The 45,451-nt window shown below is 57.6% G+C and carries 44 protein-coding genes; 31 read left to right on the top strand and 13 right to left on the bottom strand.

What is annotated here, in order from left to right; all coding sequences use genetic code 11:
• The 3 genes from ACFDSS_RS02645 to galE all read left to right on the top strand — a co-directional run.
• Positions 1-768 (top strand): GDP-L-fucose synthase family protein (locus ACFDSS_RS02645; RefSeq protein ID WP_375254210.1); only part of this gene is annotated, 768 nt, incomplete at its 5' end.
• The gene (locus ACFDSS_RS02650) at positions 765-2,183 is read left to right on the top strand and encodes a mannose-1-phosphate guanylyltransferase/mannose-6-phosphate isomerase (protein WP_375254211.1); all 1,419 of its coding nucleotides are present in this window, start codon (positions 765-767) and stop codon (positions 2,181-2,183) included. The genes ACFDSS_RS02645 and ACFDSS_RS02650, both read left to right, overlap by 4 nt.
• A 49-nt stretch (positions 2,184-2,232) precedes the next feature.
• Complete coding sequence (gene galE, locus ACFDSS_RS02655) at positions 2,233-3,252, top strand: UDP-glucose 4-epimerase GalE (protein WP_375254212.1); 1,020 nt, start codon at positions 2,233-2,235, stop codon at positions 3,250-3,252.
• A gap of 3 nt (positions 3,253-3,255) precedes the next feature.
• Here the strand turns inward: galE and ACFDSS_RS02660 are convergent, their stop codons facing one another.
• Positions 3,256-4,617, bottom strand: a complete 1,362-nt coding sequence (locus ACFDSS_RS02660) for a phosphomannomutase (protein ID WP_375254213.1) — start codon at positions 4,615-4,617, stop codon at positions 3,256-3,258.
• A 143-nt stretch (positions 4,618-4,760) separates the two neighbouring features.
• On the opposite strand from ACFDSS_RS02660, the gene ACFDSS_RS02665 reads away from it, so the two are divergent.
• Complete coding sequence (locus ACFDSS_RS02665; RefSeq protein WP_375254214.1) at positions 4,761-6,929, top strand: calcium-binding protein; 2,169 nt, start codon at positions 4,761-4,763, stop codon at positions 6,927-6,929.
• 3 nt (positions 6,930-6,932) lie between these two features.
• Here ACFDSS_RS02665 and ACFDSS_RS02670 read toward each other — a convergent pair whose 3' ends face one another.
• Both ACFDSS_RS02670 and ACFDSS_RS02675 read right to left on the bottom strand, forming a co-directional pair.
• Positions 6,933-8,042 carry a polysaccharide biosynthesis/export family protein gene (locus ACFDSS_RS02670; RefSeq protein WP_375254215.1) on the bottom strand — a complete coding sequence of 370 codons (1,110 nt, stop codon included), beginning with the start codon at positions 8,040-8,042 and terminating at the stop codon, positions 6,933-6,935.
• Positions 8,043-8,114: 72 nt separating this feature from the next.
• Positions 8,115-8,294, bottom strand: a complete 180-nt coding sequence (locus ACFDSS_RS02675) for a DUF1674 domain-containing protein (protein ID WP_375254216.1) — start codon at positions 8,292-8,294, stop codon at positions 8,115-8,117.
• A gap of 71 nt (positions 8,295-8,365) precedes the next feature.
• Between ACFDSS_RS02675 and ACFDSS_RS02680 the strand changes: the two genes are divergently transcribed.
• From ACFDSS_RS02680 to ACFDSS_RS02725, 10 genes are all read left to right on the top strand, one after another.
• Complete coding sequence (locus tag ACFDSS_RS02680; protein WP_375254217.1) at positions 8,366-9,634, top strand: RsmB/NOP family class I SAM-dependent RNA methyltransferase; 1,269 nt, start codon at positions 8,366-8,368, stop codon at positions 9,632-9,634.
• A gap of 68 nt (positions 9,635-9,702) precedes the next feature.
• Positions 9,703-11,442: a heparinase II/III family protein gene (locus ACFDSS_RS02685; protein ID WP_375254218.1), complete on the top strand. Its 1,740-nt coding sequence runs from the start codon at positions 9,703-9,705 to the stop codon at positions 11,440-11,442.
• A gap of 18 nt (positions 11,443-11,460) precedes the next feature.
• A complete protein-coding gene (gene purH / locus ACFDSS_RS02690) occupies positions 11,461-13,050 on the top strand; it encodes a bifunctional phosphoribosylaminoimidazolecarboxamide formyltransferase/IMP cyclohydrolase (RefSeq protein ID WP_375254219.1) in 1,590 nt (529 codons plus the stop codon).
• A gap of 86 nt (positions 13,051-13,136) precedes the next feature.
• The gene (locus ACFDSS_RS02695; RefSeq protein ID WP_375254220.1) at positions 13,137-13,643 is read left to right on the top strand and encodes a signal peptidase II; all 507 of its coding nucleotides are present in this window, start codon (positions 13,137-13,139) and stop codon (positions 13,641-13,643) included.
• A 53-nt stretch (positions 13,644-13,696) separates the two neighbouring features.
• Positions 13,697-13,894: a DUF3035 domain-containing protein gene (locus ACFDSS_RS02700; protein WP_375254221.1), complete on the top strand. Its 198-nt coding sequence runs from the start codon at positions 13,697-13,699 to the stop codon at positions 13,892-13,894.
• Between the two features lie 84 nt (positions 13,895-13,978).
• Positions 13,979-15,310 carry a M16 family metallopeptidase gene (locus tag ACFDSS_RS02705; protein WP_375254222.1) on the top strand — a complete coding sequence of 444 codons (1,332 nt, stop codon included), beginning with the start codon at positions 13,979-13,981 and terminating at the stop codon, positions 15,308-15,310.
• Entirely contained in the window at positions 15,310-16,620 is a 1,311-nt protein-coding gene (locus ACFDSS_RS02710) for a M16 family metallopeptidase (RefSeq protein WP_375254223.1), read from the top strand. Before ACFDSS_RS02705 ends, ACFDSS_RS02710 begins: the two co-directional genes overlap by 1 nt.
• 49 nt (positions 16,621-16,669) lie before the next feature.
• Complete coding sequence (mutL, locus tag ACFDSS_RS02715; protein ID WP_375254224.1) at positions 16,670-18,481, top strand: DNA mismatch repair endonuclease MutL; 1,812 nt, start codon at positions 16,670-16,672, stop codon at positions 18,479-18,481.
• On the top strand, positions 18,478-19,716 hold the full coding sequence (locus ACFDSS_RS02720) for a DNA recombination protein RmuC (protein ID WP_375254225.1): 1,239 nt from the start codon (positions 18,478-18,480) through the stop codon (positions 19,714-19,716). Before mutL ends, ACFDSS_RS02720 begins: the two co-directional genes overlap by 4 nt.
• Positions 19,713-20,471 (top strand): SDR family oxidoreductase, encoded by a 759-nt coding sequence (locus ACFDSS_RS02725; RefSeq protein WP_375254226.1) that lies wholly within the window; start codon positions 19,713-19,715, stop codon positions 20,469-20,471. The genes ACFDSS_RS02720 and ACFDSS_RS02725 overlap by 4 nt, the downstream gene beginning before the upstream one ends.
• Before the next feature lie 54 nt (positions 20,472-20,525).
• Here ACFDSS_RS02725 and ACFDSS_RS02730 read toward each other — a convergent pair whose 3' ends face one another.
• Both ACFDSS_RS02730 and ACFDSS_RS02735 read right to left on the bottom strand, forming a co-directional pair.
• Positions 20,526-21,176, bottom strand: coding sequence for a ChrR family anti-sigma-E factor (locus tag ACFDSS_RS02730; RefSeq protein ID WP_375254251.1), 651 nt, complete (start codon positions 21,174-21,176; stop codon positions 20,526-20,528).
• A gap of 8 nt (positions 21,177-21,184) precedes the next feature.
• A complete protein-coding gene (locus ACFDSS_RS02735) occupies positions 21,185-21,709 on the bottom strand; it encodes a sigma-70 family RNA polymerase sigma factor (protein ID WP_375254252.1) in 525 nt (174 codons plus the stop codon).
• 255 nt (positions 21,710-21,964) lie between these two features.
• Here ACFDSS_RS02735 and ACFDSS_RS02740 point away from each other — a divergent pair, with 255 nt between their 5' ends.
• Genes ACFDSS_RS02740 through ACFDSS_RS02760 form a run of 5 tightly spaced genes read left to right on the top strand, consistent with a single transcriptional unit; the run spans position 21,965 to position 26,556 of the window.
• Positions 21,965-23,263 (top strand): NAD(P)/FAD-dependent oxidoreductase, encoded by a 1,299-nt coding sequence (locus ACFDSS_RS02740; protein WP_375254227.1) that lies wholly within the window; start codon positions 21,965-21,967, stop codon positions 23,261-23,263.
• A complete protein-coding gene (locus ACFDSS_RS02745) occupies positions 23,260-24,018 on the top strand; it encodes a DUF1365 domain-containing protein (RefSeq protein ID WP_375254228.1) in 759 nt (252 codons plus the stop codon). Before ACFDSS_RS02740 ends, ACFDSS_RS02745 begins: the two co-directional genes overlap by 4 nt.
• Positions 24,015-25,241 carry an MFS transporter gene (locus ACFDSS_RS02750; RefSeq protein ID WP_375254229.1) on the top strand — a complete coding sequence of 409 codons (1,227 nt, stop codon included), beginning with the start codon at positions 24,015-24,017 and terminating at the stop codon, positions 25,239-25,241. The genes ACFDSS_RS02745 and ACFDSS_RS02750 overlap by 4 nt, the downstream gene beginning before the upstream one ends.
• Before the next feature lie 3 nt (positions 25,242-25,244).
• Positions 25,245-25,817, top strand: coding sequence for a DUF3833 family protein (locus tag ACFDSS_RS02755; protein WP_375254230.1), 573 nt, complete (start codon positions 25,245-25,247; stop codon positions 25,815-25,817).
• Position 25,818: 1 nt separating this feature from the next.
• The gene (locus ACFDSS_RS02760) at positions 25,819-26,556 is read left to right on the top strand and encodes an SDR family NAD(P)-dependent oxidoreductase (RefSeq protein ID WP_375254231.1); all 738 of its coding nucleotides are present in this window, start codon (positions 25,819-25,821) and stop codon (positions 26,554-26,556) included.
• Between the two features lie 6 nt (positions 26,557-26,562).
• Here the strand turns inward: ACFDSS_RS02760 and ACFDSS_RS02765 are convergent, their stop codons facing one another.
• Positions 26,563-27,375, bottom strand: coding sequence for a DODA-type extradiol aromatic ring-opening family dioxygenase (locus ACFDSS_RS02765; RefSeq protein WP_375254232.1), 813 nt, complete (start codon positions 27,373-27,375; stop codon positions 26,563-26,565).
• A 133-nt stretch (positions 27,376-27,508) separates the two neighbouring features.
• On the opposite strand from ACFDSS_RS02765, the gene ACFDSS_RS02770 reads away from it, so the two are divergent.
• The 3 genes from ACFDSS_RS02770 to ACFDSS_RS02780 all read left to right on the top strand — a co-directional run bounded on the left by ACFDSS_RS02770 (position 27,509) and on the right by ACFDSS_RS02780 (position 29,009).
• A complete protein-coding gene (locus ACFDSS_RS02770; protein WP_375254233.1) occupies positions 27,509-28,381 on the top strand; it encodes a LysR substrate-binding domain-containing protein in 873 nt (290 codons plus the stop codon).
• A gap of 50 nt (positions 28,382-28,431) precedes the next feature.
• Positions 28,432-28,608, top strand: coding sequence for a hypothetical protein (locus ACFDSS_RS02775; RefSeq protein WP_375254234.1), 177 nt, complete (start codon positions 28,432-28,434; stop codon positions 28,606-28,608).
• A gap of 74 nt (positions 28,609-28,682) precedes the next feature.
• On the top strand, positions 28,683-29,009 hold the full coding sequence (locus ACFDSS_RS02780; protein WP_375254235.1) for a DUF3775 domain-containing protein: 327 nt from the start codon (positions 28,683-28,685) through the stop codon (positions 29,007-29,009).
• Between the two features lie 18 nt (positions 29,010-29,027).
• On the opposite strand, the gene ACFDSS_RS02785 is transcribed toward ACFDSS_RS02780, so the two are convergent.
• From ACFDSS_RS02785 to ACFDSS_RS02800, 4 genes are read right to left on the bottom strand one after another with little or no spacing between them, the layout of a single operon-like run.
• Positions 29,028-29,936, bottom strand: coding sequence for a glutathione S-transferase family protein (locus ACFDSS_RS02785; RefSeq protein ID WP_375254236.1), 909 nt, complete (start codon positions 29,934-29,936; stop codon positions 29,028-29,030).
• On the bottom strand, positions 29,936-30,985 hold the full coding sequence (locus tag ACFDSS_RS02790; RefSeq protein WP_375254237.1) for a saccharopine dehydrogenase: 1,050 nt from the start codon (positions 30,983-30,985) through the stop codon (positions 29,936-29,938). Before ACFDSS_RS02790 ends, ACFDSS_RS02785 begins: the two co-directional genes overlap by 1 nt.
• Positions 30,985-31,587 carry a glutathione S-transferase family protein gene (locus ACFDSS_RS02795; protein ID WP_375254238.1) on the bottom strand — a complete coding sequence of 201 codons (603 nt, stop codon included), beginning with the start codon at positions 31,585-31,587 and terminating at the stop codon, positions 30,985-30,987. The genes ACFDSS_RS02790 and ACFDSS_RS02795 overlap by 1 nt, the downstream gene beginning before the upstream one ends.
• A gap of 10 nt (positions 31,588-31,597) precedes the next feature.
• Positions 31,598-32,242 (bottom strand): histidine phosphatase family protein, encoded by a 645-nt coding sequence (locus tag ACFDSS_RS02800; RefSeq protein ID WP_375254239.1) that lies wholly within the window; start codon positions 32,240-32,242, stop codon positions 31,598-31,600.
• Positions 32,243-32,401: 159 nt separating this feature from the next.
• On the opposite strand from ACFDSS_RS02800, the gene recQ reads away from it, so the two are divergent.
• A complete protein-coding gene (recQ, locus tag ACFDSS_RS02805) occupies positions 32,402-34,438 on the top strand; it encodes a DNA helicase RecQ (protein WP_375254253.1) in 2,037 nt (678 codons plus the stop codon).
• On the opposite strand, the gene ACFDSS_RS02810 is transcribed toward recQ, so the two are convergent.
• On the bottom strand, positions 34,435-35,652 hold the full coding sequence (locus ACFDSS_RS02810) for an MFS transporter (RefSeq protein WP_375254240.1): 1,218 nt from the start codon (positions 35,650-35,652) through the stop codon (positions 34,435-34,437). The two genes, recQ and ACFDSS_RS02810, sit on opposite strands and share 4 nt — an antisense overlap.
• A gap of 167 nt (positions 35,653-35,819) precedes the next feature.
• Here ACFDSS_RS02810 and truB point away from each other — a divergent pair, with 167 nt between their 5' ends.
• From truB to rpsO, 4 genes are all read left to right on the top strand, one after another.
• Positions 35,820-36,725 carry a tRNA pseudouridine(55) synthase TruB gene (gene truB / locus ACFDSS_RS02815; RefSeq protein WP_375254241.1) on the top strand — a complete coding sequence of 302 codons (906 nt, stop codon included), beginning with the start codon at positions 35,820-35,822 and terminating at the stop codon, positions 36,723-36,725.
• Positions 36,726-37,235: a DUF1643 domain-containing protein gene (locus tag ACFDSS_RS02820; protein WP_375254242.1), complete on the top strand. Its 510-nt coding sequence runs from the start codon at positions 36,726-36,728 to the stop codon at positions 37,233-37,235.
• A gap of 94 nt (positions 37,236-37,329) precedes the next feature.
• Positions 37,330-38,166: a calcium-binding protein gene (locus tag ACFDSS_RS02825; protein ID WP_375254243.1), complete on the top strand. Its 837-nt coding sequence runs from the start codon at positions 37,330-37,332 to the stop codon at positions 38,164-38,166.
• A gap of 138 nt (positions 38,167-38,304) precedes the next feature.
• Entirely contained in the window at positions 38,305-38,574 is a 270-nt protein-coding gene (rpsO, locus tag ACFDSS_RS02830; RefSeq protein ID WP_375254244.1) for a 30S ribosomal protein S15, read from the top strand.
• Between the two features lie 191 nt (positions 38,575-38,765).
• Here the strand turns inward: rpsO and ACFDSS_RS02835 are convergent, their stop codons facing one another.
• A complete protein-coding gene (locus ACFDSS_RS02835) occupies positions 38,766-38,957 on the bottom strand; it encodes a hypothetical protein (RefSeq protein ID WP_375254245.1) in 192 nt (63 codons plus the stop codon).
• A gap of 89 nt (positions 38,958-39,046) precedes the next feature.
• On the opposite strand from ACFDSS_RS02835, the gene ACFDSS_RS02840 reads away from it, so the two are divergent.
• The 3 genes from ACFDSS_RS02840 to ACFDSS_RS02850 all read left to right on the top strand — a co-directional run bounded on the left by ACFDSS_RS02840 (position 39,047) and on the right by ACFDSS_RS02850 (position 43,443).
• Positions 39,047-39,913, top strand: a complete 867-nt coding sequence (locus ACFDSS_RS02840) for a LysR family transcriptional regulator (protein WP_375254246.1) — start codon at positions 39,047-39,049, stop codon at positions 39,911-39,913.
• 194 nt (positions 39,914-40,107) lie between these two features.
• Positions 40,108-42,240, top strand: a complete 2,133-nt coding sequence (pnp, locus tag ACFDSS_RS02845) for a polyribonucleotide nucleotidyltransferase (RefSeq protein ID WP_375254247.1) — start codon at positions 40,108-40,110, stop codon at positions 42,238-42,240.
• Between the two features lie 117 nt (positions 42,241-42,357).
• Positions 42,358-43,443 (top strand): SMP-30/gluconolactonase/LRE family protein, encoded by a 1,086-nt coding sequence (locus tag ACFDSS_RS02850; protein WP_375254248.1) that lies wholly within the window; start codon positions 42,358-42,360, stop codon positions 43,441-43,443.
• Between the two features lie 55 nt (positions 43,444-43,498).
• On the opposite strand, the gene ACFDSS_RS02855 is transcribed toward ACFDSS_RS02850, so the two are convergent.
• Positions 43,499-44,152: a peroxiredoxin gene (locus tag ACFDSS_RS02855; RefSeq protein WP_375254249.1), complete on the bottom strand. Its 654-nt coding sequence runs from the start codon at positions 44,150-44,152 to the stop codon at positions 43,499-43,501.
• A gap of 129 nt (positions 44,153-44,281) precedes the next feature.
• On the opposite strand from ACFDSS_RS02855, the gene ACFDSS_RS02860 reads away from it, so the two are divergent.
• Positions 44,282-45,451: aldehyde dehydrogenase family protein (locus ACFDSS_RS02860; RefSeq protein ID WP_375254250.1), on the top strand; the 1,170-nt coding region annotated here is incomplete at its 3' end.

Genomic DNA, 45,451 nt, shown 5'->3' on the forward strand with positions numbered 1-45,451 from the left:
GCAAATGCCACGCACCCCGGTGCCTTCATTCATGACAACCTGATGATCGCGGCCAATCTTATCAACGCGGCCCATCAAGCTGACGTGCCCCAGCTTTTGCAACTCGGTTCCTCATGTATCTACCCACGCGACAGCGCCCAACCAATCCCCGAGAGCGCTTTGTTGACCGGCGCGCTGGAACCGACGAACGCACCATATGCGATTGCCAAAATCGCCGCGATCAAGCTGTGCGAAAGCTACAATCAGCAATATGGGCGCGACTACCGCTCTGTGATGCCGACAAACCTTTATGGCCCGCATGACAATTTCCACCCCCAAAATGCGCATGTTCTTCCGGCCTTGATGCAACGCTTTCATGCGGCACGCGTCACGGGACAACCGGTTGTGACCCTTTGGGGCAGCGGCAGCCCACGACGGGAGTTTCTGCACGTGGACGATCTGGCCGAAGCGGCACTGCATGTCATGCGCCTGCCTGCGCATCTCTATCAATCCGCCACATCGCCATTTCAAAGCCACATCAACGTAGGCAGCGGCCAAGACATCGCAATCGCAGACCTCGCAGGGATGATCGCAGAAGTCACAGACTACCAAGGAAGGATCGAAACCGACCCAAGCAAACCCGACGGCACGCCGCGCAAGCTGTTGGATGTTGCGCTCCTCAGCTCTCTGGGCTGGCGGTCACAGATTTCACTGCGCGACGGTCTTTCTGATACCTATGACTGGTTCTGCGCCCAGCTAGAGGCTGGCCGCGAATTGCGTGCGTCATGACACAGTCACGCATTACACCTGTCATCCTATGTGGTGGCTCCGGCACGCGACTTTGGCCAGTGTCGCGCAAAAGTTTTCCAAAGCAGTTTTCCAGACTACTGGGTGACAGCACACTGTTTCAGCACAGCGTCACGCGGCTAACAGGCGATCTCTACGCGCCACCCGTCATCATGACAGGAGAGGACTTCCGCTTTGTCGCCCTCCAGCAACTGCAAGAGATAGAGGTCACGGCCGACAGCGTTCTGATTGAACCAACGCCCCGTGACACAGCCCCCGCCATTTTGGCCGGTGCACTACATGCGTCCCGTGACGATCCCGACCAACTTGTTCTGGTTGCACCGTCGGATCACCTGATCCCTGACGCGGCATCATTTGACGCCACAGTGCGAGCCGCCGTACCTGCCGCGCGCAATGGTCAGATCGTCACCTTCGGGATCGCCCCGGACCGCCCGGAAGCAGGTTACGGCTATCTGGAGGTTGGCGAAGCAACCGGTGATCGGCTGCACAAGCTGCAAGGTTTCGTTGAAAAGCCTGATCTATCCACCGCTGCCGCGATGCTGCACAGCGGGCGATATCTTTGGAACGCCGGTCTTTATCTGTTCACAGCGCGCACGCTTCTGGCTGCATTTGACACCTACGCGCCTCAGATACGCGCCGATGTCGAAAAAGCGCTCGCAAATGGGCAGAAGGACCTTGGCTTCACGCGGTTGGCAGCCGATGCGTGGGCACTGCTCGCGGCCAAATCCATCGACTATGCGATCATGGAAAAAGCGCCCAACCTCTCAGTGGCCCCATTTCATGGCGCCTGGTCCGACATGGGCGACTGGAACGCGGTTTGGCGCGAAACAGAAAACAACGGCGTCGCCTTGTCCGGCGATGCCACCGCAATTGATTGCGACAATGTGCTGCTGCGCTCCGAAGTCGATGGCCAAAGCGTCGTTGGGATCGGGTTGCAGGACATCGTCGCCGTTGCAATGCCTGATGCGGTACTCATCAGCCACAAGGACCGCACGCAAGACGTCAAAGTCGCCGTCCAGCAGCTAAAATCAGCGGGCTCCGCACAGGCGGAGGTCTTCCCGATAGACCACCGGCCATGGGGCTGGTTTGAGAGCCTCGCCACGGGCGCACGCTTTCAAGTCAAACGGATCGTTGTCAAGCCGGACTGCGCGCTGTCTTTGCAGTCACACCACCATCGCTCAGAGCATTGGATCGTTGTGGCCGGTACGGCAAAGGTGACCGTCGGCAACACGCAGGAACTCGTCACCGAAAACCAGTCGATCTATATCCCGTTGGGCACCCGTCACCGGCTCGAAAATCCGGGTAAAGTGCCGATGATCCTGATTGAGGTTCAAACCGGCGCCTATCTGGGCGAAGACGACATTGTGCGCCATCAGGATGCCTATGCCCGTTGTTAAGCGCCGTCAGACTGCATAAAGGTGTTTGCAGGGCGAAAAAGGGATCACAATGCGCGTCTTGGTCACGGGTGGAGCAGGCTATATCGGCAGTCACACATTGCTGGAGCTGATGGCGCAGGGTCATGAGGTTTGTGTTCTTGATAACTACAGCAATGCGACGCCCCAAGTGCTCACACGGGTCCGCGCCCTGTCCAATGGTGAGCTTGGCGATGTAACCGGCGATGTGCGCGATGCCAGCACCCTCGACAATCTCATGCAGGATTTCCGGCCCGATGCCGTCATCCATTTCGCAGGTCTGAAAGCTGTTGGCGAAAGCGCCCGGAAGCCTTTGGCCTATTATGATGTGAATATCAGCGGGACGTTGGCCTTGCTGAACGCCATGTCGCGCGCGGGCTGCAACAAGATCGTCTTTTCGTCCTCGGCCACCGTCTACGGCGAACCGCGATACCTGCCCTACGATGAGACCCACCCAACAAACCCAATGTCGGTCTATGGCCGCACGAAGCTGATGGCAGAGCAAATTCTGACGGATTGGGCCGCGGCAGACGCGCCGCGCGGCGCCGTCTTGCTCCGCTACTTCAACCCGGTCGGAGCCCACGCCTCGGGCGATTTGGGCGAAGACCCGCGTGATATTCCCAACAACCTGATGCCCTTCATTGCCCAAGTCGCGGTTGGCAAACGGGACGCGCTTGCCGTTTTCGGGGATGACTACGACACGCCCGACGGAACTGGTCTGCGCGATTATATCCATGTGGTCGATCTGGCGCGCGCGCATGTGGCCGCTCTGGACTATGCGCAGAGGCACACAGGCGCGCGTCCGTTCAATATCGGAACCGGCCAGAACTACAGCGTGTTCGACATGGTCAAAGCCTTTGAACGCGCGTCCGGCCGAAAAATCCCAACGCAAGTCACCTCCCGCCGTCCCGGTGATGTAGCCGCGATGCTTGCCGATGCCAGCCGCGCCAACGCGGAAATGGGCTGGCAGGCAACCCACGATCTCAATGACATGGCGGCGAGCACTTGGGCGTGGCAATCCAAGAACCCAGATGGATATGGCGCTGACAGCTAGGCCCTAGTCCAAGGCGCGACGCATCGCCTGCCTTGCAGCTATCAGCAGCGCGTCCACCTTGGTCTTGTCGTCCGCTTCGGTGTAGATACGCAGCTCAGGCGCGTTTCCCGATTGGCGCAAATGCAAAAACACATCATCCGCAAGCGACATGCGCACGCCATCCGTTTCATCGACTGCGCAGGCGTCAGCATCAATTCCGCGCAAGAAATCGGCGCGCCCGCTCGGGTCACTGGCCAACATACCGAGGACAGCGGCCGCGCGCTCTGGCGCAATCTCCTGCAATCGGTCACTTGCGGTCACCCGTTTGGGTTCATCCGCCACGAGAGCCGCAACCCCATTCGCGCCGGCAAGCGACAGCACCGCGAAAAGCGGTAACAAAGCATCCCGCGTCATCAAAGGTGCCAACGATCCGGCCTGAAATCCGAGGATGAATCCGCCATTTGCCTCATATCCAACGGCCCGTCCAATATGTTGGGACATCGCCTCAAGCACATAAGGGGATCCGATCTTCGTGCGCACGACCGTATCGAAATGGCCCGAAAGCTCGACACCGGAATTCGATGAGACCGGCGTGACGACATGCGTCGCCCCAAGCCAGCGGGCGGTGATTTGCCCCAGAATATCCCCCGCAACAAGTGCGCCCGTCTCATCTGTCAACAAAGGGCGGTCACCATCCGCATCGGTTGAGACAATCGCATCAAGCCGATGCACGCTCGCCCAGTCCCGGAATTGGTCACGCATCTGCGGTGATACCGCTTCGGTGTCCAGCGGAACGAAATCGTCGCTGCGACCCAAGGCAAATGTGGTCGCACCAAGATCCTGACAAAGCGCAAACAAATGTTCGCGCCCAACCGCACTATGGGCAAAAATACCGATACGCTGCCCCTGCAACGCATCAGGGAAGGCCTGCATGTAGCGCGCACCGTAGAGCGCCATGATATCGTCCCTTTGGCATAAGGGGTGCTTTGGCATGGCGGGACGGTCGCGGTTCAGCGCCGCGACGATCGCCGCTTCGTGTGATTTGCTGATCTCGCCGGTGGGCGTGTAAAACTTCAACCCATTGCGATCAGCCGGGATGTGACTGCCCGTTACCATCACCGCACTTGCCCCGGCCTTGCCAGCCGCCAACGCCAGCGCGGGTGTCGAAACGGGCCCGCAAACAAAGACGTTATGCCCGCAGTTTTGCAAAGCCAGCGCCACCGTTTCGGCAAGCTGCGGCGAAGAGCTGCGCAGATCGTGACCCACAAAGACAGCCTCGCCCAAATCACAGGCAATCGAAAACGCAGCGATATATCGGCGCACGACAGGCTCTGTCAGATCGATGACGCGGCCGCGCAATCCGCTGGTACCAAAACTTGGCGGCATATTAGGCCCCTTAAAACCCCTTAAAGTTGTATATCGCAAAACCTTACACGCCACAAAACCAAATACACCAGTTCTTCAGAAATATGCGCGATCTGATGCGGGTTCCTGCGATTCCCCGACACGTTCAAGGACAAGGAGATGGCATGTTGGAATTGACCTTTAAGGGATTCGCTGTTGATGAGGCGAGCATCGATCATTCGCGCATCACACAACTGGTGCTGCATGAGCTGCCGTTGGGACCGCAGCTTTTTAGTGTCACCCGCTATGACGGGGTTTTACAGCAATGGGATTTGGGCTCAGGCACGATAGAAGTCGGGCAAAACATCGCATTCTCGGGCGCTTTGCAGCTTGGCGGGGCGGGTGCGCTTGGCTTTGTTGAAACGGAAACCGGATTGGCGCTTTTGACCGGCGGCATGGATCAGGACAGATTGCAGCTTGTCACATTGGACGGTGATGGCGCGATGATCGGACAAACTGCGCTGACGTCATTGCCGGCAAGCTTTGCCGGTTTGCAGTACACCACGACCGTGGCCCTGCAAGACGGCACACAGGTCATCTACGGGGCTTTCGCCAACAGCACTGGTATTGCACAGCTTCAATTCAGCCAGGCAGGTGTGTTGCAGGATCAAGCGATCCTGCAAGATCCGACCGCACTCACGGCAGCACAGATCACCGGTACTGCGCAGGTGATGTCTGGCGGTCAGTTTTACCTTTTGACAATCAGCACGGCGCAAAATGGTGTCTCCAGTCGGCTGATTGGTGAAGATGGCACGCTGTCCGAATTCAAATCCATCGGCGTTGATGACGGGCTCTGGATCAACGCGCCAACTGACATGGCGACGGTCACGCTTGGCGGCGTTGGGTACGCGGTGGTGGCGGCGGCGGGCACTGACAGCCTCAGCGTTGTTGAAGTCGGCCAGGACGGCGGAATGATCGTGCGCGATCATATTCTGGACACCCTCATCACCCGTTTCGGCGGTGTCGTGGCGGTTGAGATCATCAAACAGAATGACAAAGCCTATGTTGTGGCAGGCGGCGCGGACGACGGGATTTCCGTCTTTGTTTTGCTGGAAGGCGGCCTGCTGGTACATCGCGCACAGATCGCAGACACGGTCGATTATGCGCTGGATAACGTGAGCGCAATTGCAGGTTTCGCAGGCCAGGACGGATTGGAGATTTTCGTCGCAAGCAGCAGCGAGGCGGGCGTGACCCAGCTTAACTACGACACTGGTGCCGCAGGGATCACCGCGACCGCAGGTCTGGGTGGTGGTTTGCTGCTGGGCACAGGTGGTTTTGACATCCTGCAAGGCCATGATGGTGATGACATCATTAGGGCAGATGCCGGCAACGACATCCTGCGCGACGGCGGCGGCAGCGACCGGCTTACTGGCGGCGCCGGGCGTGACCTGTTTGTGATGACAGCGGATGGCCAGCCGGACACCATCACGGATTTCACATTGGGCGAAGACCAGATTGACCTATCGCTCTGGCCGATGCTGCGCGACAGCAGCCAGCTTAGCATGACCATGCGCAGTGACGGGATGCAGATCATCTATGGCGATGAGACACTGATTGTACAAACTGCAGATGGTGGCCCGATTGACTACCGCGATGTGGCGTCAACCGATTTGATCGGCGGATCACGCGTGCCCGTCAATCTCACGCCCGGATATCCCGGTCCGGCCACACCGGTTGACCTCTTTGGCGGGGCCGAACCCGCAGCCAATCAAGGCGGGCCTTATGACCCGATGACGCCGGTTCGGGAACTCGAAGAAAGCAACCAAAGTATCCTGCGCGATGCGTTAGACCTGCCCACCAGCCCGGCAGACGGATCAGTGGTCAACGGTCAAGGCAACGCCGAAGTCATTTTTGGCACTGAAAACTTTGATCTTCTCTTCGCGGGGGCCGGGCATGATGTCGTGCAAGCAGGCGATGGCAATGACACCCTCTTTGGGCGCGCCGGTGATGATATGCTTTTCGGTGAAGACGGTTCGGACACGCTTTATGGCGGCGCAGGTGACGACTGGCTTGAAGGGGGGTTCGGTGACGATCTCTTGCGCGGGGGCAGCGGTGCCGACACCTTTGTTTTCAACGGTGGTCAGGACGTCATCACCGATTATCAATCCGGTGAGGATACGATCCGGCTTGATCCGAGTCTCTGGACCGGATTGACATCTGCTGCTGATCTCTTGTTTGTTTATGGGGAAACCACTCAAACAGGGATCGCGATCACCTTCGACACGGGAGACAGGCTCCTGATTGAAGATATCTATGACACGGCTGCCCTCGCCGACGATCTTATGCTGTTCTAAGACCTATTGCCCCAAAGTTGATGAAATAGTGCTGCGCAAACCCACCAGAGTAAGCGCAGGACCAAGCGCGCTTTCGGTGCCGTAAATCAGATCGCCATCTTCAAGCATGAAACCGCCCGCGGAAAACACGCCATCGGCGGATGTCAGGTCAATAGTGAAAACAACCCGGTCATTTGGCGGCCCGACAACGCCATCGCGCACATCAGCCGGATCATAGGCGCGCATCACGAGGACTTTCTCGGGATTGCCGCTGCCACCATTCACGCCTCCGATCAGCGACATTGCTTCCAATGCGGAAAAATCATCCTCCGGGAATGCGAATATGGACTGGGAGCCCGTGGAGCCGAGCGTGATAAATTCCCGTTCGTCGTCAATTACAAATATCCGGTCACCGCCTTTCACCGTCGCGTTCAACTGCGGTTCTTCCAACAAGCGCGCGAAAGGGATGCCGTATGTCCGGCCGTCCCTGATAAGACGCACCTGCGGGGACACAAAGGCGGTGTTTGGCCCGCCAGACATGGAAAAGAGCTCAAGAATGGTGAAGTTGCGGGCAGGCAGCGGGTAAAGCCCGGGCGCACTAACGCCAGCGGCAAGATTGACGGTATTTTCGCGCCCGGCTTCAACGGCAAGCTGAACCTGCGCCGATGGTACGGTGCGCACCAGTTCTTCCTCGATCCGTTGACGGGCCGTGGTTGATGACATGCCGCTCACGCGTAACTCACCTATGAACGGGACAAATATCCGACCAGCGGCATCAACTTCGGTGGGGGGCAACGCGGTAAAACCGCCGCCGCCAAAAATCGAATCGTCTTCCGCGTCCCAGATTGAAAGCTGCAGCATATCGCCTTCGGCAATCATCAGACTTGCGGGCTGCTTGCGGGCGTGGATCCAAGGCAGCGGTTCAGCCGTGCGCGCAGGCCAAGCGGCCAAGACCGGCAAGGTGGCGCGGTTCACCTCATAGACCGCAAAATCATAGGCGGGATCCTCGCCGGCATCGGCTGTATTCACGTTGGACGCTGATAAGACCTCAGATGCGAAACCGGCTCCACGCGGCAAGCCGCAGCTAGCGAGCGCCAGAAAGGCGCAAGTGACGAACAGAGGTTTGGCGAACACGGCAGCATCCTTTTCAGCAGTGCACACAATCTACACGTCGCCCAACCAGAGGCAAGCGTTCGCACGCCCTTGTCAGAAATCGATAGCGATGCCTTTTTTCTCCCAATCGCCAAAGCGCACGGGTTCGGGCCCGTCACGTCCACCAAGCTCTGTCGGCAAGGCTTCCGCCTCAGCGGTCTTGCGGCGGGCATCAGCTTCGGCCAGGGCACGTTTCGCAGCGGGGGGGAGGTCTTTTTTCACTTCGTCGGTCATGGGGGCCGTCTCCTTGTCGCGGGCACAGCTTTGATATACCCCGCGCGCAGCCAGCTTCAAGTGAGACACCCATGACACAAACCGGCCTGCCTGCCCGACGCACAGCCCATCATCTACTGATGGAAATCACCCAAGACGGGCGGCTGATGGCCGAATTGATCGCAGGCGGCGCATTGGCACGACTGGAAAACGACGACCGCGCCCGCGCCCAGCGCCTTGCCACAGATACATTGCGTGGCTTGGACCGCGCCGACCGGATGTTGAAGCCCTATCTGAAGAAAGCACCGCCGCCGCATGTAATGAACGCCCTGCGTTTGGGTGTGATTGAGCTTTGCGCAGGCGAAGCGGCACATGGTGTCGTCAACGCCTATGTCGAAATCGTTGCACGCAACAAACGCACGCAAGCGATGAAAGGGCTGACCAACGCGGTCTTGCGCAAAATTGCAGCCGAGGGGCCCGCCGGTTGGACCAAGCGCGCGATCCCTCTGACACCGGGCTGGTTGCGCCAGCCATTGGTGGCGGCTTGGGGGCGCGACGCGGTCACTGGCATCGAGGCGGCGCATTTTTTGGGCGCACCTTTGGACCTGACACCCAAAGCGGATGCCAATGACGTTGCCAAAGCCGTTGGAGGCGTCGTTCTGCCAACGGGGTCGGTGCGTGTTGTCAACGCCGGTCAGGTTTCGGCCCTGCCCGGCTTTGAAACGGGCGACTGGTGGGTGCAGGATGCAGCAGCAGCCCTGCCTGTAAAATTGCTCGGCAATGCAAGTGGTCTCAAGGTGCTTGATCTTTGCGCGGCCCCGGGCGGAAAGGCAATGCAACTGGCAGCTTTGGGCGCCAAGGTCACCGCCGTGGATCTGTCGGAACGACGCATGGCGCGGGTGACAGAAAACTTGACGCGGGTCGGGCTTCAGGTGCGCACGATTGTCAGCGATGCTTTCGAATTTGATGAAACTGGCTTTGATGCGATTGTCCTTGATGCCCCCTGCTCTGCGACAGGTACAATCCGGCGGCATCCTGACCTGCCCTATGCCAAGGACGGGTCAGAGTTTGGCGCATTGATGGACCAGCAAGGAGCGATGATCGACCACGCGCTCGGCTTGTTGAAGCCGGGTGGGCGGCTTGTGTTCTGTACCTGCTCGCTTTTGCCAGACGAAGGCGAAGTACAAGTTGAAGCGGCATTGTCCCGCCATCCCGGCGTGACAGCTGAAACGCCGCAACCTGCCGGGACTGATTCGGCCTGGGCGACACCTGAAGGTGGCCTGCGTCTGCGTCCTGACTATTGGGCGGATCAAGGTGGGATGGACGGCTTCTACATGGCGGTCTTGCGAAAGCCCGCGTGACTTGAAACCAATCTTGTTGCAAGGTCTGGGAAAACACTTCTGACGCATTTCAAGCAGGGCAGCGGGACTTGGCACAATCCACCACATGGCGACAGCGCCGCATCCAGTCCATGCACCGCTATCATGCGCGGCGCGCAGCGCGCAGCAAAATCGCCACACGGTTTGTCTCCCCGCCTGAACCCAACAGCATTGGCGTTGTTGAAAAGGGGCAGCAACTGGTCGCCGGTAAGTTTCTGTTTTCTGGCCTCTATCTTGAAGACCCCAGCATCTCCATTTGGGACATCGCACCAGACAATCACAACGTGAGAGATGAGTTGCAAGGCTGCACATGGCTCGATGATCTGGCCGCATTCGGCGATGAAACCGCAAGATTGCGCGCGCAGGATTGGGTCTTTGATTGGATCGCGCGTTTCGGCAACGGACGGGGCGAAGGATGGACGCCCGGTATCACGGGCCGCCGCGTCATGCGCTGGATCAACCACGGGCACTTGTTACTGCGCGGCCAAGACAAAGACGCAAGCGCGCAGTTTTTCCAAAGCCTCGCACGGCAAACGCTTTTTCTGGGACGTCGTTGGCAGGCCTCCGCGCCCGGATTGCGCAGATTTGAGGCGCTGGCAGGCACGATTTATGCAGGTCTGTCGCTGGAAGGTCTGGCAGACCAAACAGGCCCCGCGCTGACGGCCCTGAGCGATGACTGCGAAACTCACGTTGATGAAGGTGGCGCAATCACGACACGCAACCCCGAAGAACTGCTTGAGATCCTGAGCCTGTTGAATTGGACCGTGCAGGCGCTGGCGGCGGCCGGACAGGATGTGCCTGCGCCAATCACACACGCAATCGAACGAATTGCACCCGTCCTGCGGGCCTTGCGACACGCGGATGCCAATCTGGCGCGTTTTCATGGTGGCGGGGCTGGCATTGACGGGCGGCTCGATCACGCGCTGGCCGCGTCCGGTGTGCGGGATGCCCCCGACAATGGGCTGCATATGGGCTTCGCGCGGTTGACTGGCGGACGAACAACGCTGATCGCGGACGCAGCAGCACCTCCCGGCGGTGCCGCATCGGCAGATGGCCACGCAAGTACGTTGGCTTTCGAACTCACGTCTGGGCGGCGTCCTCTGATCGTCAACTGTGGGTCCGGAGCGCGTTTCGGTGCCAAATGGCGGCGGGCCAGCCGCGCGACACCCAGCCATTCCACGACGATGATCGAGGGGGTCTCATCTTCGCATCTGGCCCATATGCGCTTTGGCAAGGAATTACTGACTGCTCGGCCAGATGTCGTCCGCGGCAATGTCATTGCCAACGCTGAGGGTCGCCGGCTGGAGATGTCGCACAATGGCTATCAGGCAAGTCACGGGCTGACACATGGGCGGATACTGCAAATGTCAGTAGACGGGCGCAGTCTGGATGGCGACGATATTTTGGCCACGCTCGACGATAGGGACAAGGCAGTCTTTGATCGCGCGAAGGCGCAAACCGGTCTACGCGGCATTCCGTTTGCTTTGCGGTTTCATTTGCACGCTGATGTTGAAACCTCTCAAGACAAGAACGGGCAGACCATCGCGATGCGCCTGAAATCCGGTGAGGTTTGGGTCCTGCGCCACGATGGGCAGGCAGAATTGCGCCTTTTGCCATCAGTTTATCTGCAAAATGGACGATTAGTGCCACGTCCGGCGCAACAGGTGGTTTTATCCGGCAGCGCAATGGCCTATGCGACACGCGTCCGTTGGTCTTTGGCCAAGGCACGTGACACGCCTGACGTCGTGCGTGATTTCGTGCAAGCCGATCCGATGGAATTTGATACCTAAGCCTCATCGGGGACCCATATGACCGACCTTGCACCACTGCGCCGCGCGCTGCTTTCCGTTTCCGACAAAACCGGGCTGATTGAGCTTGGACAAGCGCTCGCTGCACGCGGGGTTGAATTGCTGTCGACGGGTGGGTCGGCAAAGGCGTTGCGCGATGCGGGCCTTGAAGCGCGCGATGTCGCCGATGTGACAGGCTTTCCTGAGATGATGGACGGGCGCGTGAAAACGCTTCATCCGGTCGTGCATGGTGGCCTGCTTGCGCGGCGCGATCTGCAAGGTCATCGTGATGCGATGGTCGAACATAACATCGGGCCTATCGACCTGCTTGTGGTCAATCTTTATCCGTTTGAGGAAACAGTCGCCAAAGGCGCAGATTTCGATACCTGCATCGAAAATATTGATATCGGTGGTCCGGCGATGATCCGATCCGCAGCCAAGAACCATGCTTTCGTGAACGTCGTCACAGATGTCGAAGACTACGCTGCTTTGCTGGCCGAACTCGACGCGAATGACGGGCAGACGACGCTGGCGCTACGCCAAAGCCTTGCACAAACGGCTTATGCGCGCACTGCCGCCTACGATACCGCCGTCAGCAGTTGGATGGCGGGCGCCATCAACGCCGAAAGCCCGCGCCGACGGTCATTCAGCGGCACCTTCAAGCAAGTGATGCGCTACGGCGAAAACAGCCACCAAAAGGCGGCTTTCTACACCGACGGAACCAACCGTCCCGGTGTCGCAACCGCTGTGCAACATCAAGGCAAGGAACTGTCTTACAACAACATCAACGACACCGATGCCGCGTTTGAACTTGTGGCTGAATTTGATCCGGCAGACAGCCCGGCGGTCGCCATCATCAAACATGCAAACCCATGCGGCGTGGCCCGTGGCGCAACGCTGCTTGAAGCCTATCAGAACGCTTTCGACTGCGACCGCACCAGCGCCTTTGGCGGCATTGTCGCGCTGAACCAGCCTTTGGATGAGGCCACCGCGAAAGCCATCGTCGAAATCTTCACCGAGGTCGTGATTGCACCCGGCGCATCCGATGCTGCCAAAGCCGTCTTTGCGACGAAAAAGAACCTGCGTTTGCTGACAACGGAAGGCCTACCGGACGTCAAAACGCCGATCACGACCTATCGTCAGGTCGCTGGTGGCATGTTGGTGCAGGACAAGGACACCGGATTTGTGGGGATGGATGACCTCAGGGTTGTGACCAAACTGGCCCCGACAGAAGCACAGATGGCCGATCTTTTGTTTGCTTGGAAAGTGGCCAAACACGTCAAGTCAAATGCGATCGTCTACGTCAAGGACATGGCCACCGTTGGCGTTGGCGCAGGACAAATGTCGCGTCTTGATAGCGCGCTGATTGCGGCCAAAAAGGCGGAACGCATGGCCAAGGCAATGGGCCTTCCCGCGCCTTTGACAAAAGGGGCCGCCGTTGCGTCCGACGCGTTCTTTCCCTTTGCGGACGGCCTGATGGAAGCGGCGGGGGCGGGGGCAACCTGCGTGATCCAGCCGGGCGGCTCGATGCGCGACGATGAGGTAATCGCGGCGGCCGATGAAGCCGGCATCGCAATGGTCTTTACCGGAATGCGACACTTCCGGCACTAAATCTTGATCGTGTCTATGGCACGGACGGCCCCCGATCTTCCTCATCTGAGGGGGCTATCCTCTGTTGCTCTGCAAAGGAAACGACGATGAAACTGATGTTCTGGACGGGCTTTGGGATTTTCCTGTTGGATCAGGCTCTAAAGTTTTTTGTCCTGTTCGGGGTCTTCAATTTGTCTTGGGCGCAGGTGACAACCTCCTCTGACCGATTACCCTATCCGCCCTCGGTTGAGGTATTCCCACCGTTCCTCGTGTTGCGCATGGCATGGAACCGTGGCGTCAATTTTGGACTTTTCGCGGAATTCGACATGCGCTGGGTGTTGATCGGGGTCGCATTTGCGATCACCGCGGTCGTGATCTGGTGGTTGAACCGGGTGGATGGCAGCAAATGGGTGCATATCTCAGGCGGGTTCCTGATCGGGGGGGCAATGGGCAACGTGATTGACCGTTTCTTCTACGGCGCGGTCGCGGATTTCCTGAACATGTCCTGCTGTGGTTTCAGCAACCCTTACGCCTTCAATGTCGCCGATATTGCGATTTTCATCGGCGCAATCGGATTGGCTTTTCTTGCGGACGACAAAAAGAAAGCCGCATAGACGCTGGCCCGCGATTGCGCTAAAAAAGTCCAAAGTGTCAAAGGATGCAAAAAATGCGCGCACTCACTCTCTCTGGATTGGCCCTGACATTGCTTGCAGCCTGCGGCGGTAATGTGGATGGAAAGGAATTCCGCGATGTCGGACAAGAGCAAAGCAACTTCCGCGTGACACCCGCTGCCCCGCTTGAAACACCCGCGACGCTGGCTCTGCCGCAACCGACACCGGGCGGTGAAAACCGCGCTGAACAGTAAACCGACCTCACAAGCGCGTATGACGTCTTGAACCCTGCGGTGGCAGGCGTATCTCCCTATACAAGATTTGCAAAAAGGGTACCCATGAAACGATTGTACGCCGGACTGGCTTTGCTTTTGTCCTCAGTGGCCGCACAGGCCGAAGAGGTGACGACGTATACGCTCGACAACGGAATGGAAGTTGTTGTGATCGAAGACAATCGCGCGCCAGTGGTTGTGCAAATGCTGTGGTATAAGGTTGGCTCCGCCGATGAGCCGGTTGGCGCATCCGGTGTGGCGCATTTGCTTGAACATCTTTTGTTCAAAGGCACTGACGTGCTTGCACCCGGCGAATTCTCGGCCACGGTAGCGGCCAACGGGGGCCGCGACAATGCGTTTACCAGCTATGATTATACGGCTTATTTCCAGCGCATCGCGTCAGACCGGCTTGAGTTGATGATGCAGATGGAAAGCAACCGGATGAACAATCTGCGCATCACAGCCGAGGACGTCGAAACAGAACGGCAGGTGGTGCTGGAAGAACGCAATCAACGCACTGAAAACAGCCCCGGCGCTTTGGCCCGTGAGCAATTCCGTGCCGCCTTGTTCCAAAACCACCGCTACGGCGTGCCGATTATCGGCTGGAAACACGAGATGGAGCAGCTGGATCTCCAGGATGCTCTCGATTTCTACGACTTGTACTACGCCCCCAACAACACCGTTTTAGTCGTCGCCGGTGATGTCGATCCGGATGAGGTTCTGGCATTGGCAGAGCGGTATTATGGCGTGATCCCCGCCGAAGAAAACCTGCCGGTGCGCGAGCGTCCGCAAGAACCGCCCCAAAGGGCCGAACGGCGTATTACATATGTCGATGAACGTGTCAGCCAGCCCTATCTGGCGCGCAGCTACCTCGCCCCCGAACGCGATCCCGGCGCACAGGAAGATGCCGCAGCGCTCGTTTATTTGGCTGAACTTCTTGGCGGGTCGTCCTTCACTTCGGCACTTGGTCAGGCGCTGCAATTCGATACCCAAACGGCCATCTTCGCAAGCGCGTCATACAATGGCTCCAGCCTTGATACAGGGACTTTCGGGCTTGTTGTCGCACCGGCAGATGGTGTCAGCCTATCCCAGGCAGAAGCGGCGATGGATGCTGAAGTCGCAGCGTTTATGGCGCGTGACATTGACCTTGAGCGGATGGAAAGCATCCGCGCCCAACTGCGCGCCTCTGAAATCTACGCCATGGACGACACCCAAGCCCTTGCCCAGCGCTATGGCGCGGCCCTGACGCAAAGCCTGACCGTTGCCGATGTGCAAGCTTGGCCCGATATCCTGCAAGCGGTCACGCCAGAAGACGTCAAAGCCGTGGCCGAAAAGGTGCTGAACCGGGATCAAGCTGTCACCGGCTGGGTCGTCGCAACCCAAGAGGAGGCACGCTGATGCTCCGTTTTATCACTGTCATCTGGCTGGCAATCAGCGCAACAGCTGCGCAGGCTGAGATTGACATCAAACAAGTGACTTCGCCGGGTGGGATTAATGCCTGGGTTGTTGAAGAACCTTCTATTCCCTTTATCGCCCTTGAAATCCGTTTTCGCGGTGGCGCGGCGCTGGACGCGCCGGGTAAACGGGGCGCGATCAACTTGATGACCGGTCTGTTGGAAGAGGGCGCGGGTGACATGTCCGCGCAAGAATTCCAGTCCGCGCGCGAAGCGCTGGCCGCCAGCTACAGTTTCCGGTCCTTCGATGATACAATATCAATCTCGGCCCGGTTTCTGACGGAAAACAAGGGTGAAGCGCTGGACTTGTTACGACAGGCGCTGGTGGACCCCCGCTTCGATCAAGAAGCTTTGGACCGTGTGCGTGCGCAGGTTTTGTCGGGGATTGCAGGGGATGAAAAAGACCCCAACGCCATCGCCAGCGCCACCTTTAACGCCTTGGCATTCGGCGATCACCCCTATGCATCCTCACGCCAGGGCACCGCTGAAAGCGTGACGGCCCTGACCCAAGACGACATGTTTGTTGCCCATCGCAATGCGCTGACCCGTGACAGGCTCTATGTGGCGGTCGTGGGCGACACAACCGCAGAAGCCGTTGGTGAGATGCTCGATGAATTGCTCGGCGGCTTGCCCGCCACTGGCGTCCCCGCGCCGGATGATGCGGAATTTGCGCTCGAAGGCGGGGTCACGGTGGTGGATTTTGACACGCCGCAGTCCGTGGCCTTCTTCGGGCAAAAGGGTCTCAAACGGGATGATGAGGATTTCTTTGCAGCATTCATCCTCAACCACATCCTAGGAGGTGGCGGGTTTGAATCGCGACTGATGCAAGAGGTCCGTGAAGAGCGCGGCCTGACTTACGGGATCAGCACATCGCTGGTCCCGATGTTCCATGCAGAGTTGATGCTGGGACAAGTCGCATCAGCCAACGAAACAATCGCAGAGGCGATTGACGTTACGCGCAGCGAATGGGCGCGGATGGCAAATGAAGGTGTCAGTGCGCGGGAACTTGCCAGCGCCAAGACCTACCTCACCGGAGAATACCCGCTACGCTTCGACGGCAATGCCGAAATCGCCAAAATCATGGTCGGGATGCAAATGGTCGGACTTTCGCCGGACTACGTCATCAATCGCAATGATTTTGTCGAAGCTGTCACATTGGAAGAGATCAACCGCGTCGCATCGGAACTGATGCAACCGGATGATTTGCACTTTGTTGTTGTGGGGAAACCGGTTGGTCTGACCAGCACCAATTAGCACTTTTCACCCTCGTAGAATCGCGGATGGCCATGCTATAACTTGTGGCATGGCCATCGCAGACCCCCAAATAAAGCAAAAGCCCGTGATACGGCAACTTGACGACGCCGCAATCAACCGAATTGCAGCGGGTGAAGTCTTGGAACGCCCTGCGTCGGCCGTCAAAGAGCTGGTTGAAAACAGCATCGATGCGGGGGCCAGCCGGATCGAGATTATCATCGCGGATGGTGGCAAAACCCTGATCCAAGTAACCGATGATGGCTGCGGGATGTCACCGGACGATCTACCCTTGGCCTTGTCGCGCCATGCGACCTCAAAAATCGACGGCACCGACCTGTTGAAAATCACATCCTTCGGGTTCCGCGGCGAAGCTTTGCCCTCTCTCGGCGCAACGGGCCGCCTGTCCGTCACATCGCGCGCAACAGGTGAAGAGGCCGCACAGATCACTGTCGCAGGTGGCAAGGCAGAAGGCGTGCGCCCTGCTGCACTTTCGGCAGGCACCGTCATTACGCTGCGCGACATGTTCTACGCGACCCCTGCCCGCCTGAAATTCCTGCGCACCGACCGCGCAGAGGCGCAAGCCGTCACGGATGTGGTCAAGCGGCTGGCAATGGCAGAACCTTTCGTGACCTTCATCCTGCGCGATGCCTCCAAAGGCGACCAGCGCACGGTGTTCCGGGCGGATGCGGAAAGCGGCGACCTGTTCGATGCGCTGCATGGACGCTTGCGGACGGTTTTGGGCAAGGACTTCGCCGAAAACGCGCTGGCAATTGATGCGGAACGTGACGGTTTCCACCTGACGGGCTACGCAGCACTCCCGACTTATTCACGCGGCGCGGCTGTAGCCCAATATCTGTTCGTGAACGGACGCCCTGTGCGGGACAAGATGTTGCTGGGCGCACTGCGCGCCGCCTATATGGATGTCCTGTCGCGGGACAGGCATCCGGTGGCGGCGCTTTTTATCGACTGTGATCCAACGCTTGTTGATGTGAACGTTCATCCCGCGAAATCCGAGGTCCGCTTCCGCGACCCCGGCACCGTGCGCGGCCTGATCGTATCTGGGTTGCGGCACGCTTTGGCGGATGCGGGGCATCGTGCCTCCACAACTGTGGCCAATGCGACGCTTGGCGCTTTGACGCCTGAGCCAACGACCGCACGCGTGTATCAAATGGACCGACCCAGCTTCAGCGCGCGGTCTTTGACGTTTCAGGCGCAAGCACCGGGGTTTCAAGAAGCACCTTCCGCCCGGATTGAGCCCGAAACGGCGGATGAACCGCATGATCTGCCATTGGGGGCCGCCCGCGCACAGGTGCATGAGAACTACATCATTGCGCAGACCGAAAAAGGCATTGTGATCGTTGACCAACATGCAGCGCATGAACGGCTGGTCTATGAAAAGCTGAAAGCGCAAATGGCTGAAAACGGTGTCGCGGCGCAGGCGCTTCTGATCCCCGAAATCGTGGAACTCTCCGAAAACGAAGCGGCGCAATTGCTGGAGATTGCAAACGATCTATCGCGTCTGGGCCTTGGGATCGAACCCTTCGGCGGTGGTGCCGTCGCGGTTCGCGAAACGCCTGCAATTTTGGGCGAGGTCAACGCCGCCGCGATGATCCGCGATATCGTCGATGAACTGAGCGATCAGGGCGATAGCGCCTCCGTGCAAGCCAAAATCGAGGCGATCCTTAGCCGTGTTGCGTGCCATGGGTCAATCCGGTCAGGGCGCCGGATGCAAGCCGCTGAGATGAACGCGCTGCTGCGCGAAATGGAAGCCACGCCGCGGTCCGGCCAGTGCAACCACGGGCGGCCGACGTATGTCGAACTCAAACTCAGCGATATTGAACGGCTGTTCGGGCGCACATGATACAAATTGGTGAAACCACGATTGATTTAGGCGATCCGCTGACACTTGCGGCGCTGATTGCGGGTGCTGTCGCGCTTTTGATCGTTGTCATTTTGCTCGTCACCTTGCAGCGCGCAGGACGGGCCAGCGACGCGGTTGAGATGGTTGCAACGCAGCTTGGACGCATGTCGCAGGACGTCCAATCGCTTGGGCACGGCCAACAGCAGCTTGCCGGAAACATCCAGATGGTGAGCGACGCGCAGGCCAATGCGCAAGTGCAGACCGTGCAAACGATGGAGGCGCGTCTGGCAGAGGTGCAGGCACATATGGCCGAAAGGCTCGCTGACAATGCCCTGAAATCTGCGCGCTCTTTGTCCGACATGCAGGAACGGATGAAGGACACGCTCACCGGATCATCCGAGAAAACCACCAAGAGCCTGACGGAATTGCAGGAACGGCTTGCGACAATCGACAAAGCGCAAACGAACATCGAAAAATTGTCGGGCGATGTGTTGTCGTTGCAGGATATTCTGTCGAACAAGCAGCGGCGCGGGATGTTCGGGGAAATCCAACTGACCGATATTGTCTCCAAGGCGCTGCCTGCTGATAGCTATGCATTGCAAGCAACGCTCTCCAACGGCAAGCGGGCCGACTGTTTGGTGCACTTGCCCAACCCGCCGGGGCCAATTGTCATCGACGCGAAATTCCCGTTTGAGGCCTATGAAGCCTATGCCGCCGCCGACACCCAACAGATGCAGCAAGTGGCCTTGCGCGATTTGGGCCAAGCCGTCCGCAAACACATCAAGGACATCAGCGACCGCTACATCATTGAGGGCGAAACAGCCGATGGCGCGATCATGTTCCTGCCATCGGAGGCGGTTTACGCGGAACTGCACGCACGCCTGCCAGAGGTCGTGCGTCTGGGATTTGATGCGCGGGTTTGGATCGTTTCGCCCACCACCTGCATGGCGACGTTGAACACGATGCGCGCGATCCTCAAAGATGCGCGGATGCGCGAACAGGCGGGCGAAATCCGCAAAGCGCTGCGGCTTCTGCACCGCGATGTCGAAATCATTGGCGAGAAGGCTGGCAAGCTTGAGACGCATTTACGACAAGCTGGCGACGACGTGTCCGGTGTGCTGACTGCGGCCACGCGCGCTGGCAAGCGCGCCGACCGCTTGGATAACTTCGATTTCGAGGAACTCAGCCCGGAGCAAGACCAAACACCCGTCGCGGTAATACCCCCCAAACCATGAGCCAACGCGTCTTCATAACAGCCGGGGCCGGTGGTATTGGCCGGGTGATCGCGCAATCCTACGCCGAACAGGGGGCGCAGGTTTACCTTTGCGATCAGGACGAAGCCGCCATCGCGCACTTGCCGGGCAATATGGATGGCACAAAGGTCGATGTCACCGAAGAGGCCGCCGTTGATGCGTGGCTGCAAGCAGGATTGGACGCTTATGGCGGTTGCGACGTTCTGATAAACAATGCAGGCGTCGCTGGGCAAGCTGACCCGGTGGAACAACTCGACCTGACCCAGTGGCGGCACTGTTTGGCGGTCAATCTGGATGCCCAGATGCTGACCACGCGGCGCGTTGCCCCGGCAATGAAAGCGCAAAAGTCCGGTGTTATCATCAACCTGTCGTCGACGTCCGGCCTTTTTGGGGTCCCCTTCCGCGCGCCCTATGCGGCGGCGAAATGGGCTGTAATCGGATTTACCAAGACAATCGCCGCAGAATTGGGGCCATACGGCATCCGCTGCAATGCAATCTGCCCCGGTGCCGTCAGCGGCGACCGGATGGACCGCGTCCTTGCCGCCGAAGCTAAGGCGCGTGGCGTGACGCCGGATGATGTGTATGAGGACTACGCTTCAGGAAGCTCACTTCGCCGCTTCGCCGAACCCGATGAAATCGCGGGGCTTTGTCTATATTTGTCGTCTGACGCGGGCAGGTTTCTATCCGGGCAGGCCATTGCGGTGGATGGCAACACGGAAACCTATCACACCGTTTAACGACAAACGCCCCGGAAAAACCGGGGCGCAGAGAGCGGTGGTGGCAGAAATCTCCTAGATGCCAATGAAGCGTTGCGCCAGCCGTGGTACAAACCCGTTGAAGCGCAACGGTGCATCCGTCGCCGCAAGGCAGATACAATCCAATCCTTCGGCGGCAACAGGCGTGTGGTTCAAATCCTCATTTGCGACTTCAACGTCGCCGGTCGCAAAAAGATCATCTTCATCCATAAACGCGCCTTGCAACACCAAGGTCAGCTCTGTGCCCTGGTGCCCGTGATCCGGCACGGCAGTCCCCGCGGGAATACGCAACAAGCGCACGCTGGCGTCGTCGGATGTGTTCAGAACAAACTGGCTGACGCCGCCGCCGACCTTGCGCCACTTGAGGCTATCAATGTCGCCGCTCACGTAATCCTGCAAAGGGCCCGGAAACACAGAGTTCTGCGTGCGAACGGGCGCTGGCGTTTCGGCAAAGCGACCATTTTCAATTAACGCAAGCGTTGCTGCGAGCGCATCCTCTGCAACATCAACCGGATCCGTCTCCAGCATCACCTCACCGCCAACGGCTTCATATTCTGCCAATGCGGCACGGCAGGTATCGCACATGGTAATATGGGTTGCGACCACCAGATTGAACGCTTCCGGCAAAGTGCCGGCGGCGTATCCCATAAGCAGCGGCTCGGTCAGGTGGTGTTTGATTTGCTTCATGTTTTTCATCACTTCATTGCGTGGCGTAAGCGGTCTAACGCCAACCGTATCCTTGATTTTATAGTCCCCAGCGGCAGCCCCGTCTCTGCGGCAATTTCGCTGTGGCTCAACTCGCCAAAATAGGCGCGTTCGATCAGCTTTCGTTGTTCGGGTGGCAATGTCGCCAGCGCCTTACCCAGTTGTTCTGTCTCTTGTTGCATCCCCAATGCATCGGCCTGATCCGGCTCTGCTTCGGGGCCCCATGGTAAATCTTCGGGCTCCGGCCTGCGCTGCTTGCGCAGCAAATCAATCTTTCGATTTCGGGCGATGGTAAATATCCATGTGGATACACTCGCCTTTGTAGGATCAAAAAGATGGGCCTTATTCCATAGGGTTGCCATGACCTCTTGTGTACATTCCTCTGCCAGATCCGGGCTGGCCCCCGATTTCATCAAAAATGACTTCACCCGCGGGGCGAAGTAAGCAAACAGCTCTGCAAACGCAGACCGGTCTTTGTCGTCACGCACGGCATGGATTTGTGCAACCCATTCCATCCGTTTCGCTGATAACTCCGCCGTCACGATCCGCTTTCCCGCCTTGCCTGTGAATTGTCTACCAGCATCATCATATGGCGCGACAACCAAGGGCGCATCAACTTTCGAGAGGAGCGAATTCTCTGTCAACATGTAAGGGTTACGGCGCGGATCAACGATTGGATCACCTGTCGTGATGTTTTCTTGTGATCTAGCTAAGTTGTTGTGGCGTAAGAAGAAGGGTAAAGACAATACAAGATACCGGAGCCAAGATATATGCCATTCGAAACTGGAAACACCGCAGCCAGAAAAATTGCGGTCATCGGGGCAGGTATTTCGGGGATGGGGGCCGCGCATACGCTTGCGCAACAACACCGTGTTGTCTTGTTCGAAGCGGAAAAGCGGCTGGGTGGACACGCGCGCACGCGGATGGCTGGCAGAAACAACGACCAGTCGGTGGATACCGGCTTCATCGTTTTCAACTATGCGAACTACCCAAATCTGACCAAACTCTTTGAACACCTCAATGTGCCTGTTACCAAGAGCAACATGAGCTTTGGGGCTTCATTCAACGGTGGCCAGCTGGAGTACGGTCTGGCCGGGCTTGATGCGCTCTTTGCCCAGCGGCGCAATGCGGTCAATCCGAAATTCCTGCGGATGGTCCGCGATATTCTCAAATTCAACGCCGAGGGTTTGGCCGCCAGCGAAGATGAGAGCCTGACCATTGGGCAGCTGATGAAAAAGCTGAACCTGAGCACCTATTTCCGCGATCATTACCTGCTGCCGTTTTCCGGCGCCATCTGGTCAACGCCAAAGGAAAAGATCCTCGATTTTCCTGCCTATGCGATGATGCGATTTTTCGACAACCACGCGCTGCTGGGCGCAACGGGTCAACATCAATGGTACACCGTTGACGGTGGATCGATTGAATACGTCTCTCGGCTTGGGGCGGATATGGTGCAGCGCGGCATCGACATCCGGCTTGGCGCGCCAATTGATGCTGTGCGGCGGACCGGCAATGGCGCGGACGTCAAGGCGGAAGGTTGCGAATGGGAAAGCTTTGATGAGGTCGTCTTCGCCACCCATTCAGATGACACGTTGCGGATGTTGTCAGATGCGACCGCAGTGGAGCAATCGGTCCTGGGCGCTGTACGCTATCAACACAACAGTGTTGTCCTGCACTCGGATACCTCAATCATGCCACGGCGGCGGCAGGTGTGGTCCTCCTGGGTCTATACTGAAGACGCGCAACGGACGGACACTGAGATCAACCTGACCTACTGGATGAATTCCTTGCAGCCGTGGCTAAAAGGTGAGGACATGATGGTCACGCTCAACAGCAAACGCCCGATCAGGCAAGAGCTGATCTGGGATGAGGTGTCGCTTCGCCATCCGGTCTACGATCTTGAGGCAATTGCAGCACAAAAGATGGCGGCCGCGATAAATGGCACGCACCGCACATGGTTCTGCGGGGCTTGGATGAAGAACGGTTTTCACGAGGATGGACTGTCCAGCGGCTTGGATGTCGTGGCCGCATTGAACGCTACTGACCGTCTGCAAATGGCGGCAGAGTGACATCGCCCATTCATCATATCGCTGGTGAAACCTACCACGGGCGGCGGGGTGGCGTGAAGAACGCCTTCCGCTACGCGATAGACTACGTCATGCTGGATGCAGAGGCGGCGGACGCGACACCGCGTCTGTTTTCGCGCAATGCTGGCAATCTGATGTCGCTGCAAGACACAGATCACGGCGGCCCGCCGAAGTCGGGAAAAGGGGCCGCTTGGGTGCGCGACGTGCTGGCCGCCCACGACATTCACGACACCAAACGGATCGACATACTCGCCCAGCCGCGACTGCTTGGCCATGTGTTCAACCCTGTTTCTTTCTGGCTCTGTTATGATGACGCAAATGTTCTGCGCACGGTGATTGCAGAGGTGACGAACACCTTTGGCGACAGGCATTCCTATCTGTGCCGCCATGATGACGGGCATGAGATCACGAAAGACGACACGATTGCCGCACGAAAACTTTTGCATGTCTCTCCGTTCCAGCCCATCGAGGGCGGCTATACGTTTCGTTTTGACATCCAGCCGGATGCCATTGGGATCTGGATTGATTATTCGCGCGGCAACGGCGGGTTGATCGCGACTCTGTCTGGCACCCGCAAACCAATCACGAACGCCGCGATCCTCAAAGCCGCCCTGCGCCGGCCGTTTGGATCGAGACGGGTTCTGGCGCTGATCCACTGGCAAGCAGTCAAGTTGTGGTGGAAGGGCGCGACTTTCCGGTCGCAACCAAAACCACCGTCGCAAGACGTCAGTAGATGAAAGCCCTGCAAGACCGTCTGCCTGCCTACACGGTTTTCGCCGCTGTCCTCTCAGGTGCTGGGTTGCCGATCTATATTTATGCGCCCAAATACTATGCAGACACTTTTGGCGTCAGCCTGACGACACTGGGCACCCTGCTTTTTGCAATGCGGCTGTTTGACATGATCCAGGACCCTGTACTGGGCTGGATCAGCGAAAGACTGACGCGCGCAAAAAAGATCACGATCACGCTGGCTGCACTGGTCATGGCTTTGTCGATGATCGGCCTGTTTGCTGTCGCCCCGCCGATCAATCCGCTCTGGTGGTTTGGGATCACGATCACCGGACTGTTCACGGCGTTCAGCTTTCTGACAATCAACTTCTACGCCCAAGGCGTAAACAAGGCTGGCGATGGTCCTGAGGGCCATGTCAGACTTGCGGCATGGCGCGAAAGCGGCGCGCTGACGGGCGTTTGCATTGCGGCCGTGATGCCAACCGTTTTGATCGGCGTCGTGGCTGATCCGTTTGCGGCCTTCGCCTATGGATTTGCCGCGCTGACCGTAATCGCTGCCTCCTTCATGTGGCCAGAGTGGAAAGGCCGTGTGGACCAGGAACCATCGCAGATCAGCACGATTATCCGCGACAATACTGCGCGCAAGCTCCTGATTTTGGCCTTGGTTAACGCGACTCCCCTCGCCGTTTCCTCGACGCTTTTCCTGTTTTATGTGGAAAGCAAATTGCGGGCCGAGGGCTGGGAAGGCGCGCTGTTGGTCCTTTTTTTCCTGGCTGCGGCGATCTCATCGCCGATCTGGTCGGCACTGGCGCGGCGGTTTGGGGCCAGGCCGGTTTTGATCTGCGCGATGATCCTTGCCGTTGCCTCATTTGCCTACACGCTGACTTTATCACCCGGCGATGTGATCCCGTTTGCGATTATCTGCGTATTAAGTGGTGCAACGATAGGGGCAGACCTGACACTTCTGCCGGCGATGTTTGCGAAACGGATGGCCGCGATCTCTCCCCTTGGGGGGCAGGGGTTCGGTCTTTGGAATTTGGTGAACAAGTTTACGCTTGCTTTCGCCGCGGTAGTTTTACTGCCGCTTCTGGAACGATCCGGCTTTCAGGCCGGGGCAACCGATTTGCCCGCTGAAGCCATTGCGATGTTGACGGTGCTTTACGCGCTTGTGCCGTCACTTTTGAAACTTGTTGCGATCGGCTTGCTGATTGCGACGAAACTTGAGGACTAAACGATGTCGTTTGTGACCTACATTCTAATCGGCGCCGCGCTGATGCTGGCCGCGCTTTCGCTGAAATCGCGCTACCTGTCGTTCTGGGCGCAGAAGACTGCGCATTATGCGCATGGTCCTATCTTTGACATCCGCGAAAGGTTCAACGGACCGATCGTGTGCGAAGGCGTTATTTACGGGCCAACCGGCAGGGTGACCTCCCGCTTCGTGGCAGATTTTGAGGCGTCCTGGAACGGCAACATCGGCACCATGCGGGAAGTCTTTCATTATGACAGCGGTCAGATGCAGCGCCGTGAATGGACATTGACGCTTGGCAACGACGGCAGGATCAAGGCAGAAGCACCGGACCTTGTCGGGGCAGGATCAGGCCAGCAACAGGGGTCAGCGGTGCTATTGAACTACCGCATCAAACTGACCGAGGAAGCTGGCGGACATGCGCTTGATGTCACCGACTGGATGTATCTGATGGCCAATGGGTCAATCATGAACCGTAGCCAGTTCCGCAAATTCGGCATCAAAGTTGCCGAACTGGTCGCAACGATGCGTCCCAAAAACCAAGCCTACGCAGGAGAATGACGTGAAAGACTGGCATGGGAAACGGTACTGGCTTGTCGGTGCCAGTGAAGGCTTGGGCCGTGAAGTTGCGTTCAGCCTGTCGCGCGCGGGCGCGGAAGTGATCGTCTCTGCCAGATCCCAAGAGCGTCTGAAAGAGCTGGTCGCCGAACTCCCCGGCAAAGCGTCATACGTTACCGTTGACGTGACGGACCGGGCGGGCGTCGAAGCGGCAGCCAAGGACATCGGCGACATCGACGGTGTGGTCTATCTTGCCGGTGTATATTGGCCAATGTCGGTCCATGAATGGGACAGCGAAAAAGCCGAGCTGATGGGTGAAGTGAACTTCCTTGGCGCCACCCGCGTGGTGGGCTCTGTCATCAAGGGGATGCTTGCCAAGAACGCGGGCCACATTGTCATCGTCGGTTCGCTCTCTGGTTTTCGCGGGATGGCAGGGGCATTCGCTTACTGTTCTGGCAAAGCCGGCATGATGTCGATGGCGGAATCCATTCAGGCCGACCTGCACAAGACCCCGATCAATGTGCAACTAATTAATCCGGGCTACATCAAGACCCGTTTGACCGACATGAACGATTTTGCCATGCCATTCCTGATGGCGCCGGAAGATGCCGCGAAGGAAGTGTTTGAGCATATGAACACGACCCGGTTCAAAAAGAGCTTCCCGTTCCTTTTTTCGCTCTTGTTCCGCGCGACCCAGTTCATGCCAGACTGGTTGTTTTACCGAATTTTCGGCGCGAGATAGGGCAGATCAGACCGCTCCAAACCGAAACCCCGAAGCAGCAATATTCCCCATCATATCGGGCTCATGATAGACCGTTTCCGCCAACGCATCTTCGGCGGCTCCCAAGGCCACAAAAAGCGGCACGAGGTGATCCTCTTCGGGGTGGCAAATGCGGGCGCTGGGCGCATCTTCCCAGGCCATGAGCTGGGTCGTTCTTTCGTGTGACGGCATTTGCATCACCGCGTTCAACCACGCATCAAATTCGACTGAAGGCGCCGCGGCTTCCGGTCCCAGCCGACCAAGGTTGTGATAGCTTAACCCGGACCCGATAATCATCACGCCCTCTTCGCGCAGCGCAGACAGGGCACGCCCCAGCGCAAAGTGCTCTGCGGGATCATATGAGCTCAGGATCGACACCTGAAAAAGCGGGATATCGGCGTTGGGATACATCACCGACATGGGGACGAAGACGCCATGGTCATATCCTTGCTGCGTGTTGAGTTTGGCATCAAAACCCGCATTCAGCAGCAGCTCCAGCGTCCGCTGCGCAAAATCAGGTGCGCCTTTCGCGGGGTAGACCACTTCGTATGTCTCTTTGGGGAAATTGTGGTAGTCGTAGATCATCGGTGGCTGCTGCGTCGCCATGACCTCGACCTGCGCGCCCTCCCAATGACCAGACACCATCAGGATGGCTTTTGGCGGTGCATCCCACGTAGCCACCATGTCTTTGAGTGATGTTTCCAGTTTGGCGAATGTTTCACGCATTTTCGGCACCCATGGCCATGGGCCACCACCGTGCGAAATGAAATATGTTGGCAGAGCTTTGGTGTTTGCTGTCATGGGTCTGTTCCTTCAATCTGGCCCACCGGGGGGGGTCATCTGAAAAGGAATTTAGAACATTGAGGCTCTATACATAATACAGGAATATTTGTTATTACTTTCCTGATTTTTGTATAATAAGGGTTTCATCGCCATGATTCTGGAAGGCATTGATGTTTTCACTGAGGTCGTTGACGCCAAGAGCTTTTCGACGGCGGCACGGCGTTTGGGAATGCCCACTTCCACCGTCAGCGCAAAAATCGCGCGGCTGGAGGAACGGCTGGGCACCACCTTGATCCAACGCACAACCCGACAACTGCATGTCACCCCAAGCGGCGAGGCATATTATCAACGGTGTATCCGTGCGGTGAATGAAATGGCAGCGGCCGAAAGGGAACTGGCCGATGCCTCTCAGGCACCCACGGGCCTTTTGAAAATAAGCGTGCCGGGGGATATTGCGCAATTCAAACTGGTGCCTGTGGTCGAAGCCTTTTTGGCAAGATACCCAAAGACGTCAGTCGATTTGAATATAACGAACACGCGAGTGGACCTGATTGCCGAAGGGATTGACCTCGCGATTCGCGTCGGGGCCTTGGAAGATTCAACGCTGGTTGTGCGTCGGTTTAGTGAGGCACGTCTCGGGCTTTGGGCGTCTCAGGACTATTTGGACAAGCACGGCACGCCACAAACGCCACGGGATTTGTTGACACATTCCACGGTGCAAATGACACAGGCGCGTGATCTGATGCAGCTCTCCGACAATCACGGAAACGATATTTCATTGATGCGCAGCAATTGCATCATGTGCGATGACATTCAAACCGTGCGGACTTTCGTGGAAACGGGCGCTGGGATCGGATTTCTTCCTGACTTTGCGGGCGCGTACACTCTCCGCCCGCTTGTTCAGATCCTGCCGGACGTCACTGGCCCACCCGCCCCGCTCAGTTTCGTTTACCCATCGCAACGCTATGTCCCGCAAAACGTCCGTGCCTTCATTGACCTCGCAAAGTCGATTGAGACCAGCTGACATTGCCGCACCATATTGCGACACTGCCCGCACTAGGGTAGCGTTCAATTATGAAACATGTCCCCAAAGAAACCACTGATGATGCGCTTATTCAGGAATTCCTGAACAAAGGCGGCAAGGTGAGCGTTGGCAAAACCAAACCTCCCGCGGCTGAGCTGGGTTTGAGCAACAATCAATGGAACAACAAGCTGACCAAAGAAGAGAAAGCCGCGCGTGACAAAACCTAGCTCACGCGACCTTTGCGCCAGATCAAGGTGTCTGGGGCGGGATCTTCTATGTTGAAACTCAAGGAGGACGCGCAATGCTACCAATATCAGCAGACAAGATCGCGGAGGTCATCATTCTGGCCCGCGAGCTTAACCGCGCAGAGAATGAATTCGACGGTTTCGTCAATCAACTGACCGATGACGAAAAAACCGGCCTTGTGGCCGTGTTTTGGGTCGGACGGGGCAGCTTTGAACCAGAGGACTTTGCCGAAGCCGTTGCAACAGCGGCGCGCGAAGCAACGACGCCGACGGCCGAATACCTCAAAGGCTCGCCGCATCTATCTGACCATCTCGAAGCAGGCATGGAGGCTCTCGGCCTCGATCCATCCGATGCAGAAGACGACCTTTATCGGCCCGCCTAAGGCGGATCGCAATCCAGCTTACGCCCAATCAACCTCTGGCCCGATCGGGACAATGCCCAGCGGATTGCGTTTTTCGCTCGCGCTGAAATAGCCGCGTTTGTAGATATCAAAACGCACGGTCTGGGCAACGCCGTGCATATGATAAATGCGCTTCGCGTATGGCCACAGATATGCGTAATCCGACAGCTTCCTGAGATTGCAGCGAAACGCATAGTGATAAGCCACATCAAACCGCGCGAGCGTGGGGAACAGGCGCAGATCAGCTTCGGTGAAGTGATCCCCGCATAAAAAGGCGTTCTCAGCCAAATGCGCATCAATCTTGTCGAGCGTGGCAAAGACCTGATGTGCCGCTTTCTCATACGCTTCCTGGGCAGAGGCAAAGCCGGCCCGATAGACGCCATTGTTCACGGTGTCATAAATCAGCGTGTTCCAGGCATCAATCTGACCCGATAGCGCATCAGGATAAAGCGCGCCGTCGCCAAACACCGCGCCAAGCATACGCACGATATCAGCGGATTCGTTGCTGACCATACGCTTTTCCACCTTGTCCCACAGCACAGGTACGGTCAGCCGTCCGGTGTATCGCATCGGGTCAGCACTGTAGACTTCATGCACTGCACGCGCGCCGAGCACGGCATCGGAAAATTCGCCTTGCGCGTCATAGACCCAGCCCTGATCGTCGCGGTTCGGGCGGGCATAGGAGACAGTAATATCATCCAAACGCAAAATAGCGCGGGTCAGCAATGCACGGTGCGCCCACGGACAATTCCACGCAACGAAAAGATGATAGCGGCCCTGCTCTGCGGGGAAATGGCCCGCGCCAATCCAGTTTCGCACTGTGCTGCGACTGCGCTCCCATGCGCCCGAAGGCAGCGTTTTGGTCACGTCATCGCCTACGTGATAAACGCCATCGACCATATACCCCATCAACCAACCGCCCGATCAAACCAGCCCCGCGCGCGCGCCCAGACACCGCGATCAATCGCGTCCAATGTCAACAGATGCGGTAGCAATTGCTCCGCGAAGTCTTCGCTGCTTTCGGCAGGCAGCATCGAGGGCAGATTGTCGATCGCGGTCACATCCAGCACGGGCTGCTTATGGACCCGCAACGCAGGTTCTTGCCAGGTGGTTGTTCTGTCATAGACCTTGATCGGTGAGAAATCGCTATCGGGATCACAGGCGATATCACCGATCACAGACAATACCCGCGGCGCTACTTTCGCGCCGCTTGGGACAAACACAGGTGTTCCGGGCCTGGCCAGGATACAATTTAGAAAAATCTCGTGTTCCAATACCTGTGGGAACGGCTCGCCCGATGCCGTTTCAGCTACATCCCATTTCGTCGTAGCCACGCCCATGGCATGACATAAGTCCGCCGCACCGGTTCCAACGCGGCCAAGTGCCCCGATGATAAGAGCAGTCGGGCGCGCGGTGCCACAGGCGACCAAATCTTGTTGCAACTCCATCAACAGATGATTGGCGCTGGGATAGGCTTTCACAGCCTCCGCTTGCCCTCCGTTTTGTTGTGCCAACCAGCACATCAACGCCACAGCGGCACCTGCGTAGCCTGCCCAATACCCAAACGCAGCGACCCGGCGTCCATCTTCACCGGTCAGATATTCAAGATCGAACAAACTGCCCCCACCCGCCTTGAAGCGCTCAAGCAGCACCTGCCCTGCTGGCTGCCCCTTGTAGGCGTGCCCGAACATGATGTGGCGATGTCGCAAAGGCGTGCCATCCTCCGGCAATTCCTTGAGACCGAAGATGATCGCATCGTCAGGGGCATCAACCCATGAAAACGCGGGCGCGATGGCACAGCCCGCAACGCGGTAGTCATCAATGGGCAAGACACGCTGGCGACTTTCTTCAACCGTCACCTGATAACCGGAGGCCAGCAACCGCGCGGCACCTTTGGGTGTCAGACCCACCCGTTCTTCATGCGCGCGGCTTTCGGAACGCACCCAGATATGTGTCACTACAACATGCCCTTTTCAAACACGGCCTGCACCGACGGGCGCGTGTTCATCTGATGTTGGAACGCAGCCAATCGGGGGTAGTGCATGATGTCCACGCCATCACCGGCAAGCCATGACAGCACGACATAAAGATAGGCATCCGAAAGCACCTCCATCTGCCCGGTCGGGTACGGCAGACTGGGCAGGTAATCCTCAAGATAAGCGCAGCATTCGGCCATCCGTTTCGGCATCTTCTGCCTCATATCAGCGAAGGAGCTTTGCAGATCCGCCCAGCGCTCACCTCTGAGGCCATGGGCATGATGAGGATGCATCGTGCCGTTCAGATAAGAAATCAGCTCGCGCATTTTGGCGGCTGCAAATGGGTCATCGGGGACAAGATCAGGGAACAGATATTCAACAATTGCGGGGGTTTCCGTCAGAATGCCGTCAGGTGTCTCCACCGCAGGTACGCGCGATTTAGGGTTAATCTCCCGGTAGGTATCAGTCGTCTGCTCACCACTGGCGAAATCCACCCGGTGCAAGGTACAGGCGGTGCCTGTTTCTTCGATAAGGATCGCAACAACGACAGATATCGTGCGCGGGGCGTAGTGCAATTTCAACATCAGGGTTCCTCTAGTAATGGGTCTTGGCATGTGCCCGATCTGCCAGATCAAGATGCGGGATTGCGTTGAAACTGGCAAGGATAGGCCCCTGCGGGATGACATGCACACGGTGGACCGAGCTGTTCAAAATCGGCAAAAGCACATGCGCCATGCGGGTTGGATCAAGATCCAGCAAATGCCGGATAATCATCCCGATGACCCCGCCGGAAGTCACACAAAGCACGCGCACGCCCGGCGTTGCGGCCTCTTGCAGCACAGATGTCACGCGGTCCTCGAAGGAGGCGAAGGTCTCCACACCCTTGATCTCGGCGCGGTGCCAGGCCTCCATCACCTGCGGCACATGGGCCGCAAACTCTTCGGGGCCGGGAAAGGGCACACCGTGCACGTCCTGAAGCGACTGGCCAAGGTTGAAATAATCCATTTCGTTCAGGCGTGGATCGATCAACGGATCATCGTAGCCGATCCCTGCCGCGGTCTCACGGTGACGGCGCAGACTGCCTGACATGACCTTGTCAAAAGGCGCTTCGCGGTCGCGCAGATAATCGCCCAGCCAACGGGCCTGCTGGTGGCCCAAGTCCGAGAGCCGATCATAGCTTTCCTCATCCGTCGCACTGGAATTTGCCTGCCCGTGCCGGACTAAAACAATCTCGCCCATGTCGGCCCTCCTTCATGACAGAGGTAGGCAGGTGCGGCAGGCTTGGCAACGTCAAACGGTATTTTGTCGCGGTCCGCCGGACATCACTTGTTAACAATGACATGGCATGGGATGAATGCTGCAAAAGAGCAGCCAAAAACAAAGATCAGGGTCTTTTACGTGTCCACCGCCACGCTTCTTAGCGACGTTTTCGGCTTTGATGCCTTCCGTCCCGGCCAGCAGGAGATTGTCGAGGCTGTCGTGGATGGCCAGGACACGCTTGCAATCATGCCGACCGGCGGCGGCAAGTCCTTGTGCTTCCAGTTGCCCGCCTTGGAACGCGAAGGCGTAACTGTCGTGATCTCGCCGTTGATTGCGTTGATGCGCGATCAGGTCCGGGGCCTGCGCGAGGCAGGCGTTGAGGCGGGCGCGCTGACCTCTGGCAACACCCCCGAAGAAACCGACGCTGTCTGGGAGGCGTTGGAAGCGGGTTCACTCAAGCTGCTCTACATGGCACCTGAACGGCTCGCGTCCGGTGGAACAATCAACATGCTGCGCCGCATTGGCGTTTCCCTGATCGCGGTGGATGAAGCCCATTGCGTCAGCCAATGGGGGCATGATTTCCGGCCTGACTACTTGCGGATAGGCGAGCTGAAACGCACCCTGAATGTGCCGCTAGCGGCTTTTACGGCCACGGCTGATGCAGAAACCCGCGAAGAAATTGTCGAAAAGCTGTTTGGCGGGGTGCAGCCTGCCACTTTCCTACGCGGCTTTGATCGCCCCAATATCCACCTCGCATTTGCGGTCAAAGACGGGCCACGCAACCAAATCCTTAGCTTTGCCGCTGCCCGCAAAGGCCAATCAGGTATCGTCTATTGCGGCACGCGCGCAAAGACGGAAACGCTTGCCAAGGCACTATGCGAAACCGGACACAGCGCCTGCCATTATCACGGCGGGATGGAGGCCGAAGACCGCCGCATCGTCGAGAGACGCTTCCAGCAGGAGGACGGTTTGATCGTCTGCGCGACGGTTGCGTTCGGCATGGGGATCGACAAACCAGACATCCGCTGGGTCGCCCACGCGGACCTGCCCAAATCAATTGAAGCCTACTATCAGGAAATTGGCCGTGCAGGGCGCGATGGTGCCCCCGCTGAGACGCTGACGCTTTTTGGTCCTGATGACATCCACTACCGCCGCCAGCAAATCGATGAAGGGTTGGCCCCGCCCGAACGCCGTGCAGCCGATCACGGGCGGCTCAATGCGCTTCTGGGTCTGGCAGAGGCGCTGCTGTGTCGTCGTCAGAACCTTCTGGAATATTTCGGTGAAAACCCTGACCCCTGCGGCCATTGTGACCTCTGCGATAAACCGGCAGAGGTGTTTGACGGCACCACAGCGGTGCGTATGGCCCTTTCCGCCGCTTTGCGGACAGAAGAATGGTTCGGGTCGGGGCATCTCATTGATATTTTACTCGGCAATGCGACCGATAAAATCCAGCAGCGCGGGCATGACAGTTTGCCCACATATGGCGTCGGCAAGGACTATGACAAACGCCAGTGGCAGGCGATTTTCCGGCAAATGATGGGGCATGACCTGCTGCGCCCTGATCGAGAGCGGCACGGCGCATTGCGGATGACCGAACATGCCCGCCCGATCCTGCGCGGTGAAGCCAAGATTGAACTGCGCCGTGATACGATCAAGGCAGCACGCGGATCAGGACCGAAAGTGCGCATGCTGGTCAGCGATGAAGATGCGCCGCTTATGTCAGCGCTCAAGGCCAAGCGGCGCTTCCTCGCGGAACAGGCGAACGTCCCCGCCTACATCATTTTCAACGACCGAACCCTGATCGAAATGGCCGAGACACGGCCCATGACGCTGGATGAGATGGCGCATATCGGCGGCGTTGGTGCCAAGAAGTTGGAAAACTACGGTCGCGCTTTTCTTGAAGTGATCTCGGGGGCTGTTGAAGACGTCCATCCAATGCGTCGCAAGCTGGCCGGACGCGACGAAGGCGCAGTTTATGACCGCCTGATGGAAGTCCAAGCGGGTCTAAACCGCGGGCCACATGGGGCCGACAAACCGATGAGCTGCTCTGCCTCGACGCTTGCCAAAGTCGCGCAGTTGCGCAGTGCCGACATGGATAACCTGACGCGGCTGATTGGCGACAAATACGCAGAGCGGTTCGGTGAGGCATTCCTCGAAGTGCTGGAAGGCGGCTAGTCCAGTCGTAATTTGCAAATCGCATATATCAGCAACGCCACGCAGCTCACTGCTGCGATCAGGATCGGGGTGCGAATGGCAAGTTCGCGACCCAGATCATCTTCGAGCAATGTGACGATCAGGCCGCCGCCCAGCGCGCCCAATGGCATCGAACCCCATCCAAAGAACCGATAGATACTATTGACCCGCCCCAGCAAGTCTTGGGGGATGCGCCGCTGCCGCCAAGAAACGGTGATCACATTCCAGAGCATCGCGCCCGCCATCATAACAAACAAACCGGCCCCCATCACGGCCCCATGCGACGATAGACCCATCGCGCTATATCCAATAGCCCACGCAACCATCGACGCATAAAGCGACAATTGAATCCCCAAAATCCTGGTAATTCTTGGGGCCAATAGACTACCTGTGATGGCCCCGACAGCACCTGCCGATAGCACCAGACCATATGTTGCGGCTGACAGGCCCAGCACGTCCTGAGCCAACAAGACCTGCACGGTCATCACGGCCATGCCCAAGAAGTTAACAACGCCAAGCACAATGGCCAGCCGTAACAAAAGCGCGTCACCGCGCATGAAGCGGATGCCTTCAAGCAGCGCGTCGCGAAATCCCGTCTCTCGCTTGATATGAGGCGGCAATGTGATCAACCAAACCAAACCGGCGCCAAGCACCAGAAATGCTGCATGCAAACCGAAAGGCACCGCAATGCCTGCCGCGATCAGAACGCCCGCCAAAGGCGGGCCGATGAATTGGCCGGTCAGCTGCTCAGTGCTCCATAATTGACCATTCGCGGCTTCCAGATCTTCGGGATCAACGATGGACGGCAAGATCGTTTGCGCTGCATTGTCGCGCAATACCTCTGCCGCGCCCAACAAGAATGCGAGGCCCGCCAAAACCCAGATTGCACCCTGCACCTGATCGTTGAGCGCCAACATCATGATCGCGATCACGATGCCTGCGCGCAGCAGATCAGCGCGCACAATCAATATTCGTCTATCAGTGCGGTCAATCAGCACGCCTGCGGGTATAGCAAACAATAACCATGGCAAGCGTCCGGCGGCGGCAACCATGCCGATAAGAAAAGCATTGTTGGTCATCAGCGTCGCCAGCCACGGCAAGGCGAGAACGATAAACCCATCGCCAAGGTTCGTCAGCGCACCCGCGCCAAAGAGGTAACGGTAATTCCGATTGCGAACGAGAAGGGCTGTTGCCATATCAGGGTCCTCTCCCTTAGTCCGTCAGTATCTGAGAAGCTGTAAGATAGGTCAAGCACAGTTGGATTGGGTGTCCGTTCCTGCAACCTATCAAAAAACGCGGCGGCTTGATTGACCGTCCGACGTGTTCACACTAGCAAGCGCTCATTCAATCAAAGGATGGCCAAATGGGACGCAAACGCAAAGGGCGTGATATTTCGGGTTGGCTGGTGGTGGACAAACCAGCCGGCATCACCTCGACCGCGGTTGTCAACAAAGTGCGATGGGCGCTGGACGCGAAGAAGGCCGGCCATGCCGGAACGCTGGACCCCGAAGCAACAGGCGTGCTGGCAATCGCCTTGGGTGAAGCGACCAAGACCGTACCTTACATCACTGACGCGCTCAAAGCCTACACATTCACCATCCGCTTGGGCCAAGCCACCAACACCGATGACGCTGAAGGGGAGGTCATCGCCTCGTCTGATCTGCGACCTGGTGATGAAGCGATCAAAGCGGCTTTGGGTGCCTTCGTCGGTGATATCATGCAAGTCCCGCCGCAATTCTCTGCGGTGAAGGTTGACGGCGAACGGGCCTATAAGAAGGCGCGCGACGGCGAAGAAATGGCGCTTGCGGCAAGGCCACTTTGGGTCGAGGAATTGGTTCTCGTTGATCGCCCGGATCAGGATCATGTCGTATTGGAAATGACCTGCGGCAAAGGCGGCTACGTCCGATCAATTGCGCGTGATTTGGGTGAGTCATTGGGCTGCAACGCCCATGTGCAGTCACTCCGCCGGATCTGGTCAGGCCCCTTTCAGGCCTCCGAAGGCGTGAGCCTTGAGGAGGTGGATGCAAAAGCCAAGACGACTGATCTCGACGCGTATCTCCAGCCGCTCGAAATCGGCCTGTGCGACTTGCCCGAAGTGCGTTGCCTTGCGGAAAGCGTCGCAAAAGTGCGCAACGGCAATCCGGCGTCGGTCATCGCCTCCGACGTGGACTATGGCGAAGAAGTTTGGGCCTCATATGAGGGCAAAGCCATTGCCGTGGGCACGTATCGCGGTGGGGAAATCCAGCCCACACGGGTCTTTGTGGCCTAATTGATTACGCGGACGCATATCAAAGACGACGCGCCTTCGACCGCTGTCTACTCTGATTGTGAACGCTACCGTTATGCGCTGACCCGTACATGGGAGCCGCATGGCACACGCGTGTTATTTGTCATGCTGAACCCATCCAAGGCGACTGAGGTGCAAAATGACCCCACCGTTGAACGCTGCGAACGGCGCGCCCGTGCGCTGGGATTTGGGGCGTTTCAGGTCACCAATATCTTTGCTTGGCGCGACACAGACCCATTCCAAATGCGCAAGGCACCTGACCCGATCGGGCCGGAAAATGACGCGACAATTCTGGCAGGCGCGGCATGGGCCGATCAGATTATCGCAGCGTGGGGAACGCATGGCGCGCATCTGGACCGTGGTCCGCAAATGGCAGCGATCTTGCACGCAACGCAAAAACCGATCTTCACGCTGGGGTTAAGCAAACATGGCCACCCGAAACACCCGCTCTATATCAGCTATAACCAGCAACCGATACTCTGGCAGCGTTAACCAAACCTTCAGTTTTCGCGCCCGATTGCGGGGGCCCTATGCTAGGTCATCAGCCCAACGGGTCGGGGGCGGCCAACGGTGACAGGATTGAAAGATGCTCACAGTCTTGGGATTGATGGGGATGGCGGTGACGGCATTCTTTTTCGTGGATACAGGTGACGAAGAGGCAGAGGATGCTGCCGAAACGCCGGACATGGACCCCGGCGTTGACATCATTCCGATTGAACAACTGACAAACCCCAGCGACGACGATACCGTCATCTTCTCCGGCGACGCTGATGACACTGTACTGACAGGGGGCGGTGATGACTATCTTGCGGGCGAAGACGGCGATGATCGGCTGATCGGAGGGGCTGGGGACGACACGCTCGAAGGGGGGCGCGGGGCGGATACGCTTGAAGGGGAAGATGGCAATGACAGTCTGAACGGTCATATCGGGGACGATATGCTGGATGGCGGTTCCGGGGATGACAATCTGAACGGTGGCGGCGGTGATGACGTATTGCTGGGTGGCGACGGCAACGATGCGCTGCTTGGCTCACTTGGAAATGACAGGTTGGTCGGCGGTTCCGGGGCGGACACATTGCACGGCGGGCAAGGCGATGATGTGCTCTATGATCGTGGCGATAGCGATAAGGATTTCCTCAACGGCGGTGCGGGTGACGATCGGTTGATGGGCGACGCGGGCGACAATCTGAATGGCGGCACCGGCGCGGATACATTTGTGCTCCTCATGAGCGGCGGTTCCGTGGTGGAGGACTTCGACGCCACCGAGGACCGGATCGAGATTGCCTATGAAGGCGACGCGCCGATCCTGACAACGCAACAGACTGAAACGGGGCTGACGCTTTATGCCGATGGGCAGGTCGTGGCGACATTCGACGGGCTGGACGTGCTGGATCTGGATCAAATCACCCTGACGGCGGTCTGACAAAAAGGCTTTTCTTTTTGCCCTATCTCCCCTAAACGCAGCCATCCGCGCAGGGAATCCCCTTGCCGGACCCTCCACGGGCCTTTCTGGACGACATCCCGGATTGTGCCATTCACCCTTATTTCAAAGGAGACCCCGATGTCGATTACTGCTGAAGACAAAACACGGATCATGAAGGAATTTGCGACCAAAGAGGGCGACACTGGTTCCCCTGAGGTGCAAATCGCGATCCTGTCAAGCCGCATCGCGACACTGACAGAGCACTTCAAGACCCACAAAAAAGACAACCACGGCCGCCGTGGTCTTTTGAAAATGGTCGCACTGCGTCGTAAGCTTTTGGACTACACCAAAGGCAAGGACGAAACCCGCTACCAAGACCTGATCAAGCGTCTGGGCCTGCGCCGCTAAACGCGACCCCAACCAAAGATTTCGGAAACGCCCGCCTTTTCAGGTGGGCGTTTTTCGTTTGGGTGGGTGTTATTGGATGGCTGACTGTATTGCCGATACATGTGCAATAGCTGGCTTGCTATTTTGAAAATCCATCGTCTAAGCACAAGGGAACTGCGCTCTCATCTGGTTGGGAAACAGGCTCTTTCATTTCAAAAATCTTTTGGGAACAGACCCATCAATGCCTGTGTGCCGTACTCTCCACAGCCTTCAGACGAAATGAGGCGTGTGATATACTCCCGACGCATATCGTCATCTGGATCAACGGCGATCGGCTCAACAGGCTTTGTGGCCCGACGTGGCCATGAAAAGGAAAAGAAGCGAACTGATGGCAATGCGGTCATTTTGAAATCTCCGTTTGGCTTGATGTGATGACATTAAGCCGCGCCAATTTTTACTGGTATCCGTTCTGTCGCTGTGTTGTTCTGCAAAAATGCAGAGCCGATTCAAAGACTGGGGTGACGCCCGTGTTTTCCTTGCTGTGGCGCGTGAAGGGTCCACTTTGGCGGCGGCGCGTGTGCTTGGCATTAACCAGACAACAGTGTCGCGCAGGATCGATGTGCTGGAACATGTGCTAGGCGTCGCGCTGTTTGAGAAAACGACCCGCGGGGCCAGGACGACTGAGGCTGGCAAAGCCTTGTTAACCGCAGCAGAAGCGTTAGAGGCAGCAGCACTGACTTTTGAAGCCCTCGCGATTGAGCAAAGCCTACGGGACGCCCCACCAATCCGTCTGACCGCTTTTGACAATGCAATGGCGGGCAGCCTTGGTAAGATCATCGCAGCATTCAGCGAAGAAAATCCCGACATCAGCTTCGAATTCATCGCGTCCGAACGGATCTTGGACCTCTGCAAAGGGGAGGCGGACGTCGCTTTGCGGCTATCACCAGCCATCGCAGACGAACGATTGATCGTAACGCGTTTGGGTGACCATGCCTGGACTTACTACGCATCCAAAGCCTATGCGGCGAAAAACGGGGTGCCGAAGGCATATGTCGATGACCTTGCTCCGCATAAAGTGGCTTTGCTTGCCCATATTTCTTCAAAACGAAGGGGCGTTATGCGATGCGCAACGGCCGATGACCTGCGCATGGCCATTGCGGCCGGACAGGCCATTGGGCCATTACCGACGTTTGAAGGGGATAAAAACCCAAATTTGGTACGATGCTTTCCTCCGCCATATGGGTCTACCTTGAACGCATTTCTGGTGACGTCACCTGACGCGCATAAGCGCCCTATGGTGCGAAAATTCACCGCTTTTGCTGCGCCAATCCTGCGTCGCTATTTCAAAAACTTTGGATAGAAAAATAGGCTGTTGCATTGTGGCACCGCCGCGATGTTTGCACCCCTTCCCAAACGCACCAATCTGCGATAAGTCCCCCAAATCTTGAGAGACCGGCGCCCGCATTCCAGCGCCTTTCAAAGAAGATACCGGAATGAGGGGGAATACGCCCCCTACGTAGGAAAGGCCGATCCTCGGCCAACTAGGAAAACATAATGTTTAATGAAGTGAAGAAATCAATTCAGTGGGGCGAAGATAAGCTGACACTGGAAACGGGCAAGGTTGCCCGCCAAGCAGACGGTTCTGTCATTGCAACGCTCGGTGAAACCAGCGTCATGGCAAACGTCACATATGCACGCAAGCAAAAGCCCGGTCAGGACTTTTTCCCGCTGACCGTCCACTACCAGGAAAAATACTATGCCGCCGGTAAAGTACCGGGTGGCTTTTTCAAGCGCGAAGCACGTCCCACTGAAAAAGAGACGCTGACAGCACGCTTGATCGACCGTCCTATTCGCCCGCTGTTCGTCCCCGGCTTCAAGAACGAAGTGCTGGTGATGTGCACCGTGTTGAGCCACGACATGGTCAACGACCCCGACATGGTTGCGATGATCGCCGCCTCTGCTGCGCTGACAATCTCTGGCGCGCCGTTCATGGGCCCAATTGCCGCTTGTCGCGTTGGTTTTGTTGACGGTGAATACATCCTCAACCCGGAAATCGACGACATGCACAACCTGCGCCTGAACGCAGAGCAGCGTCTGGACCTTGTTGTTGCCGGCACAAAAGACGCCGTGATGATGGTTGAATCCGAAGCCTACGAGCTGACAGAAGACGAAATGCTGGGTGCGGTCACTTTCGCACATGAGCAGATCCAACCGGTGATCGACCTCATCATCGATCTGGCCGAAGAAACAGCCAAAGAGCCGTTTGACTTCCAGCCTGTCGATTACTCTGATCTGTCCGCAGCTGTGAAAGCCGTTGGCGAAGACAAAATGCGTGCTGCATACGCGATCACCGACAAGCAGGAACGCACAGCCGCTGTTTCCGCCGCCAAGCAGGACATCATCGATGCCCTGACCGAAGAGCAGCAGGAAGACGGCAACCTTGGTTCCGCACTCAAAAAGCTGGAATCCAGCGTTCTGCGTGGCGATGTTGTCAAGAACGGCAAGCGTATCGATGGCCGTGCCCTCGATACCATCCGTCCGATCGTTTCCGAAACTGGCATCCTGCCGCGTACCCACGGTTCCGCGCTGTTTACGCGTGGTGAAACCCAAGGTCTGGTTGTCACGACACTGGGCACCGGCGACGACGAACAGATGATCGACGCGCTGACCGGCATGTATAAATCCAACTTCATGCTGCATTATAACTTCCCGCCCTATTCGGTCGGTGAAGTTGGTCGTGTGATGGGGCCTGGCCGTCGTGAGATTGGTCACGGTAAGCTGGCATGGCGTGCGCTTCAGGCGGTTCTGCCTGCGGCAACCGACTTCCCATACACCATCCGTCTGGTGTCTGAGATCACTGAATCCAATGGCTCGTCCTCCATGGCATCTGTCTGTGGTGGCTCCTTGTCGATGATGGACGCAGGTGTGCCGCTGAAAGCGCCAGTTGCTGGTGTGGCCATGGGTCTGGTGATGGAAGACGACGGCGATTATGCCATTCTGTCTGACATCCTTGGTGATGAAGATCACCTTGGCGACATGGACTTCAAAGTCGCTGGCACCGAAAACGGCATCACATCGTTGCAGATGGACATCAAGATCGCAGGCATCACGCCAGAGATCATGTCAAAAGCGCTCGCTCAGGCGAAAGCTGGCCGTCTGCACATCCTTGGTGAGATGAGCAAAGCCCTGACCGGTGCACAGGAATTCTCTGTGCACGCACCGAAGATCGAAACGATGCAGATCCCAACCGACAAGATCCGTGAAGTCATCGGTTCTGGCGGCAAGGTTATCCGCGAAATCGTTGAAACATCCGGCGCAAAGGTCGACATCAACGATGATGGCGTCATCAAGCTGGCGTCGAACGACGCCGAGGCGATCAAGCGCGCCTATGACATGATCCATTCCATCGTGGCAGAACCGGAAGAAGGCGTGATCTACAAAGGTACGGTCGTAAAGGTCGTGGACTTTGGTGCATTCGTGAACTTCTTTGGCAAGCGCGATGGTCTGGTCCACGTGTCCCAGATCGAAAACCGCCGTTTGAACCACCCGTCCGATGTCCTCAAAGAGGGTCAGGAAGTCTGGGTGAAGCTGCTGGGCTTTGATGATCGCGGCAAGGTCCGTTTGGCGATGAAGATGGTCGATCAAGAAACCGGCCAAGAGATCGCGAAAGAAGACGCCGCAGAATAAGCGCGCGTATAATATCTGACAGTTCAGGCCCCGGTGGAAACGCCGGGGCCTTTTCGTTTTCCTTGTGGTCGCAGGAGCGGCAGGCGTAGGCTGGCCGCAAGCGATTATGAGATATCCATGAAAACAGCCATCAAACGCGGCCTCTTGAGCCTCGTAATCACATGTGCCGCCTATTTGCTTTTGTGGCCGGTCCCGGTTGCACCGGTGGCATGGCAAGCCCCATCCAGCGAAGGCTACACCGGCGATTTCAGCGTCAACCAACGGCTGTCGGACCTGCAAACCTTCGATATTCTTGGGCGGGCTGGCCCCGAAGACGCAACTATCGGCACCGATGGCAGTCTGTATTTCACGACTGGCGAAGGCGATGTCTTGCGCCGCGCCCGCACAGGCGAAATGACGGTTTTTGCATCCAACCTTGGCCGCGCGCTGGGCATTACCACAGCGCCGGACGGCACTATTTGGGTTGCAGATGCATACCGCGGTTTGACGCGGTTAGGGTCTGATGGCCCCGAACTGATGTTGACGCAAACCGATGACGGCGTGCCTATCCGTTATGCCAACAGTCTGGATTTTGCCCCGGATGGTGCAATCTGGCTCACTGATGCCTCAACCAAATTCGGGGCTGAGGCCTCCGGCGGCACGCTTGAAGCGTCCTATTTGGAAATTCTGGAACATGGGCGCACCGGCAGAATCATAAGGTTTGACCCCACCACTGGCACCGCCACGACCGCCCTTTCAGGGATAAGTTTTGCCAACGGTCTGGCAATGGGGCCAACCGGCCAATGGCTATTTTTCGTCGAAACCGGCAGCTATGCGCTGCGGCGGTTATGGATAGACGGGCCGCGCACGGGCGACGTCGAAGACGTGCTGACGAACTTACCGGGCTTTCCCGATAATCTCAAACGCGACCCAAACGGCGGGTACTTGCTGGGGCTGGTGTCGAAACGCGCGGCAGCAGCAGATATGGCAGCACCTTATCCGATCTTGCGAAAGATCCTGCAGCGACTGCCATCCGCTCTGCGCCCAAAGGCCGTCAGCTATGGCTTTATTCTGCATCTTGATGAAAACGGGCAAATAACCCGAACGTGGCAGGATCCGGCGGTAGGCTATCCACTTACAACTGGGGCCGTCAGAGACCCTGACGGATCGCTTTGGGTGACATCGCTGAGCGCGGATGTGCTTGCCCGTTTGCCAGACCCATGAAACGCAGAAAGCCCCGTCATTTCTGACGGGGCCTGTAGTGGAATGATATAGCCAATCAGTCTTTTAGCTTCGTCATACGCAGGTAAGGCAAGACCGTTGTGAATTCGCCGAACTTCTCTTTCGCGGCTTCATCGCTCACGGCGACCGGAATGACGACATCATCACCTATATTCCAGTTCGCGGGTGTCGCTACGCCGCGCCCGGCGGCGGTTTGCAAACCATCCAGCGCGCGCAGTACTTCGGCAAAATTCCGGCCAACATTCATCGGATAGGTCATCGACAATTTCATTTGTTTGTCAGGCCCAATGATAAAGACCGAACGGACGGTCTGACTATCGGCAGGTGTACGCCCGTCAGGCATATAGGCATCCGCTGGCAACATATCAAAGGCCTTCGACAGCTCAAGCCCATCGTCAGCAACAATCGGGAAGCCCGCAGGCGCGCCGCCAACGGTCTCAATATCCCCTTTCCATTTCTTGTGCTCCTCAACTCCGTCAACGCTGACACCCATGACCTTCGTGCCGCGCTTGGCCCACTCATCAGCAAGCTGCGCGACAGCGCCGAATTCCGTTGTGCAAACCGGGGTGAAATCCTTCGGATGGGAAAACAAAATTGCCCAACCATCGCCAACCCAGTCATGCAGCGAAATGGGGCCTTGGTCGGTTTCAACTGTCAGATCTGGAATCGTATCATTAATGCGCAATGCCATTGTTTTGGTCCTTTCTCTGGTTACATCAGGATACACATAAGCTTCGTCGCAGCCATTCACCACCATGGCTTGCGTTTGACCATGCGCGGTGACAAAAGTTCCGACGGAATATGCTCAGGAGAGACGCACATGATCGAGAACCGGAACTTCTACATCAATGGGGACTGGGTGCCGCCGGTTGCGGCCAATGATTATCAGGTCATTGACCCGTCAACCGAGGACCCCTGCGCGGTGATCTCTCTGGGTCAAAAGGCTGACACGGATGCAGCCGTTGCTGCCGCCAAAGCCGCCTTCCCGTCATGGGCGGGAACCGATCCCGCCGTGCGGGCGCAATACGTGAAGGCGATCCTCGCCCAATATGAAGCCCGCATTGAGGAATTGGCAGCAGCGATCAGCATCGAAATGGGCGCGCCCATCGATTATGCCCGCAACAGTCAGGCGGACTGTCTGCCCTGGCATCTGAAGAACTCCTTGAAGGCATTCAAGGAGATCGAATGGAGCCGTCCCCTGCGTGCAGAGACACCCAATGACCGGATCGTGCTTGAACCGATCGGCGTTGTCGGCCTGATTACGCCGTGGAACTGGCCGATGAACCAGGTAACGCTCAAGGTGATACCGGCACTGCTCGCAGGATGCACAATGGTCCTGAAACCATCCGAAGAATCGCCGCTGTCGTCGCTTCTTTTCGCGGAATTCGTACATGACGCAGGCGTGCCCGCGGGCGTCTTCAATCTGGTCAACGGCGACGGCGCTGGCGTTGGCAGCCAGCTTTCCAGTCACGAAGACGTGGCCATGATTAGCTTTACGGGCTCCACCCGGGCCGGCAAGGCGATCTCGGTCGCCGCAGCAGAGACGCTCAAACGGGTCACCCTGGAATTGGGCGGCAAAGGCGCAAATGTCATCTTTGCCGACGCAGATGAACGCGCTGTCAGACGCGGCGTGAAACACTGCATGGCCAACACCGGTCAATCGTGCAACGCACCCACGCGGATGCTGGTGGAACGATCAATCTACGACGAAACCGTCGAAGCCGCGGCAGAACTCGCAAATGGGACCGTCGTCGGCCCTGCATCCGAACCCGGCCGCCATATCGGGCCGGTCGTCAACAAAACGCAATGGACCAAAATCCAGAACATGATTGAGGTCGGAATCAACGAAGGCGCGCGCCTTGTCGCAGGTGGGCCGGGCCTGCCCGAAGGCATGAACCGTGGCTACTTCGTGCGCCCGACCGTTTTTGCCGATGTCTCAAACGACATGCGCATCGCACAAGAGGAGATTTTCGGCCCCGTACTGGTGATC

The organism is Yoonia sp., assembly GCF_042093035.1.
GTDB lineage: Bacteria > Pseudomonadota > Alphaproteobacteria > Rhodobacterales > Rhodobacteraceae > Yoonia.

What these genes read in the sequence shown, in the direction of transcription:
- ACFDSS_RS02650 (WP_375254211.1), top strand. Translation starts at nt 765, where the DNA reads ATGACACAGTCACGCATTACACCTGTCATCCTATGTGGTGGCTCCGGC.
- galE (WP_375254212.1), top strand. Translation starts at nt 2,233, where the DNA reads ATGCGCGTCTTGGTCACGGGTGGAGCAGGCTATATCGGCAGTCACACA.
- ACFDSS_RS02660 (WP_375254213.1), bottom strand. Translation starts at nt 4,617, where the DNA reads ATGCCGCCAAGTTTTGGTACCAGCGGATTGCGCGGCCGCGTCATCGAT.
- ACFDSS_RS02665 (WP_375254214.1), top strand. Translation starts at nt 4,761, where the DNA reads ATGTTGGAATTGACCTTTAAGGGATTCGCTGTTGATGAGGCGAGCATC.
- ACFDSS_RS02675 (WP_375254216.1), bottom strand. Translation starts at nt 8,294, where the DNA reads ATGACCGACGAAGTGAAAAAAGACCTCCCCCCCGCTGCGAAACGTGCC.
- ACFDSS_RS02680 (WP_375254217.1), top strand. Translation starts at nt 8,366, where the DNA reads ATGACACAAACCGGCCTGCCTGCCCGACGCACAGCCCATCATCTACTG.
- purH (WP_375254219.1), top strand. Translation starts at nt 11,461, where the DNA reads ATGACCGACCTTGCACCACTGCGCCGCGCGCTGCTTTCCGTTTCCGAC.
- ACFDSS_RS02695 (WP_375254220.1), top strand. Translation starts at nt 13,137, where the DNA reads ATGAAACTGATGTTCTGGACGGGCTTTGGGATTTTCCTGTTGGATCAG.
- ACFDSS_RS02700 (WP_375254221.1), top strand. Translation starts at nt 13,697, where the DNA reads ATGCGCGCACTCACTCTCTCTGGATTGGCCCTGACATTGCTTGCAGCC.
- ACFDSS_RS02705 (WP_375254222.1), top strand. Translation starts at nt 13,979, where the DNA reads ATGAAACGATTGTACGCCGGACTGGCTTTGCTTTTGTCCTCAGTGGCC.
- ACFDSS_RS02710 (WP_375254223.1), top strand. Translation starts at nt 15,310, where the DNA reads ATGCTCCGTTTTATCACTGTCATCTGGCTGGCAATCAGCGCAACAGCT.
- mutL (WP_375254224.1), top strand. Translation starts at nt 16,670, where the DNA reads ATGGCCATCGCAGACCCCCAAATAAAGCAAAAGCCCGTGATACGGCAA.
- ACFDSS_RS02720 (WP_375254225.1), top strand. Translation starts at nt 18,478, where the DNA reads ATGATACAAATTGGTGAAACCACGATTGATTTAGGCGATCCGCTGACA.
- ACFDSS_RS02725 (WP_375254226.1), top strand. Translation starts at nt 19,713, where the DNA reads ATGAGCCAACGCGTCTTCATAACAGCCGGGGCCGGTGGTATTGGCCGG.
- ACFDSS_RS02730 (WP_375254251.1), bottom strand. Translation starts at nt 21,176, where the DNA reads ATGAAGCAAATCAAACACCACCTGACCGAGCCGCTGCTTATGGGATAC.
- ACFDSS_RS02735 (WP_375254252.1), bottom strand. Translation starts at nt 21,709, where the DNA reads ATGGAATGGGTTGCACAAATCCATGCCGTGCGTGACGACAAAGACCGG.
- ACFDSS_RS02740 (WP_375254227.1), top strand. Translation starts at nt 21,965, where the DNA reads ATGCCATTCGAAACTGGAAACACCGCAGCCAGAAAAATTGCGGTCATC.
- ACFDSS_RS02750 (WP_375254229.1), top strand. Translation starts at nt 24,015, where the DNA reads ATGAAAGCCCTGCAAGACCGTCTGCCTGCCTACACGGTTTTCGCCGCT.
- ACFDSS_RS02755 (WP_375254230.1), top strand. Translation starts at nt 25,245, where the DNA reads ATGTCGTTTGTGACCTACATTCTAATCGGCGCCGCGCTGATGCTGGCC.
- ACFDSS_RS02765 (WP_375254232.1), bottom strand. Translation starts at nt 27,375, where the DNA reads ATGACAGCAAACACCAAAGCTCTGCCAACATATTTCATTTCGCACGGT.
- ACFDSS_RS02770 (WP_375254233.1), top strand. Translation starts at nt 27,509, where the DNA reads ATGATTCTGGAAGGCATTGATGTTTTCACTGAGGTCGTTGACGCCAAG.
- ACFDSS_RS02775 (WP_375254234.1), top strand. Translation starts at nt 28,432, where the DNA reads ATGAAACATGTCCCCAAAGAAACCACTGATGATGCGCTTATTCAGGAA.
- ACFDSS_RS02780 (WP_375254235.1), top strand. Translation starts at nt 28,683, where the DNA reads ATGCTACCAATATCAGCAGACAAGATCGCGGAGGTCATCATTCTGGCC.
- ACFDSS_RS02785 (WP_375254236.1), bottom strand. Translation starts at nt 29,936, where the DNA reads ATGGGGTATATGGTCGATGGCGTTTATCACGTAGGCGATGACGTGACC.
- ACFDSS_RS02795 (WP_375254238.1), bottom strand. Translation starts at nt 31,587, where the DNA reads ATGTTGAAATTGCACTACGCCCCGCGCACGATATCTGTCGTTGTTGCG.
- ACFDSS_RS02800 (WP_375254239.1), bottom strand. Translation starts at nt 32,242, where the DNA reads ATGGGCGAGATTGTTTTAGTCCGGCACGGGCAGGCAAATTCCAGTGCG.
- ACFDSS_RS02810 (WP_375254240.1), bottom strand. Translation starts at nt 35,652, where the DNA reads ATGGCAACAGCCCTTCTCGTTCGCAATCGGAATTACCGTTACCTCTTT.
- truB (WP_375254241.1), top strand. Translation starts at nt 35,820, where the DNA reads ATGGGACGCAAACGCAAAGGGCGTGATATTTCGGGTTGGCTGGTGGTG.
- ACFDSS_RS02825 (WP_375254243.1), top strand. Translation starts at nt 37,330, where the DNA reads ATGCTCACAGTCTTGGGATTGATGGGGATGGCGGTGACGGCATTCTTT.
- rpsO (WP_375254244.1), top strand. Translation starts at nt 38,305, where the DNA reads ATGTCGATTACTGCTGAAGACAAAACACGGATCATGAAGGAATTTGCG.
- ACFDSS_RS02835 (WP_375254245.1), bottom strand. Translation starts at nt 38,957, where the DNA reads ATGACCGCATTGCCATCAGTTCGCTTCTTTTCCTTTTCATGGCCACGT.
- ACFDSS_RS02840 (WP_375254246.1), top strand. Translation starts at nt 39,047, where the DNA reads ATGCAGAGCCGATTCAAAGACTGGGGTGACGCCCGTGTTTTCCTTGCT.
- pnp (WP_375254247.1), top strand. Translation starts at nt 40,108, where the DNA reads ATGTTTAATGAAGTGAAGAAATCAATTCAGTGGGGCGAAGATAAGCTG.
- ACFDSS_RS02850 (WP_375254248.1), top strand. Translation starts at nt 42,358, where the DNA reads ATGAAAACAGCCATCAAACGCGGCCTCTTGAGCCTCGTAATCACATGT.
- ACFDSS_RS02855 (WP_375254249.1), bottom strand. Translation starts at nt 44,152, where the DNA reads ATGGCATTGCGCATTAATGATACGATTCCAGATCTGACAGTTGAAACC.